At 72.3% G+C, this 43,017-nt stretch carries 38 protein-coding genes; 11 read left to right on the top strand and 27 right to left on the bottom strand.

All coding sequences use genetic code 11. The annotated features are described in order from the left end of the window. Window positions 1–66 precede the first annotated feature (66 nt). The 12 genes from VMF51_RS15235 to VMF51_RS15180 form a co-directional block, all read right to left on the bottom strand. Entirely contained in the window at window positions 67–780 is a 714-nt protein-coding gene (locus tag VMF51_RS15235; RefSeq protein ID WP_325475303.1) for an FHA domain-containing protein, read from the bottom strand. A gap of 8 nt (window positions 781–788) precedes the next feature. Further along, a complete protein-coding gene (locus VMF51_RS15230; RefSeq protein ID WP_325475302.1) occupies window positions 789–2,066 on the bottom strand; it encodes a VWA domain-containing protein in 1,278 nt (425 codons plus the stop codon). Continuing rightward, the gene (locus tag VMF51_RS15225; protein ID WP_325475301.1) at window positions 2,059–3,150 is read right to left on the bottom strand and encodes a protein phosphatase 2C domain-containing protein; all 1,092 of its coding nucleotides are present in this window, start codon (window positions 3,148–3,150) and stop codon (window positions 2,059–2,061) included. The genes VMF51_RS15230 and VMF51_RS15225 overlap by 8 nt, the downstream gene beginning before the upstream one ends. Then, entirely contained in the window at window positions 3,147–5,513 is a 2,367-nt protein-coding gene (locus VMF51_RS15220; RefSeq protein WP_325475300.1) for a serine/threonine-protein kinase, read from the bottom strand. The genes VMF51_RS15225 and VMF51_RS15220 overlap by 4 nt, the downstream gene beginning before the upstream one ends. Further along, window positions 5,510–6,622: a hypothetical protein gene (locus VMF51_RS15215; protein ID WP_325475299.1), complete on the bottom strand. Its 1,113-nt coding sequence runs from the start codon at window positions 6,620–6,622 to the stop codon at window positions 5,510–5,512. The genes VMF51_RS15220 and VMF51_RS15215 overlap by 4 nt, the downstream gene beginning before the upstream one ends. Before the next feature lie 4 nt (window positions 6,623–6,626). Further along, entirely contained in the window at window positions 6,627–7,607 is a 981-nt protein-coding gene (locus VMF51_RS15210) for a glutamate ABC transporter substrate-binding protein (RefSeq protein WP_325475298.1), read from the bottom strand. Beyond that, a complete protein-coding gene (locus VMF51_RS15205; protein WP_325475297.1) occupies window positions 7,604–8,899 on the bottom strand; it encodes a hypothetical protein in 1,296 nt (431 codons plus the stop codon). Before VMF51_RS15205 ends, VMF51_RS15210 begins: the two co-directional genes overlap by 4 nt. Continuing rightward, window positions 8,896–10,422 carry an AAA family ATPase gene (locus VMF51_RS15200; RefSeq protein ID WP_325475296.1) on the bottom strand — a complete coding sequence of 509 codons (1,527 nt, stop codon included), beginning with the start codon at window positions 10,420–10,422 and terminating at the stop codon, window positions 8,896–8,898. Before VMF51_RS15200 ends, VMF51_RS15205 begins: the two co-directional genes overlap by 4 nt. Then, entirely contained in the window at window positions 10,422–10,922 is a 501-nt protein-coding gene (locus tag VMF51_RS15195; protein WP_325475295.1) for a hypothetical protein, read from the bottom strand. The genes VMF51_RS15200 and VMF51_RS15195 overlap by 1 nt, the downstream gene beginning before the upstream one ends. An 8-nt stretch (window positions 10,923–10,930) precedes the next feature. Continuing rightward, window positions 10,931–12,181, bottom strand: coding sequence for a toxic anion resistance protein (locus VMF51_RS15190; RefSeq protein WP_325475294.1), 1,251 nt, complete (start codon window positions 12,179–12,181; stop codon window positions 10,931–10,933). A gap of 74 nt (window positions 12,182–12,255) precedes the next feature. Continuing rightward, window positions 12,256–13,353, bottom strand: a complete 1,098-nt coding sequence (locus VMF51_RS15185) for an NAD(P)H-binding protein (RefSeq protein WP_325475293.1) — start codon at window positions 13,351–13,353, stop codon at window positions 12,256–12,258. A gap of 20 nt (window positions 13,354–13,373) precedes the next feature. Continuing rightward, the gene (locus tag VMF51_RS15180; RefSeq protein WP_325475292.1) at window positions 13,374–14,027 is read right to left on the bottom strand and encodes a hypothetical protein; all 654 of its coding nucleotides are present in this window, start codon (window positions 14,025–14,027) and stop codon (window positions 13,374–13,376) included. A gap of 62 nt (window positions 14,028–14,089) precedes the next feature. Here VMF51_RS15180 and VMF51_RS15175 point away from each other — a divergent pair, with 62 nt between their 5' ends. Beyond that, the gene (locus VMF51_RS15175; RefSeq protein ID WP_325475291.1) at window positions 14,090–15,523 is read left to right on the top strand and encodes a PLP-dependent aminotransferase family protein; all 1,434 of its coding nucleotides are present in this window, start codon (window positions 14,090–14,092) and stop codon (window positions 15,521–15,523) included. A 26-nt stretch (window positions 15,524–15,549) separates the two neighbouring features. On the opposite strand, the gene VMF51_RS15170 is transcribed toward VMF51_RS15175, so the two are convergent. Both VMF51_RS15170 and serA read right to left on the bottom strand, forming a co-directional pair. Then, entirely contained in the window at window positions 15,550–17,184 is a 1,635-nt protein-coding gene (locus VMF51_RS15170) for a methyl-accepting chemotaxis protein (RefSeq protein WP_325475290.1), read from the bottom strand. A 211-nt stretch (window positions 17,185–17,395) separates the two neighbouring features. Continuing rightward, the gene (gene serA, locus VMF51_RS15165) at window positions 17,396–18,982 is read right to left on the bottom strand and encodes a phosphoglycerate dehydrogenase (RefSeq protein ID WP_325475289.1); all 1,587 of its coding nucleotides are present in this window, start codon (window positions 18,980–18,982) and stop codon (window positions 17,396–17,398) included. Between the two features lie 286 nt (window positions 18,983–19,268). Here serA and VMF51_RS15160 point away from each other — a divergent pair, with 286 nt between their 5' ends. Further along, a complete protein-coding gene (locus tag VMF51_RS15160) occupies window positions 19,269–20,855 on the top strand; it encodes an ABC-F family ATP-binding cassette domain-containing protein (protein WP_325475288.1) in 1,587 nt (528 codons plus the stop codon). Here the strand turns inward: VMF51_RS15160 and VMF51_RS15155 are convergent. Both VMF51_RS15155 and VMF51_RS15150 read right to left on the bottom strand, forming a co-directional pair. Next, entirely contained in the window at window positions 20,795–21,286 is a 492-nt protein-coding gene (locus VMF51_RS15155) for an MSMEG_6728 family protein (protein ID WP_325475287.1), read from the bottom strand. The genes VMF51_RS15160 and VMF51_RS15155 overlap by 61 nt on opposite strands. A gap of 17 nt (window positions 21,287–21,303) precedes the next feature. Further along, complete coding sequence (locus VMF51_RS15150; protein WP_325475286.1) at window positions 21,304–21,768, bottom strand: GNAT family N-acetyltransferase; 465 nt, start codon at window positions 21,766–21,768, stop codon at window positions 21,304–21,306. Between the two features lie 63 nt (window positions 21,769–21,831). Here VMF51_RS15150 and VMF51_RS15145 point away from each other — a divergent pair, with 63 nt between their 5' ends. After that, window positions 21,832–22,365 (top strand): GNAT family N-acetyltransferase, encoded by a 534-nt coding sequence (locus VMF51_RS15145; protein ID WP_325475285.1) that lies wholly within the window; start codon window positions 21,832–21,834, stop codon window positions 22,363–22,365. A gap of 319 nt (window positions 22,366–22,684) precedes the next feature. Here VMF51_RS15145 and VMF51_RS15140 read toward each other — a convergent pair whose 3' ends face one another. The 5 genes from VMF51_RS15140 to VMF51_RS15120 form a co-directional block, all read right to left on the bottom strand. After that, window positions 22,685–23,974, bottom strand: a complete 1,290-nt coding sequence (locus VMF51_RS15140) for an HNH endonuclease (RefSeq protein WP_325475284.1) — start codon at window positions 23,972–23,974, stop codon at window positions 22,685–22,687. Window positions 23,975–24,579: 605 nt separating this feature from the next. Then, entirely contained in the window at window positions 24,580–25,836 is a 1,257-nt protein-coding gene (efeB, locus tag VMF51_RS15135; protein WP_325475283.1) for an iron uptake transporter deferrochelatase/peroxidase subunit, read from the bottom strand. Window positions 25,837–25,864: 28 nt separating this feature from the next. Next, window positions 25,865–27,034: an iron uptake system protein EfeO gene (gene efeO, locus VMF51_RS15130; RefSeq protein WP_325475282.1), complete on the bottom strand. Its 1,170-nt coding sequence runs from the start codon at window positions 27,032–27,034 to the stop codon at window positions 25,865–25,867. Further along, window positions 27,027–27,887, bottom strand: a complete 861-nt coding sequence (gene efeU, locus VMF51_RS15125; protein WP_325475281.1) for an iron uptake transporter permease EfeU — start codon at window positions 27,885–27,887, stop codon at window positions 27,027–27,029. The genes efeO and efeU overlap by 8 nt, the downstream gene beginning before the upstream one ends. Window positions 27,888–27,950: 63 nt before the next feature. Beyond that, window positions 27,951–28,658 (bottom strand): DsbA family oxidoreductase, encoded by a 708-nt coding sequence (locus VMF51_RS15120; RefSeq protein WP_325475280.1) that lies wholly within the window; start codon window positions 28,656–28,658, stop codon window positions 27,951–27,953. Between the two features lie 93 nt (window positions 28,659–28,751). Between VMF51_RS15120 and VMF51_RS15115 the strand changes: the two genes are divergently transcribed. The 7 genes from VMF51_RS15115 to VMF51_RS15085 all read left to right on the top strand — a co-directional run bounded on the left by VMF51_RS15115 (window position 28,752) and on the right by VMF51_RS15085 (window position 36,074). Further along, a complete protein-coding gene (locus tag VMF51_RS15115) occupies window positions 28,752–30,299 on the top strand; it encodes a class I adenylate-forming enzyme family protein (protein WP_325475279.1) in 1,548 nt (515 codons plus the stop codon). 39 nt (window positions 30,300–30,338) lie between these two features. Then, window positions 30,339–31,643, top strand: coding sequence for a DUF4437 domain-containing protein (locus VMF51_RS15110; RefSeq protein ID WP_325475278.1), 1,305 nt, complete (start codon window positions 30,339–30,341; stop codon window positions 31,641–31,643). Beyond that, complete coding sequence (locus VMF51_RS15105) at window positions 31,640–32,380, top strand: hypothetical protein (protein WP_325475277.1); 741 nt, start codon at window positions 31,640–31,642, stop codon at window positions 32,378–32,380. The genes VMF51_RS15110 and VMF51_RS15105 overlap by 4 nt, the downstream gene beginning before the upstream one ends. A 119-nt stretch (window positions 32,381–32,499) precedes the next feature. Beyond that, window positions 32,500–32,943, top strand: coding sequence for a helix-turn-helix transcriptional regulator (locus VMF51_RS15100; RefSeq protein WP_325475276.1), 444 nt, complete (start codon window positions 32,500–32,502; stop codon window positions 32,941–32,943). Window positions 32,944–32,948: 5 nt separating this feature from the next. Beyond that, a complete protein-coding gene (locus tag VMF51_RS15095; protein WP_325475275.1) occupies window positions 32,949–33,359 on the top strand; it encodes a VOC family protein in 411 nt (136 codons plus the stop codon). Window positions 33,360–33,384: 25 nt separating this feature from the next. Continuing rightward, complete coding sequence (locus VMF51_RS15090) at window positions 33,385–33,735, top strand: DUF1801 domain-containing protein (RefSeq protein ID WP_325475274.1); 351 nt, start codon at window positions 33,385–33,387, stop codon at window positions 33,733–33,735. Beyond that, window positions 33,732–36,074, top strand: coding sequence for an excinuclease ABC subunit UvrA (locus tag VMF51_RS15085; protein ID WP_325475273.1), 2,343 nt, complete (start codon window positions 33,732–33,734; stop codon window positions 36,072–36,074). Before VMF51_RS15090 ends, VMF51_RS15085 begins: the two co-directional genes overlap by 4 nt. 99 nt (window positions 36,075–36,173) lie before the next feature. On the opposite strand, the gene VMF51_RS15080 is transcribed toward VMF51_RS15085, so the two are convergent. The 4 genes from VMF51_RS15080 to VMF51_RS15065 are packed head-to-tail and all read right to left on the bottom strand — an operon-like array spanning window position 36,174 to window position 39,736. After that, a complete protein-coding gene (locus VMF51_RS15080; RefSeq protein WP_325475272.1) occupies window positions 36,174–37,307 on the bottom strand; it encodes a GDSL-type esterase/lipase family protein in 1,134 nt (377 codons plus the stop codon). Further along, window positions 37,304–37,870 (bottom strand): TetR-like C-terminal domain-containing protein, encoded by a 567-nt coding sequence (locus VMF51_RS15075; RefSeq protein ID WP_325475271.1) that lies wholly within the window; start codon window positions 37,868–37,870, stop codon window positions 37,304–37,306. The genes VMF51_RS15080 and VMF51_RS15075 overlap by 4 nt, the downstream gene beginning before the upstream one ends. A 55-nt stretch (window positions 37,871–37,925) precedes the next feature. Continuing rightward, complete coding sequence (locus tag VMF51_RS15070; protein WP_325475270.1) at window positions 37,926–38,303, bottom strand: hypothetical protein; 378 nt, start codon at window positions 38,301–38,303, stop codon at window positions 37,926–37,928. Beyond that, complete coding sequence (locus VMF51_RS15065) at window positions 38,300–39,736, bottom strand: FAD-dependent oxidoreductase (RefSeq protein WP_325475269.1); 1,437 nt, start codon at window positions 39,734–39,736, stop codon at window positions 38,300–38,302. The genes VMF51_RS15070 and VMF51_RS15065 overlap by 4 nt, the downstream gene beginning before the upstream one ends. Before the next feature lie 47 nt (window positions 39,737–39,783). Between VMF51_RS15065 and VMF51_RS15060 the strand changes: the two genes are divergently transcribed. Then, window positions 39,784–40,797 carry an NADP-dependent oxidoreductase gene (locus tag VMF51_RS15060; protein ID WP_325475268.1) on the top strand — a complete coding sequence of 338 codons (1,014 nt, stop codon included), beginning with the start codon at window positions 39,784–39,786 and terminating at the stop codon, window positions 40,795–40,797. A gap of 23 nt (window positions 40,798–40,820) precedes the next feature. On the opposite strand, the gene VMF51_RS15055 is transcribed toward VMF51_RS15060, so the two are convergent. After that, window positions 40,821–41,627 carry an SDR family oxidoreductase gene (locus tag VMF51_RS15055; protein WP_325475267.1) on the bottom strand — a complete coding sequence of 269 codons (807 nt, stop codon included), beginning with the start codon at window positions 41,625–41,627 and terminating at the stop codon, window positions 40,821–40,823. A 93-nt stretch (window positions 41,628–41,720) separates the two neighbouring features. Continuing rightward, the coding region (locus VMF51_RS15050) for an Ig-like domain repeat protein (protein WP_325475266.1) at window positions 41,721–43,017 on the bottom strand (1,297 nt) is incomplete at its 5' end.

The following is a 43,017-nucleotide window of genomic DNA, read 5'->3' as shown; positions in this document are numbered from 1 at the left end:
CGACGCTGTGTCAGCAAGTTCTGCCGACTCGACGCGCAAGTTCTGCCGACTCGGCGGGTGGGTGGGTCAGAGCTCGCCGGGGGTGGCGCGGCGGACGACGATGCGGGTCCAGGCGCCGAGGTAGACCCGGTCGTCGGGCATGATCTCCTGCTTCTGGCCCGGGGGCACCGGGGCGGTCGGGAGGCCGCCGACGGCGTCGCCGACGTACGTGCCGTTCGAGGAACCGAGGTCCTCGACGAACCAGCGCGAGCCGTCGGTGGTCAGCTGGGCGTGCCGGCGGCTGATGCCGTTGTCGGAGGACAGGTCGATGTCGGGGCTGATGTTGCGGCTGCGCGAGACCCGGCCGATCAGGACCGAGGTGGTCCGCAGCGGGACGACGAGCGGCAGGCCCGGCGAGGGCAGCGGGTCGGTCGACTTCTGGTCGGCGTACCAGTCCGGGTCGATCCAGACCTCGGCCACCCACGCGTCCGCGAGCGGCGGGGCGGGGCTCGCCGCCTCGGAGGGTACGACGGGGGCGGCGATCGTCGCCGCGGCCTCCTCGGCCGGCGGCGGCGTGAGCGGGCGCGGCATCGAGCCGGTGGTGAAGTCGTAGCCGCAGGCCTCGCAGAACAGCGCGTTGGCGGGGTTGGCCGCACCGCAGCTGGGGCAGGCCCCGTCGGCGGGCGCGTCCGCGGCGGCGTCCGCGGCCGCCGGGGCGTCGGCCGGTGCGGCGCCCATGGCGAGCCCGCAGACGTCGCAGTAGTCGGTGGCGCCCGACTCGTGGCCGGCGGGACAGCGCATCGTCGAGCTCACTTCTTGATCCGCGTGGTCTTGGTGGAGGCGGTGTCGAGCGCCATCTCGTCGGCCTTGTCGACCGCGCGCTTGAGCCGAACGGTGCCCTCCTTCTCGTCGTCGATGTCGACGACCTTGCGCAGCTTGGAGGTGGCCTCCTCGTTGCCGGTCTCGGCGGCGAGCTGGACCGCCCGGCCCAGCTTGGTGGTGGCCGTCGCCTCGTCGCCGCCGGCCTTGGCCGCCAGGCCCTCCTGGATCATCGACGCCAGCTCGGTCTGGCCCGTGTAGTGGGCGACCTGCTGGTCGATGCGGGCGGTCAGGCCGGAGTCGCCGGACCAGGTCGCCTTGACCAGCCCCTGGGCCACGACCTCGTCACCGACCGCGAGCTGGACCCGGGCGGCGAGCTGCTCCTGCCCGATCGCCTTGGCGGCGACCCGGACCGCGACGTGGTAGTCACGCGACTCGTCGGACCAGGCGCCGGTGGGGTACGCGCCGGTGAGCGGGTTGATCTCGGTCCGGCGGGCGGTGAGGTCCTCGACCGAAGGGGAGACCTGACGCACGAAGAGGACCTGCGCACCCTGCGGCGCCCAGATCCGCAGCTGCGCGTCGGCGACGCCGCGCGACATGGCGGCGCGCATGATCGCCTCGAACTGCGCCTGCATCTGGTCGGGCTTCGGGATGATGTCGACGGTGCCGAGCAGCGCCTGGGCGATCCGGCGGATCTCGTCGACCTGCCAGTCGGTGCCCGCTCCGCGGCAGTCGCACTGGAAGTAGCCGGTGGCCCGCTTGATCGCCGCGTCCAGGGAGCCGGGCTGCTCGCGGTTCTCCCCGTCGGTCAGCAGCAGCGCGTGCCGCTGGGTGACCGCGGGGACCGAGGCGAAGAGGGTCCCCGCCAGGTCGAGCCAGGTGCTGATGGCGGTGCCGCCCGAGCCGCGGAAGTTGGCGATGGCCGCGCTGGCGGCCGCCCGGCTGCCGGCGTCCATCGGCACCATGCCCGGACCGGAGGAGACCTGCGGGAAGGCCAGCATCGCGCGGTCGGAGCCGGCGATGACGGCGAAGTAGGTGCCGTCGACGATCTCGGCGAGAGCGGCCTGCGCCGCCTGCTTCGCTGCGGCCATCGTCTGCGGCCCCATCGAGCCGGAGGTGTCCACGATGATGATCTCGCCCGCGGCCCCGGCCCCGGTCCGCCCCGCGGTGCCGGCGCCCGAGCAGGTGACCGTGACGATGGCGTTCACGTCGGTCCCGCCGTCCGGCAGGAACTCGTTCTGGTAGACGGCGGCGGTGAACTCAGCCATGGGACTCCTCCTGCTCGGTGGTGCGCGTGGGATCGAAGCGTGCCAGCGCGACGGTGATGTTGTCCTGCCCACCCTGCGCGTTGGCGAACGCCACCAGGGCCAGGGCCAGCTCCGCGGGTACGGCGGTGCCGGCGGCCGCGACCTGCGCGGCGAGCGAGTCGGGCTCGGAAGCGTAGTTCCACAGCCCGTCGGAGCAGACCAGCACCCAGCCGGGTGTGTCGAGCTCCAGGGTCCCGAGCCGCGGCGCGATCTCGGGCGCGTCCCGGCCGAGCCAGCGGGTGATCGCGTGGGCCTGCGGCCCGCTCTCGGCCTCGGCACGCGACATCCCGGCCTCGATGTGCATCTGGGCCGCGGAGTCGTCGACGCTGAGCTGGCTGCCCGGCCCACCGTCGGGCAGCCAGTAGACCCGCGAGTCGCCGATGTTGGCGTGGGCGAGCACGCCGCCCTCGAGCACCGCCACGGCGTACGTCGCCGACGCGGGGTTGGCCGACGCGGGGTCGGTCGTCTCGACCACCGCCTCGTTCGCGGCGACGGCCGCGTCGGTCAGCACCTTCGTGACGGCGGCGACCCGGCTCTCCGGCGTACCCATCCCCCGCGGCAGCGGCGTCCGCAGCACCTCGCGCGCGGCCCGGGCTCCGGCGAGCGACGCGACGTCGGAGTCGATGGAGTTCGAGACGCCGTCGAGCACCACCAGCACGGCGCGCTCCCCCGGCGTGGCCGAGGCCAGCAGCGCCATCGCGTCCTCGTTGCGGCGATGCCGGATCCCGCGGTCGCAGACGCCCGCCACCCACGGGGCGGGATCCTCGCGGAAGTGGTCGCGCTCGCTGGGCGCCTTGGTGCCGCAGACCTCGCAGTAGCCGTCCTCACCGACCGTGCCCCCGCAGGACAGGCAGGCTCGCACGGGGGTGGGCGGCGGCGCCGCCGGGGTGCGGTACGTCGGCGCGCTGATCGGCGCGAGCTCGTCGATCTCCGCCGTGGTCGGTGCCGCGGGCGCCGCACCGCCGAGGGCGGCCCCGCACTCCTCGCAGAACCGGGCCTCCTGCGGGACGGCGGCCCCGCAGGCGGGGCAGGTGGTGGTGCTCACGTCAGCGTCCAGCTCCTCACGGCGTTCGCCTGGTTGACCAGCGAGATCCGGTCCTGGAGCAGCGGCGCCTCGCGGGCCAGTGCCCGGTAGGCGGTCTCCAGGCCCGAGCGCAGCCCGGCCTCGCTCGCGTCGTGTCCCCCGACCTGCTGCCCGGCCGGAGCGGAGCCGACGCCCGAGGTCACGGCCGCGAGCGCCTCGGTCAGGATCCGCACGGTGTAGCGCTGCTTGGCGCTGGGGTCCATCGACACCGACTCGATGGACCGCATCGCCTGGTCGAGGACGGCGAGATCCGAGCCACCGCCCGCGAGCAGCACCTCGGCCCGAAGCTGGCGGCTCTCGGGGTAGCCGCGGCTGGTCTTCGGCACCATGTCGAGCGCGGCCACCGCCCCCGCGGTGTCGCCGCGCTCGGCCCGGACGCGGGCCATGCCGAAGGCGGCGGGGGCGACGTACGTCGCGTCCGTGGCGGCGCAGGTGGCGTACAGGCCCTCGGCCACCTCCGGGAGGCCGCCGCGCTCGCACGCGACGGCCAGCGCCAGCTTGGGCGCGAGCTCCCCCGGCACCTGCTGGTAGACCGCGCTGAACGCGGCCTGGGCGGCCTGCCAGTCCTCCTGCTGGAGGTAGGCCAGCCCGTCGAACCACAGCGCCCGCCAGTCCCACGGATCGACCGCGAGCAGCTCGGCGGCGTGCGCGTGCGCGCGGGCCGCGTCCTGCAGGTCGAGGGCCGCGTGAGCCCGCGCGAGCAGCACCTCGGCCGTGTCCTCCGGCGCCTGCGACAGGTTGGCCAGCCGCTCCTCGGGGTCGGTCGCACCGACGGTCGCGACGAAGGCGTGCTGGGCGTCGGTGGTGTCCGGGCGCAGGTCCGGCAGCGCGGACCAGCCGAGCACGGAGGTCGACGTCGCCGGCGACTCGAACAGCACGGACGCCGACGAGGTCAGCGCGGTGCCGCTGGTGCGCGCGGCGACGACCTCGCGCAGCACGCCGATCAGCTGGGCGCGCAGCTCGTCGGCCGACGCGAACCGGTCGGCCGGGTCGGGCGCGCAGCACTTCGCGATCAGCCAGTAGAGCGAGTCGTACCGCTGGAACAGCGGGGTCGTCTCCGGCGGCGGCAGGGTGTGCAGGTAGGTGCCCTGGTAGCCGCGGAACTCCATGCACAGCACGACCAGCGTCCGGCCGAGCGTGTAGACGTCCGAGGCGACGCTCGGACCCACCTCGGCCACCTCCGGCGCCTGGTAGCCGACGGTGCCGTAGATGGCGGAGTCCTCGTCGTCGATGCGTCGTACGCCGCCGAGGTCGATCAGCTTCACCGCGTCCCCGACCTGGATCAGGTTGTCGGGCTTGAAGTCGCAGTAGACGAGTCCGAGGTCGTGGAGGTACTGGAAGGCGGGCAGCACCTCCAGCAGGTACGCCAGCGCCTGGTCGACCGGGAGGGCGTCGTACACGCCGTTGTTGTCGGCCATCCGCGCCTTGAGGATCTGCTTGAGCGACTTGCCGCCGACGTACTCCATGACGATGTAGCCGGCACCCTCGTGGGTGACGAAGTTGTAGATCTCGACGATCAGCGGGTGCTCGACCTTCGCGAGGAACTGCTGCTCGGCGATGGCCGCGGCGAGCGCGTCGGGGTCGCCGGAGTTGAGCAGGCCCTTGAGGACCACCCAGCGGTCGGAGACGTTCTTGTCGCGGGCGAGGTAGATCCAGCCGAGGCCGCCGTGGGCGATGGCGCCGACGACCTCGTACTGCCCGGCGACCAGGTCGCCCGGGTGCAGCTTCGGGGTGAACGAGAACGGCTGACCGCACTGCGGGCAGAAGCCCTCGGTGCGCCCCGGACGGCCGTCGACGGTGCGGCCGATCGCGTTGCCGCACTTGGAACAGGTGCGCTTGTCCTCGGGCACCTGCGGGTTCGGCTGGATCGCCTTGCTGGCGTCGACCGCCGGAGCGGGAGGTACGACGGTGAGGCCCGCGCCCAGCCGCGCCGCTCGCATCCGCTGGGAGCCCGTGCGCGTACGGCGGGTGCTCGACGTGCCCGACGACTGCGCGAGCCGGGAGCCGATCGCGGCGGAGCGGACGCTCGCGGCGGCGGTGGCGACCGAGACCTCGCCGCTCATCGGCGCGACCTCACCGGCGACGGCGGGCGCGGCGCCGACCGAGGCCGCCGGCGAGCCGCAGACGTCGCAGTAGCCGTCGAGGATCTTGCCGGTGCACCCGGGCTGCGTGCAGGGCGAGCCGTCGGCGGTCGCGGCGACCGACGCGGCGGGGGCGGGGCCGGCGCTCGCGGCGGCCGCTCCCCCGGGCTCGGCGGCCATGCCGCAGACGTCGCAGTAGCCGTCGAGGATGCTCCCGGTGCAGCCGGGCTGAGCGCACTTCATGCCGTCTCCTTCAGGAGCTGGTCGAGCCAGGTGGAGTAGGTGCCGACGAGCGAGCGGGCGACCGGCACGGGCACCGGCTCGCGGGCGAGGACGTCGCGCGCCTGCCGCTCGCTGGCGGCCAGGTCGGGCTGGTCGGCGAGCCCGTGGGCGCTCGCCTTGGCGCGCAGGGCGTCGAGCAGGTCGACCAGCTGGGTGAGGTCGGCGAGCGCGCCGGCGTACTTCTCCTCGACGAGGGCGAACGCCTGCTCCACGCGGTGCAGCTTGGCGACGTGGGCCTCGATCGCCTCCACGGTGTTGGGCACGGCACCGAGGTTGGACACGTCGGGTACGGCGTAGCGCGGCGCCGGGTCGACCTTGCGCACGCAGCGCTCGGCGAGGGTGCGCAGGGCGGCCTCGCGGGCCTCGAGGTCGGTCTGCAGCTCGCGGGCGTCATCCAGCAGGCCGCGGGCCTCGCGGCGCCTGGCGTTGCCGACGATCAGGTCGCGCTCGAAGGTCGCGGCCTCCTGCTCCAGCGGACCGAGCAGGCCGCCGACGTCGGCGCCGCGCTGGGCGCGGGCGGTGACGTCGGAGAGCCGGGCCATCAGCGACGCCAGCCGGTCGACGGCCGCGTCGCGGCCGAGCGCCGGCTCCAGCGCGACCTGGTCGCGCAGCCGCTCCAGCTGGGCACGGAGCTCCTTGACCCGTGCCGCCGCGGCGTCGGCCCCGGGCGCGAGGGCGAGTGCGGCCCGGAGCTGGCTGACCAGGGCGTCGGAGAGCCGGCAGGCCTCGGGAAGCGAGGTGCCGCCCCCGGCGTCCCCCACGGTGGAGTCGAGCCGGCCCCAGACCAACGCGGTGATCCGCTCCCGTTCGGGCTGGCCGACCCGGCCGCCGTCCCAGGTCGCCCACATCAGCTGCCACCGGTCCGAGACGGCCTTCCACATCGCCAGCGCGAGCGCCATGTCGCCGGCGACCTCGGCCCCGCGCTGCGCGGCCAGCGCCGCCGCATCGAGCTCGTCGAGCTCGACCTTGCGCCCGCGCACCCAGGCGTCGAGGTCGTTCAGGTACGCCTGCAGCGCCGCCGGCTCCGGGGCGGAGCCGAGCGGGCCGGGCGGGGCGGGGGCGGGGGTCATGCGGTCACCGGCCGTAGACCGGCTCCGGCTGCACGCCCTTCGCCGGTGCGAGCGGCTTGGCGAGCCAGGTGTCGTACGACGCCTGCCAGCGACCGTCGCGCCGCATGTCCTCCAGCGTCCGGTTGATCAGCCGGACCAGGTCCACGTCGTCGCTGTTGGTGGCGATGCCGTAGGGCTCCTGGGTGAGGAAGGGAGTGTCGAGCACAATCGCATACGGGTCCTGCGCCGCCAGGCCGGCGAGCACGGTGTCGTCGGTGCTGACCCCGTCGGCCTCGCCGTTCTGGAAGAGGATCATGCAGGCCGAGTTGTCGGTGGACTCCACCGGCTTCGCGGCCGGCTGGATCTTCTGGATGTTCGCGATGCTGGTGGTGCCCGCCGGCGCGCAGATCCGCTTGTCGGCGAGGTCGGCGATCGTCTCGATCCCGGCGTCCTTGCCCACCAGCACCTTCTGCCCGGCGTCGTAGTAGACCTGGGAGAAGGCGACGTCCTGCCAGCGGTCGCAGTTGACCGTCATGTTCCGCGCCACGATGTCGATATCGCCGTCGACCAAGAACGGAATCCGGTCGGCCGCCGTGATCACGCGCAGCTCGACCCGGTCGCGGATGACCTGCTTCAGGCTCTCGTCGGGCCAGATCGCCTGGGCGATCGCGTTGACCATGTCGATGTCGAAGCCCTCGATCACGCCGGTGCCGGCGTTGCGGGCGCCGAGCAGGTTGGTGTCGGCGGCGATGCCGGCCACGAGCCGGCCGTTCTGGCGGATGCGCGCCACGGCGTCGCCGTCGACGGTGCCGTCGGCCGGGTCGAACGACCGGACCTGGCTGCCGTCGTTCTCGCAGGGCACGTTGTCGTCCGAGGGGTTCGGCGCGGCCGCGCCCGACGTCTCGTCGTCGGGCTCGGGCACGACCGTGGCGTCGTACCCCCCGCACCCGGCCAGCACCAGCCCGGCCAGCACCAGGCCCAGGGCCTGCGTCGTCCGCCGCCTCATGCGTACTCCCTCCGTCGGGTGCCGATGCCGCGACTGGCGGCGAAGGCCGCCACCAGGGCACCGAGCGCGGTCAGCACCACCAGGATGATCGAGAAGGCCCCACCGTCCCGGAATCCGTCGGCCGCCTCGGTGCCGTTGACCTCCGCCTCCGCGGCCGCGCTCGCGTCGACCGCGTCGAGCAGGTCGGTGGCCGAGCCGTCGTCGGTCGAGGTCGCCAGGGCGACCGCGCCGTCCCAGTCGCCGGCCTCGTCGGCGTCGCGGATCGCCTCGTGCTGGTCCGCGTAGGCCTGCCACTGGTCGAGCGTCAGGCCGTCGGCCGACTCCTCCACGATGTCCGCCTGCCGGACCCACTCCTTCTCGTAGGTCGCGCCCGCCCCCCGGTTGACCAGGCCCAGGCTCTCGACGGCCTTGGCGTTGTTGGCGGCCGTGCGGGCGGTGGCCGCGTCGACGGCCGCCTCGTAGTGACCGTCCTGCAGGCCCTCGTTGCCGTTGTGCTCGGCCTGGGCGTGCGCGGCCGTCGCCAGCGTGAGCCCGGCGACCACGAGCGCGGCGACGACCAGCCCGACGTTGAAGCGGCGGTGGAAGCGCCGTGCGATCTGCCGGTTGACCACGACGAGGACGACCAGCGCCGCGATCCCGCAGAGCAGCAGCCAGACCGGGCTCTGCCCGTCCATCTCGCCGGTGGCCCGCTCGGCGTTCGCGTCGGCGAGCGCCTGGGTGATCGGCAGGGCCTCGTCGCGCAGGGCCTTGCCCGCCTGGTTGAGGTAGGCGATGCCGATCACGAGCTGTTGGCGGTTGTAGTCCCGCGCCTGCGCCACCGAGGTGGTGTACGACGCGACCGCGGCGTTCAGGTCGGCCAGCACCTCGCGGTCGGCCGGCTGGGCCTCGGCGGCGTCGGTGATCAGGCGCAGCGCGGTGTCGATCGAGCTGTCGTACTCGGCCCGGGCGTCGGCGGGCTCCAGCCCGCCGACCAGGTAGGAGTTCGTGGCGATGGCGTCGGCCCGCAGCAGCAGGGACTGGATCTGCTGGACGCGCACGACCTGCTCGGTGTTGGCGGCGGCGCGGCCGTTGGCCTGCCAGGACAGCACCTGCAGCACGGCAGCGACGGCGCCGAAGAGCACGCACGCGACGACGGCGAGCACCTGGAGCCGGTTGAGCAGGCTCGGCACGTTCTCCGACAGGTCACGCCCGCCCGCCGTCGCCGCGACAGGCGGAGCGGGTGCTGCCACGGTCGCGGTGGGCCGCATCGCCGGGGTCTGGCTGGGTGCCGGTGCTCCGGCCGTCTGCGTCACGCCGTCTCCTCCTGCTCGGCCGGACCGGTGTCTTCCCCGTCGAGGAACGGGTCAACCACGCCGGGGTCGGTGGGCTGGACCGGTGCCTCGAGCGGCTCGGTCTCCAGGTCGTCGGGGTGCAGCGTGCGCAGCTGCTCCAGCGTCGGCTGCTCGACCTCGCGCAGCCGCCAGGCGTGCCGGCCGATCGCCGCCTCGAGCACGTTGCGGACGTAGCGCGCGTTGCCGAAGGTCGGGCCGCGCCCGACGCCCGCGAGGATCTCCCGCAGGCGGTCCAGGACGGCCTCGTCGAGGTCGTACTCGGCGGAGCGCGCCATCGCAGCGAAGATGTCGGCGAGCTCGCCGTCGGTGTAGTCGACGAAGTCGATGGTGGTGCGGAAGCGGCTCTCGAGGCCGGGGTTCTGGCCGACGAAGACCTGCATCGGGACGGGGTAGCCGGCGACGATGACGACGAGGTCGTCGCGCTTGTCCTCCATCTCCTTGACCAGCGTGTCGACGGCCTCCTGGCCGTACTGGTCGCCGGCCAGCGCGTAGGCCTCGTCGATGAACAGCACGCCGCCCTCGGCGGACTTCACGACCTCGGCGGTCTTCATCGCGGTCTGGCCGAGGTAGCCGGCCACCAGCTCGGAACGGTCGACCTCGATCAGCTGTCCCTTCGAGAGCAGCCCGAGCGCGCGGTAGATGCCCGCGACCAGGCGCGCCACGGTGGTCTTGCCCGTGCCGGGGTTGCCGTTGAAGATCATGTGCCGGGTGATGGTCGGTGCCTTCAGCCCGGCCTGCTGACGCAGCCCCTCGACGCGGAGCACGGCCGCCTGGCGGTGGATCTCGGCCTTCACGTCGGCCAGCCCGACCAGCGCGTCGAGCTCCGCGAGCAGCTCCTCGACGCTCTTCGGCTCCTCCTCCGGCTCCGGCTCGGGCTCCTCCGCGGCCGGCGCGGGCTCGGCGGGTGCGGCCTGGACCGGCGCCGGACCCGCGGGCTCGAGCGGCTGGGACGGCTCGGTCGGCGCCTGCAGGCCGGCGAGGTCGAGGCCCCCCGCGAGCTTGCGCTGGATGGTGCCGAGCTGGCTCAGCAGGCTGCGGGTGACCTCGTCGCCGACCCCGGGGACGGGCTGCCGCTCGGCACCCGGCAGCGGTCCGGGCGCGCCCTCCCCGAGCTGGGCGGCGGCCGCGGTGGCGGCGTTGCCCACGGTGCGGGGGTTCTGCTCGCCCAGCGAGGTCGCGGCGAAGGCCACGTCCGCCAGGGCCTGGGCGTACGCCGGCGCGTGCGGTGAGCGGGTCAGCTGGAGCTGGCCCATGCTCGGCGTCGGGGCGACGCGGTAGCGCCGGCCGCGGGAGGCGGCGTCCATGAAGTCGTCGGCCGACGCAGCGCGCCCGGTCTGGGCGGACCAGTCGACGAACGCCCCCTTGGCGGCCTCGGACACGGTGGCGGCCAGCGCCTCCCCCTCGGCGCGGGCGACGGCGGGCTCGACCCCGGCGCGGGCAGCGGCCTCGGCGAGAGCGGCGAGCGCCGCGGACAGATCGGTCATCAGGAGGATCCCAGCGTCATGTCGGTGCCGGTGGACGGCCCGAACTTGGCCTGCAGGAACATGCCGTGCGCGACCAGCGCCTGGGCGTCGGCACGGTTGGCGGCGTCGAGGATCTTGTCCATCGTCGAGGCCAGCAGCTCGAGCTGGTCGACGAGCACCATCAGCGACGTCTTGTAGCCGTCGATGGGCCGGGTGTCGGCCCACTCCCGCGGCAGCCGGAGATATCCCCCGACGGCCTCGGGCAGGTAGTTCGTCGCGGTCGCGACGACCGAGTAGCTGTCGGCCGAGCCCGCGCCGAGGTGGCGCAGCCGGGGCAGCGTGTCGTTGATCGTCCGCGCGATCCGGCGTACCCGCGAGATGACGAGGGGCGGCGCGCCGCCCTCGACGAGCATCGCGTTGACGCGGTTGAGCGAGGCGAGGATGTCCTGCTCCGTCGGCGGCGCAGGTACGACGACGGCCGGCTCCTCCCTCCGGCGCCCGAACCACGACCTGAGGCCCATGCGGTGCCTCAGCGGGTGGGCAGCGTGGACAGGTCGAGCGAGCCCGCGGCGTTGCGGGCGTCGTGGGCCTGGACCCGGTCGAGGTAGGCCTTCGACTTGTCGACCTCGGCCCCGAGGACGCCGATCGTCTGCGCCATCGAGTCGAGGGCCTTCAGCTTGAACTCGTCGATGGAGTCCATGGTCGCGTAGATGTTCTGGAACGCGGCCTGCAGCTGCTCCATGCCGATCGTCGAGGACGCGGCCTGCTCCTGGATGGCCGCGGAGTTCTCGCGGAGCATCTCGGAGGTGCGCTGGATCATCCCCGACGTGGTGGTGTTGAGCGCGGTGATCTGGTCCAGGACGAGCTTCTGGTTGCCGAGCGCCTGGGCGACGATGACCGCGGTGCGCAGCGCCGAGATCGTGGTCGTGGACGCCCGGTCGACGCCCTTGATGAGCTCGATGTTGTTCTTGATGATGATGTCGATCGCCAGGTAGCTCTGGATCGACACCGCCAGCTGGGTGAGCAGGTCCTGGTGCTTCTGGCGGACGTAGAACAGCACGTCCTGGCTGAGCGCCTTGGCCGCCTCGGGATCCGACAGCTCCAGCTCCGCGATCCGCGCCGCGAGCTTCGCATTGAGCCGCTCGGCGACGTAGACGTACTGGTTGAGCCGCCCCATGGTCGCCCACAGGTTCGTCTTCTCCAGGTTGAGCGCGACGTTGTCCTTGGTCAGCTCGTCCTGGCCGTTGCGCAGGCTGTGCAGGATGCCGTTGAGCTGGGACTGGGCCGACTGGTACTTGCGGAAGTAGTCGGTCACCTTGTCGCCGAACGGCAGGAACCCGAGCAGCTTCTTCGAACCGGTCGCCTCGCTGGGGTCGAGGTCCTCGACCGTGCGGCGCAGCTCCAGCAGGGTCTTGCCGACCTCGGAGCCCTGGGCGATGCCGCCCTCCTTCAGCGCCCGCACCGGCTGCTCGAGCATCCGGTTCGAGGTCTCGGCCGCCTTGCGGATGTCGGCGTCGCCCATCGTGCGCACGCTCTCGGCCTGGGCCGCGAACTCCGGGCTGCCCGCCTGTGCGGTGCCGAGGGCGGTCAGGAACGACTCGACCTTGGCGTCCAGCTCCGGCAGCACCTCCGCCGAGACCTGGGGCGCCATCTTCGGCGCGGCCGTCGCCGCGACCGGGGCCGGGGCCTCGGGCGCGGTCAGCGTGAGGACCGGCTCCGGCGGCGCGAGGGGCGCCACGGCGGCCGCGCTCGGGTCAGGTTCTCCGGTGGGTGTGGTCATGGCATCTCCCGGCGACGTCGATGGCTCCTGCGAGCCGCATGCGCGCAGTCTGACATGCCCTTCCGAGCGACTGCTCAGATATCTGTCGGCATGACGTTCGTGCCGTTCTTCATCCGCTCGCGGAAGCTGCCGGTCGGGAACTCCCGGTCCTTCAGCTTGCCCATGAACTCGCGCAGCGTGCGCTCGCCGTACACCGGGGCGACGTGGTCGACGACGGACCAGTACTTCGCGGCCTCGAGGTAGAACGCGACCGGCTTGAGCTGCTTGCTGACCTTGCCGAGCCGGGTGAGGCGGGCGATCTTCTTGTCCCACGTCTTCATGGTCACGACCTCCCACTGCGGGTCGCGGCCGGTGACGTCGAACATCATCTGGCCCGCGCCCTTGAGGGTGACGGTGTTGTCGGGCGTCCACGGGCCGCCGACGGGGAGCACCCGGCCGAACGAGTCCTGGTTGAGCACCTGGTTGACGATGAACTCGGCGAGGTCCTCGCGGGCGATCGGGTTGACCACGTTGTACTCGCCGTGGTCGAAGATCCGGTAGGCCAGGCCGTTCTTCACGTCGCCGAAGGTCGCCGACAGGTAGGGGAAGTACGCCGTGGGGCGCACGATCGTCCACGGCAGGGCGCCGTGGTGCTGGCCCATGAGCTCGCCCTCGACCTGGAGCTTGTAGACCTGCGGGATCAGCTCGGGGCGGTAGGCGCCGAAGTCGCTGATCTGGATGAACTGCTTGACGTCGTGGGCGACGGCGGCCTTGATGCCGTTGACGACGGCCTCGTGGTCGACCTCGCGGCACTCCTCGGCGTCGTTGGGCTTGCGGCCGCTCAACAGCGAGATCACGACGTCGGTCGGTGCGGCGGCGACCGCGTTCAGCACGTCGGCGGCCCGGGTCGCGTCGCCGACGACGATCTCGGCGTCGGCGTACTCGGGCTCGTTCTTGGTCTCCGCCTTGCGGGCCAGCACGACCGGCCGGTAGCCGCGGCGGGCGAGCTCGGGGACGAGCGCCCGGCCGATGTAGCCGGTGCCGCCCAGCACCAGGACGCGCTCGCCGTTGCCGGTGCCCGCCGGGCCGGTGACGTACGTCGTGGACTCGCTCGCGTGCAGGCGGGTGATCAGCTCGCGGCTGTGCTGCTGCGCGGCGGAGACGTCGAGGTTCGTGATCGTGCTGAAGGCCATGAATAGATCATATACACGAACTACTCGGAAAGGCGGACCGTCCAGGCAGGAAGCCACAGCTGGGTCAGCGGGCCGATGGCCAGCGCGTAGAGCACCGTGCCGAGGCCGAGGGTGCCGCCGAGGAGCAGACCGACGACCACGACCGCGATCTCCAGGCCCGTGCGCACCAGCCGCAGCGATCCGCCGGTGCGCCGGGCCAGGCCCGTCATCAGGCCGTCGCGCGGGCCGCGGCCGAGCTGGGCGCCGATGTACATGGCCGTCGCGAGGCCGCAGAGCACGATCCCGCCGAGCATCAGGGCGATCCGCAGGACCATCAGGTCGGGGCGGTCCACGGCCCACAGCGTCGCGTCGGCGGCGAACCCCACGACCAGCGCGTTGGAGATCGTGCCGAGGCCGGGTCGCTCGCGCAGCGGGATCCAGGCGAGCAGGACCACGAAGCTCATCACCACGACGGCCTGGCCGAGCGTCAGCGGCACGTGCTGGATCAGGCCGGAGTGCAGCACGTCCCAGGGCGCCAGGCCGAGGTCGCCGCGCACCATCAGCCCGAGGGAGACGCCGTACGCCACGAGGCCGACGTACAGCTGCGGGAGCCGGCGGCCGAGGCGGCCGGCGCGGAGCTGGGCGATCGGGCCGAGGTCGGCGAGCGTGGGCCGGGGCAGGGTCGTGCTGGACATGAGCCCAGTCTGCGGCCTGATTGGACTGGTCTTGAATAGCCAATTCTGGAAGAGTGGCCTGCATGGCCCCGTCCATCTCCGCCGGCCGGGTGGCCACCCTCGCCGGCGCCTTCGACCGCAGCCCGGCGTACGCCGGCCTCGCCGACGCCCTCGTCCTGCTGATCGGCGACGGCCGGATCCAGGCCGACGTACGGCTGCCGAGCGAGCGCGAGCTGACCGAGGCGCTCGGGGTCTCGCGCACCACGGTGACCCGGGCCTACGCGCTGCTGCGCGACGCGGGGTACGCCGAGGCGCGGCAGGGCGCCGGGACCTTCACCCGGGTCCCCGGCGGCCGGGCGCGCGCCCACGACCGCGCACTGCTCCCCCGCCCGGGCGACCTGGACGCCATCGACCTCAACTGCGCCGCCGCGTCCGCACCGCCGGGCCTGCTCACGGCGTACGCCGAGGCCGCCGCCGAGCTGCCGGCCCACCTCGGCGGGCACGGCTACTTCCCCGCCGGCCTGCCCGAGCTGCAGGCCGCGATCGCCCGGACGTACGACGACCGCGGGCTGCCGACCGACCCTGCTCAGATCATGGTCACGGCGGGCGCGCTCTCCGGTGCCGCGGTGGTCGCCCGGGCGCTCACCGGCGCGGGCGACCGGGCACTGGTGGAGTCGCCGGTCTACCCGAACGCGACCGAGGCGATCCGGCTGAGCGGCGCCCGCCTCGTCGAGGCGACGGTCGATCCCGGAGGCTGGGACCTCGGCGCGATCACGGCGACGCTGCGGCAGTCGGCGCCGCGACTGGCGTACCTGATCCCCGACTTCCAGAACCCCACCGGCCACGTGATGACCGACGCGCAGCGCGAGGAGTACGCCGCCGCGCTGCGCCGCACGCGCACCGTCGCCGTGGTCGACGAGGCGCACCAGGCGCTGGCCCTCGACGGGCAGACGATGCCGCGGCCGTTCGCGGCGTACTCCGCGGACACGGTGACCATCGGGTCGGCGAGCAAGAGCTTCTGGGGCGGTCTGCGGCTCGGCTGGATCCGGGCGCCGTACGACGTGATGGAGCGGCTGACCCGCGCCCGGGTCGCGCTCGACCTGGGCGCACCCGTGCTGGAGCAGCTGGTGCTGACCCGGCTGCTCACCGCCGGGCCGGTGCTGCCCGAGCACCTGGAGCGACTGCGCGAGCAGCGCGACGCGCTCGCCGCGGCGGTGCGCGAGCTGCTGCCCGAGTGGCGGTTCCAGCTGCCCGCCGGCGGGCTCGCGATCTGGTGCGAGCTGCCGGCCCCGCTCGCGACCGCCGTGACCGCGGAGGCCGAGCGCCGGGGCGTGATCGTCGCCCCGGGCCCGGTCTTCGCGGTCGGCGGCGGGCTGGACCGGTTCGTCCGGATCCCCTGGACCCGCCCCGCCCCCGAGCTCACGGAGGCCGTGCGCCGGCTCGCGGACGCGTGGGCGGTCGTGCGCGAGCGTCGTACCTCCCCCGGCCGGGGTGCCGGCCGGGTGATGGTGGCCTGAGCCCGCGCCTACCGCCTCTGGCCGGCTCAGACGGTGAACCGCCCGACCAGCTCGCCCAGGTCCTCCGAGAGCCGGGCCAGCTCGCTCGCGGCCTGCTCCGCACGGGCCACGCCCTCGGAGGTGGAGCCCGCCGCCTCGGCGACCCCCGAGATGTTCGCCGCGATCTCGCCCGACGCGGTGGCCGCGTCGCCGACGTTGCGGTTCATCTCGTTGGTGGTCGCCGTCTGCTCCTCGACCGCGGCGGCGATGGTGGCCTGGAAGTCGTTGATCTGACCGATCACCCCCGAGATCTGCTCGATCGCGTCGACCGCCTCGGAGGTGTCGACCTGGATCGCGGCGACCCGCTGGGAGATGTCCTCCGTGGCCCGGGCCGTCTCCTGGGCCAGCTCCTTGACCTCGTTGGCCACGACCGCGAACCCCTTGCCCGCCTCGCCCGCGCGAGCGGCCTCGATGGTGGCGTTGAGCGCGAGCAGGTTCGTCTGCTCGGCGATCGAGGTGATCACCTTGATCACGTTGCCGATCTCGGTGGAGGACTCGCCGAGCTTGGCGACCGTGCCGTTGGTCCGCTCGGTGATCACCACGGCGTCCGAGGCGATCCGGGCCGCGTCGGACGTGCTCTGGGCGATCTCCCGGATCGAGGCGCCCATCTGCTCCGACCCGGCCGCGACCGTCTGGACGTTGCGCGAGACCTGGTCGGCGGCCGCGGTGACCGCCTGGGCCTGGGCGCTGGTCTCCTCGGCCGCCGCCGCGATCTGGCTCGAGGACTCGGCCATCTCGGCGGCCGAGCCGTTGAGGCTGTGGGCCGTCGTGGTGATGCCGCTGACGACGCCGGACATGTTCTCGACGGCGAGGTTGAGCGCCTCCGCCATCTGTCCCGACTCGTCGCGCGAGTGCACCGGCACCCGCGTCGTCAGGTCACCCCGCGAGACGGCCAGCAGCCCGCGCCGTACGGCGTCGAGGCTGCGGGCCACCCGCTGGGAGACCAGCCAGGCGAGCGCGAGGCCGACCAGGAGGGTCAGCACGATGACGATGATGGTCGTGCGCTGGGTGGCGGACCGGGTGTCCTCGATCGCCGTCCGGCTCGCAATCACCTTGTCCTCGACCGCGGCGCGCAGCGCGTCGAGGTTGGTCGAGAGGCTGAAGAAGATGTCCCACTTCGGGCCGCCGGACACCGCGTCGCCCTGGTCGAGCCGCCCGGCGCGCCAGAGCTCGAAGATCTCGTCGTTGTAGCCGAGGTACTCCTGCCAGTCCGACTCGATGGCCGCCAGGCTCGCACGGCCGTCGGCGTTCAGGCTCGCGGTATCGAGGCCGAGGATCTCGCTCTCGAAGCCCTCGACGCCGTCGGTGTAGTTGGCGAGGTTGTCGCCGTCGGGCGCGGCGGCCGCGGCCCCGCCGTCGGTGCGGGCCTTCCAGGCGGTGATGTTCTGCCAGTTGGCCAGCCACAGCAGCTGGTAGCGACCGCGCTCCACCTGCTGCTGGGTCGCCACGGCCTGGCTCCAGTCCTGCTGGCGGGCGTCGATGGTGGAGCCGCCGCGCAGTGCGGTGACCCCGACGACGACCGTGCCGACGACCAGCACCGCGACGATCGCGAAGATCCGCACCCGCAGGCTCAGGTCGTCGAAGGTACGACGCCGGCGCTCGGCCGGTGTCGGAGCATGCATGTCGTTCCCCTGTCCACGAGAGATCGGGGACCCGGTCAGGCCCCTCGCTCCCCCATCGACCGGGCCCGGAGCGCCCTGACCCGGCCCGCCCGCCAAGACTCGACGAACGCGGAGGCCGGCGCTTGTCAGGTCCTGACCTGCGCGTGCCCGGGAACGCGACAGCCCCCGAGGCTCCGCTCGTCCGCGGAGCCCCGGGGGCTGTCGGTGTGGCTCAGACCAGGCTGACGGCGCGCACCGAGGTGGCGTCGATGGCCGACTGGATCTCGGTGAGCACGTCGGCGGGGATCGCGGAGTCGACCGACAGGGCGACCAGCGCCTGACCGCCCTTGGCGTCGCGGGCCACCTGCATGCCGGCGATGTTGACCTGGGCGTCGCCGAGGATCTGGCCGACGGTGCCGACCATGCCCGGGCGGTCGCTGTAGGTCAGGAACGCCAGGTGGTCGGTGGGCTCGATGTCGACGTCGAAGCCGTTGATCTCGACCAGGCGCTCGCGCTGGTTGATGCCGACCAGGGTGCCGCTGACGGAGACCTGCGAGCCGTCGGCGAGGGTGCCGCGCAGCGTGATCAGGTTGCGGTGGTCGGGGCTCTCACCCTCGGTGACCAGGCGGACGGCGGTGCCGCGCTCGGCGGCCAGCAGCGGCGCGTTCACGTAGGAGACCTGGTCCTCGACGATGTCGCTGAAGACGCCCTTGAGCGCGGCCAGCTCCAGCACCTTGACGTCGTACTCGGTGATCTCGCCGCGGACCTCGACGTCGAGCTGCTGCGCGACCTCGCCGGCCAGGCCGGTGAAGACCCGGCCGAGCTTCTCCGTGAGCGGGATGCCGGGGCGCACGTCCTCGGCGATCACGCCGCCCTGGACGTTGACGGCGTCGGGGACCAGCTCGCCGGAGAGGGCGAGGCGGACCGACTTGGCCACCGCGATGCCGGCCTTCTCCTGGGCCTCGTCGGTGGAGGCACCGAGGTGCGGCGTGGCGACGACGTTCTCGAGCTCGAAGAGCGGGCTGTCGGTGCAGGGCTCCTTGGCGAACACGTCGAGGCCGGCGGCGGCGATGCGGCCGGTCTTCAGCGCGTCGTACAGCGCGGCCTCGTCGACGATGCCACCGCGGGCGGCGTTGACGAGCACCAGCTGCGACTTGGCCTTGGCGAGCTGCTCGGCGCCGATCAGGCCCACCGTCTCGGGGGTTTTGGGCAGGTGGACCGACATGAAGTCGGACTCCGCGAGCAGGGTGTCGAGGTCGACGAGGCGCACGCCCATCTGGGCGGCCCGGCCGGCCTGCACGTAGGGGTCGTACGCGATGACCTTCATGCCGAAGGCGGAGAGCCGCTGCGCGACCAGGACGCCGATGCGGCCCAGGCCGACGATGCCGACGGTCTTCTCGTAGAGCTCGATGCCGGTGTACTTCGACCGCTTCCACTCGCCGTTCTTCAGCGCCGCGTGCGCGGGCGAGACGTGACGGGCGGCGGCGAGCATCAGCGCGACGGCGAGCTCGGCGGCGGAGACGATGTTGGAGGTCGGCGCGTTCACGACCATGACGCCGGACTGGGTGGCGGCCTTGACGTCGACGTTGTCGAGACCGACGCCCGCGCGGGCGACGACCTTCAGCTTCTTGGCGGCGGCCAGCGCCTCGGCGTCCACCTTGGTGGCGGAGCGGACCAGGATCGCGTCGACGTCGGCGATGGCCGGGATCAGCTCGGCGCGGTCGGCGCCGTTGCAGTTGCGGATCTCGAAGTCCGGGCCGAGCGCCTCCACGGTGGCGGGGCTGAGCTCTTCGGCGATGAGTACGACGGGCTTGCTCACAGCGGATGTCCTTCAACAGGTCGATCGGGAAGTGACGGGAGCGCCTCACCGGCCCCTGATGACGCGGGGTCTGCTGCGGGCCGGGGCGATCGTGCACGACGCTGTGCCGATGGCCACAGTACCCGAGATAATCCTTGGCGCCCGCATCGCCAGCGGGCTACGGTGAAGGCGTCCCATTGCCTCCCATCGGCAGGTCCCGTTGCTCCTCTGAGGAAGTCCATCCGCCCGGTTCCGAGCGCACTCGCGCGCTCCCGGCGTACCTCCCTCAGACCTTCCAGGAGCACCCGTGCAGTCCGCTGCCATCACCCTGTCCTCCGTCGGCCTCACCTGGCCCGACGGCACCACCGTCATCGACGACCTCGACCTGCTCGTCGCCCCCGGGCGCACCGGCCTCGTGGGGGTCAACGGCTCCGGCAAGTCGACGCTGCTCAAGCTCGTCGCCGGCGTCCTGACCCCCACGTCCGGGCACGTGCGCGTCGCCGGCGAGGTCGGCTACCTGCCCCAGGACCTCACCCTCGACGTCGACCAGCCGATCGAGGAGTTCCTCGGCATCGGGGCCGCCCGGCGGGCGCTGCGGGCCATCGAGTCCGGTGACACCGATCCCGAGCTGTACGACGTCGTCGGCGACGACTGGGACGTCGAGGAGCGGGCGGTCGCCGAGCTCGAGCGGCTCGGGCTGCCCGGCGACCTGCTGGACCGCCGGATCGGCGAGGTGTCCGGCGGCGAGGCCACCCAGCTGGGCCTGGCCCGGTTGCTCCTCCGCCGGCCCAACGTCCTGCTGCTCGACGAGCCGACCAACAACCTCGACCGCGCCGCGCGCGAGCGGCTGTACGACCTGGTCGGGACCTGGCCGCGCACCCTGCTGGTGGTCAGCCACGACCGCGAGCTGCTGGAGCGCGTGGACCGGATCGGCGACCTGCGCAGTGGCTCGGTGCGGTGGTACGGCGGCGGCTACTCGTCGTACGCCGCCCAGGTCGCGGCCGAGCAGGACGCCGCCGAGCAGGCGGTGAGCACCGCCCGCGCCGACCTGCGCAAGCAGCGCTCCGACCGGCAGGAGGCCGAGCGCGTGCTCGCCCAGCGCCGGCGCAAGGGGCGGCAGACGCAGCTCGCGGGCGGCATCCCCAAGATCGTCGCGGGCATGAAGAAGAACGCGGCCGAGCAGTCGGCGGCGAAGTACCGCAAGGTGCACGAGGAGCGGCTCGACGCGGCGCGGGAGCGGCTCGACGCGGCGGAGTCCCGGCTGCGGGAGGACCGCGGGATCCGCATCGACCTGCCCGGCACCGAGGTGCCGCGCGGACGGGTGGTGCTGACCGGGGGCGAGCTGGAGATCAGCGGGCCGGACCGGGTCGGGATCGTCGGGCCGAACGGCTCGGGCAAGACGACGCTGCTCGAGTCGCTGCTCCCGCAGGCTCGAGTGCCGGTGGGACATCTCTCGCAGCGCCTCGACCTGCTGGACGACGACCTCAGCGTCGCCGAGAACGTCGCCGCGCGAGCTCCCCGCGCCGACCGCACCGAGGTCCGCTCACGGTTGGCGCGCTTCCTCTTCCGCGGCCGCGACGCCGACAAGCCGGTGAGCGCGCTGTCGGGAGGCGAGCGGTTCCGCGCGACGCTGGCGGCGCTGCTGCTGGCCGACCCAGCGCCGCAGCTGCTGCTGCTCGACGAGCCGACCAACAACCTCGACTTCGCGTCGTACGACGCGCTGGTCTCGGCGCTCGACTCCTTCCGCGGGGCGCTCGTCGTGGTCAGCCACGACGCGGGCTTCCTGGAGGAGATCGGGGTGGAGCGGCTGATCGACCTCGGCCCCGAGGAGGATCAGGACTCCGACCCCGACGCCGACGCGGAGTCCGATGCCGCGGTCGTGGGCCAGACGTAGGGCAGGTCGTCGGGGACGTCGGTGAACCGCGAGCCGTAGAACTCCGGGTCCTTGCGCAGGAGCGAGGAGCGGTGGCTGCGGTGGAAGTCCTCGTCGCCGAGCCACGCGGGCAGCTCGCCCGCCGCCGCCAGGTCGGCCTGCGTGCGGATCTCGGTCACGCCGGCGTCCGCGAGATCGGTGACGAGGGTGGTGGCGCAGGTGTCCGCGCGGCCGGCCTCGGTCCACACGTCGCAACAGGTGAGCGAGTAGCGGCCGAGGGCCTCCAGGTGGCCGCGCCACATCTTCACCGCCGGATGGTGGCGCCAGCCGTAGCCGGGGACGGTCAGGCCGCGGACGACCTGGAGGCACTCGACGCGCTGCTTGCCGAGCCGCTTCGGGTCGAGCGACCGCGCGGAAGCCTCGAAGTCGGCGTACGGGAGGAAGGTCTGCACGCGCTCCCGGTGCCCCGTCACACCCCGTAGTACGGCGCCTCCAGCGGCCAGTCCGCGGCGATCCACCGCGGGACCAGCTCGTCGAGCGCGGCCTCGACGGGCGAGCCGACGTACTCGTCGCGCACCCACCAGGAGATCACCGCGTCGGCGCCGGGGTGCGACGGGTGGGGCGGGTCGACGTACACGCAGCCGATCAGCTCGGTCTCCCCCGCGTCGAGGAGGGCGTAGTTGAAGGACAGGTGGGCCTCGGCCTCGTCCCAGTGGTGCTGCAGGTCCTCGCGGTCATGCTCGGCCGTCATCGTGGCGGGCGGCCAGCCCCAGGCCTCGCCGTAGATCGACCAGAGGCGCTCGCGCGAGCCCATCACGGCGGGCATGTCGAGCTCGGTGTCGTCGGGGTGGATCGGCCGGAGGTGGTGGCCGGTCGACAGCTCGACGCGGGTGGGGTGCTGCCAGTCCGGGGGCAGCCAGGGGGTCTCCGTCATGCGTCGATCCTGGCACCGCGGAACTCGGATGCGCCGGTTGATTTCGCGTGCGAGGCTCGCGGGGTGCACCTCGAGACCGAGCGCCTGCTGATCCGCCCCTGGACCCATGACGACGCCGAGCGGCTGCTCGACATCCAGAGCCGGCTCGAGGTCGTGAAGTGGCTCGGCGACGGCGAGCCGGTGCTGATGAAGGACCTCGACGAGGCGCACCAGCGCGTCGACCGGTACGCCGACCGCTCGGCCACCCCGCCGCTCGGCTTCTGGGCGATCGAGGTGCGCGCCACGGGCGTCGTCGTGGGCTCGGTCCTGCTGCTCACCCTGCCCAACGCCGAGGACGGCGAGGTGGAGATCGGCTGGCACCTGCACCCGGACTCCTGGGGCCACGGCTACGCCAGCGAGGCGGCGCGCGCGGTCCTGGGCCACGGCTTCGACGCCGGCCTGCCCGAGATCATCGCGGTCTCGCACACCGACAACTACCCCTCGCAGTCCGTGATGCGCCGGATCGGGATGACCGATCGCGGCATCATCGAGAAGTGGTACGACAGCCCGTCGGCGTACTTCACGATCACCGCCGAGGAGTGGCGAGCCGGTCGCTGAGGTGCGACGGACGGGGCGCCGTACTCGCCGCCGACTCTCGGCTCACCAGGTTTCGAGGCTCGCTCCGCTCGCACCTCAACCAGCGTCGACCTGACGCTGGTCGAGGTGCGAAGGACAAAGCCCGGGCCGCCCGCTGGTTGAGGTGCGAAGGACGAAGTCCGGGCGCCCCCGCTGGTTGAGGTGCGAAGGACGAAGCCCGGGCCGCCCGCTGGTTGAGGTGCGAAGGACGAAGTCCTGAGCCTCGAAACCCGGCGAGCCGAGAAGCAGCCTGAGGAGCGGCGTTCCCGGGCGTGCCTGTAACCCTGACAGGCGGCGCCGGTCAGGGCTGCAGGGTCTCGAGCGGGCTGGTGCCGTGGTGGTCTCGTCCGAAGACGAGCCCGTTGGGACTTCGCCACACGAACGAGGTGTCGTCGACCTTGTCGTAACGCCACCGCGTGTGCGTCTTCGCGCGGTGATGTCGCCGGCAGAGCGGGGCGATGTTGCAGTCACAGGTGGTTCCGCCACTCGCGGCGGGGTCGATGTGGTCGCAGTCCGCCCGCCTGGCTCGTCTTTGGCACCACGGGAACACGCACGTGTGCTGCAGCAGCACCTGGCGCTCGCGGAGCCGGTCCGGGACTTCGTAGGCGTCGACGTGGACGTGATCGGCGAGGTCGATGACCGGCTTCACGACCACCTGCGTATCGGGATTGGCACACCAGTTCTTCACCTGCTCGGCCGAGACGAAGGAGCGGGTCTCCTCCACTCGGGCGAGGTCCAGATCGGTCGCCGACCCGGCGAGGGCGGCCTCGGAGAGGTGCACGTGCAACAGCACCTGGCGGGGTTTGGGCCGATCCTCGGGCTCGGCGGCCGCGAGGTCCAGCGAGAGCTGACGGCGAGCCAGGTCACCCACGGCGATGGAGCGGCGGACGTCCAATGGTGCGTCCAGGCCGAGGTCGCCGAGGTCACGCGCACGCCGGGCGACGGCGTCCTCCAGATCGAGGGCGTCGGCCAGGTCGAGGGTGCCGTGGACGTCGACGCAGCCGTCGAAGGAGACCTGGCGGGTCTCGATGTCGAAGTGCCGTCCCTCCTGGGCCGCGATCCGGCGAGCCTCGGCCTCGTCGGGGTCGAAGCGGACCCGCGCCTCCTCGACCGTGCGGTCGAGCTGGGCGATCGAGACCTTATGCGCCACGGACGCCAAGTGAGCGTCGACGTACGCCGCACCCGCGGGCGGCAGGTCGAGGGTGGACTTCGCGACCCGCCGCGCCTTCCACACCGGCAGGTCCAACGACTGGACCCGGGCGTAGAGGCGTGGGAGGCGGTGGGCCAGCTCGACCGCCTCACCCAGGTACATCCGCCCCGCGTCGGAGGAGAGCCCGAGGGCTGCGGCGAACTCCAGCACGCTGAACTCCGCCACCAGCGGGGCGCCTTCGCCGGCGATCGTCAGCGCGTCCTCCGCGCCCGGGACTAGGACTGCCGCATCGTCGTACGAATCCGTCGAGTGCATCCCCGCCCACGCCACCGCCGCGGCCAGCTGCTGGGCGGCACCGTGGGCCTCCGCCTGCCGCGCGGCGCCCACGTAGGCGAGCAACGCGGATGCGTTGTCGCAGTCGTGGAGTTCCCGAGTGGCCATACGAAGATGGTAGATACGGGCACCGACAATCCGGGGTCGTCATCCACAGCGGCCGGGCGTGCTCGCTCGGCGCCGTCTCTCGGCTCACTGGGTTTCGAGGCTCGGCGCTGGGGCGCCTCACACCTCAACCAGCGTCACGTTCGGCGCCCGCCGTACTCGGCGCTGCTTCTCGGCTCACGGGGTTTCGAGGCTCAGGACTTCGTCCTTCGCACCTCAACCAGCGTCCCTCGGCTTCCGTCGTACTGAGGTTCGCAGCGGTGGCCACAGCGGTCGACCCGAAGGAGCCGCCAACCGGCCGGTGACCGCGACCAGGTACGACGAGTGCTGGCTGCGGTGGCCCCGTTATCTCAGTGATCACTGAAACTGCCGTGACCCGACCGGAGACCGCGGCCGCCGTACCCACCGCTGCTTCTCGGCTCACGGGGTTTCGAGGCTCGCTCCGCTCGCACCTCAACCAGCGTCATGTTCGGCGGCCGTCGTACCCGGCGCTGCTTCTCGGCTCACCGGGTTTCGAGGCTCAGGACTTCGTCCTTCACACCTCAACCAGCGTCACTGCACCCGAGGCTGCTTCTTGGCTCGCCAGCGTCGCGAGGCGAGCGACGGCGTCAGGTGAAGAGGGACTGGCCGATGTACTCGCCGGGCGCCGTGCCGGGTGGGGCGGCGAAGAGGGCGGAGCCGGTGAACTTCAGGTACTCCATCAGGGCGTCGTTGGTGGACATGGCGTTCTGGATCGGGATGAAGTGGGTGCGGGGGTCGCGGACGTAGGCGATGAAGAACAGGCCGGCGTCCAGGCCGCCGAGGGCGTCGCTGCCGTCCACGAAGTTGTAGCCGCGGCGCAGCATCCGGGCCCCGTCGTGGGCGTCGGGGTGGACGACGCGGACGTGGGCGTCGGCGGGGATGGCCGGGCCACCCGAGCCGGGGAGGTCGAAGTCGGGCTCGGTGAACTCCTCGCCGCCCGACAGCGGGGCGCCGGTGGCCTTGGTGCGGCCGACGAAGTTCTCCTGGTCGCCGAGGGGCTGGCGGTCCCAGACCTCGATGGTCATGTTGATCCGGCGCGCGACCAGGTAGGAGCCGCCGGCCAGCCAGTCCCCGGGGGACTCCCCGGACCCGACCCACACGTGCTCGTCGAGCGCGGCGGTCTCGGACGACTTCACGTTGGCGGTGCCGTCCTTGAAGCCGAACAGGTTGCGCGGGGTCTCCTCCCCCACCGACGTGGTGGAGGTCCGGCCGAAGCCCAGCTGCGACCAGCGCACGGCGACGGTGCCGAAGCCGATCCGGGCGAGGTTCCGGATCGCGTGTACGGCGACCTGCGGGTCGTCGGCGCACGCCTGCACGCACAGGTCGCCGTCGGACCGGGCCGGGTCCAGGTTGTCGGCCGGGAAGTGCGGGAGCCGCCGCAGCGCCTCGGGCTGCCGGTCGGCGAGGCCGAACCGGTCCTTCCCGGACGCGTCGCGGAAGAGCGACGGACCGAAACCGAAGGTGATCGTCAGCCCGCTCGCCGGCAGCCCGATCGCCTCGCCGGTGTCGTCCGGCGGCAGGTTGGTCGCGCCCTCGACGGGACCGATCTCTCCGGCCGGCCCGCCCTGCGTCATCCGCTCCGCGGCCTCGGTCCAGGCCCGCAGCAGCGCGACCAGCTCCTCGCGGGAGTCGGTGCGTACGTCGAAGGCCGCGAAGTGCAGCCGGTCCTGGACCGGCGTGTCGATGCCGGCCTGGTGCTCGCCGCGGAAGGGGTACACCTTCGCCGCCGGTGCGGCAGCAGGCGCCGGAGCCGCCTCGGAGGCCCGGCCGGCCACGAACGCGCCGGCCACCCCGGCGGCGGCAGCGCCACCGCCGAGGAGGCCACGACGGGAGACCCGGGTCACGACAGCATCATCCGCCTGCGCTCCGGGGTCAGGACAGCACCGCGGCGGTCAGCGTCGAGAGCGGCTCGGACAGCGCGTTGACCGCGTCCGAGAGCTCCTTGACCTGCTCCGGGGTCAGGTCGTCGTAGAGGACGAAGCCGTCACCGGAGCGCTGGGCGTCGAGCAGCTCCTGGAGCTCGGCGAACCGCGCGTCGAGCTGCTCGGCGAGCTCGGGGTCCTTCTGCTCGACGAGCGGCCGGACGCCGTCGTACCCGACCTTGGCGCCGTCCACGTTGGCCTGGAAGTCCCACAGGTCGGTGCGCGACCAGAACTCCTCCTCGCCAGTGACCTTGCCGGTCGCGACCTCCTCCAACAGCCCGCGCGAGCCGTTGGCGATCTGGTCGACGGTGAACTGCAGCTCCTGGATCCGCGCGTCGAGGGTCTCGGTGTTGGCGAGCAGGTCCTCGGCGTACGTCGTGCGCTCCTCGGGCGTCAGCGCCTGGTACTTCTCGGCACGTGCCGGCCACAGGTCCTTCTCGATGAGGTGCCAGCCGGTCCACTTCTGCCCCGGCTCCAGGTCGGCCTCGCGGGCGTCCATCATCGGGTCGAGGTCGCCGAAGGACTCGGCCACGGTCTCGATGCGTTCCCAGTGGGTGCGCGCCACCGGGTAGAGGGCGCGGGCGGCGTCGTCGTCGCCGGCCTCGTAGAGCTCGACGAACTCGCGGGTCTTCACCAGCAGCTGGTCGGACTGGTCCTGCACGTACGCGGCGTAGTTGGCCTGCGCGGTCGTGACCAGCTCCTGCTCGTCACCGGAGACCGCCACGTCCTCGTCGGACTCGGTCACGGTGAACGGCGCCCGGATGCCGTCGCCGGTCATGCCGGGCTTGCAGGCGGTGACGTACTCGCCGGCGGGGGCGTTCACGGTGAGGCTGCGGTCGAGGTTCGGTCCGATGTTCTCCACCTCGGCGACGATGCGCAGGCCGTCCTCGCCGAGCAGGTAGAACTCCGTGACCTGGTCGCCGGTGTTGGTCACGGCGAAGGTGAGCGTGCCGGCGGGCGCCTCGGTCGCCGACACCTCGCATGCGTCCGCCGAGGAGTTGACGGTCAGCGACCGCCCGTCACCGCCTCCGTCGGCGCTCGCGCCGTCGGTGTTCTCGGTGCAGGCCGCGAGGGACGGGACGGCGACCAGCAGTGCGGTCGCGAGGAGCGCTTTACGCATCGGCGGTTTCCTTCGGGATCGGAGTGGCGCGGCGACGGACGCCGAGGAGGAACAGGGTCATGACGGGTACGGCGTACAGCAGCCAGGCCGCCGCCTCCAGCCAGGTGGTGGCCGGGGAGAAGTTGAAGACGCCCTTCAGCAGCGCGCCGTACCAGCTGGTCACGTCGACGGTGTCGGAGACGTCGAAGGCGAGATGATGCAGGCCGGGCAGGACGCCGGCCTCCTGCAGGTCGTGGACGCCGTACGCCAGCACGCCGGCCGCCACGATGATCAGGAACGCGCCGGTCCAGGTGAAGAAGCGCGACAGGTTGATCGAGACCGCGCCGCGGTAGATGAGCCAGGCCAGCAGCACCGCGGTCGCGATGCCGAGCGCCGCGCCGAGCAGCGGCTCCCAGGTCGGCGGTGCGACCCCGCCCGCCTCCCGGGTGCCGGCCCGGGTCGCGGACCACAGGAAGAGAGCGGTCTCCAGGCCCTCACGACCGACCGCGAGCACCGCGACCACGACCAGCGCCCACCGGCCGCCCTCAGCGGCGTCGTCGATGCGCCCGCGCAGCTCCCCGGACAGGCTGCGTGCCGCCTGCGCCATCCAGAAGATCATGTAGGTCACGAAGCCGACCGCGACGATCGACAGGGTGCCGCCGATCAGCTCCTGCGCCTCGAAGGTCAGCGTCTGCGGGCCGTACGTCAGGACCGCCCCGAACGCGAGACTGACCGCGACGGCGACCGCGACGCCGGCCCAGATCCGCGGCAGCAGGTGTCGCCGGTCGGTCTTGACCAGGTACGCGACCAGGATGCTGACCACCAGGCCGGCCTCGAGGCCCTCGCGCAGTCCGATCAGGTAGTTGGCGAGCACGAACGTAGATCGTACGCCCGCCTGCTTAGGGCTGCCTAACCTTCCTTGGGTATCCGATCGGCGTCAGATCGCGCAGCCGTCGGGTCCGCACGCGTCGGCGTCGCCGCCGACGGTCTGCAGGACCGGGTGCGCGTCGCTCCAGGCCCGGTCGAGGACCTGGGCGAAGACCTCGCTGGGCTGGGCGCCCGAGACGCCGAACTTGCGGTCGACGACGAAGAAGGGCACGCCGGTGGCGCCGTACGCGCGCGCCTGGGCGATGTCGGCGGAGACCGCGTCGGCGTACTCCTCGGAGGCGAGCACCGCGGCGACCCGATCGGGATCCAGGCCCACGCCGACCGCGACCGCGGTCAGGACGGCGTGGTCGCCGACGTCCTCCGCGCGCGAGAAGTACGACGCCAGCAGCGCCTCCTTCAGTGCGCTCTGCAGCTCGGGACCGCCCACCTCGAGCGCGAGGTGGAGGAGGCGGTGCGCGTCGATCGTGTTCGTGTGGACGTTCTCGAAGAGCCGCATCTCCAGGCCCTCCGCGGCCGCGGTGTCGACGAGCTGCTGCTGCATGTCGCGCATCTCGTCCTCGCTGCGGCCGTACTTGCGCGCGAGCACGCCGGTGGTCAGCTCGTGGCCGTGCCGGGGCGCGGTCGGGTCCAGCTCGAAGGAGCGGTAGACCACCTCGACCTCGTCACGGTGCTCGAAGTCGGCCAGGGCGCGCTCCAGGCGCCGCTTCCCGACGAAGCACCAGGGACAGACGACGTCGCTCCAGATCTCGATCCGCATGACGAGGTCAACGGCGAACGGGGGTGTCCCATTCCCGACGTCCTAAATATCGTATATTCTCTAGGAACCATTCCGTCGAAGGGAGCTTGAGGCATGCCGATCCGTACTGGTGGGGCCGGGCTCTCGATCGCCGGCGGCATCCGCGAGTTCGCCATCGCCTCGCCCGGCGCGACGGCCGTCATCGACGGGGACCGGAGCCTGACCTTCGCCGCGCTCGACGAGCGCGCGAGTCGCCTCGGCCAGCACCTGCTCGGCCAGGGCCTGCGTCCCGGCGACCGGGTCGCCGTCCTGCTGGGCAACCGGCTGGAGTACCCCGAGATCGCCGCCGGGATCGCCAAGGCCGGACTCGTGATGGTCCCGCTGAACCCGCGCCTGACCCCCGGCGAGAGCCGCTACATCCTCGAGCACGCCGGCGCCCGCGCCCTGGTGCTCGACGACGCGCTCGCGGCCGTCGCCGGCGACGTCGACGACCTCGGCCTGGTCGTGCTCGGGATCGGCGGCAGCCAACTCGGACCCGACTACGACACCCAGTTGGCGCGCGCCGACGCCCGGGACCCCGACGTACGCGTCGACGAGCTCGACCCGTTCTGCATCGCCTACACCTCGGGCACCACCGGCCGCCCCAAGGGCGTCGTCATCTCCCACCGCAGCCGGGCGCTGACGTTCTACCTCAGCGCGCTCGAGTGGGGGCTCGGCCCGGGGCGTACGTCGGCCGCCGTCGCGCCGATGTACCACGGCGCCGGGTTCGCCTTCGGCTACGCGCCGGTCTTCACCGGCGGCACCGTCACCATGCTCCCCCGCTGGGACCCCGAGGAGTTCCTCGCCCTGATGGAGCGGGACCGGGTGCAGTCGACGTTCCTGGTGCCGACCCACGCGCAGATGCTGCGCGGGCTCGGCGAGGGGGCGGTCGCCAAGCACGACCTCGGCGCGCTCGACACCCTCTACTTCAACGCGGCCGCCCTGCCGTGGCCGCTCAAGCAGTGGGTGATGAGCGAGTTCCCCGGCCGCGGCATCCACGAGCTGTACGGCTCGACCGAGGCCGGCATCATCACCAACCTCCGCCCCGCCGACCAGGACCGCAAGCCCGGCTCGGTCGGCCACGCCTGGTTCATGACCGAGCTGCGCGTCGTCGACGACGAGGGCAACCCGGTCGGGCCGGGTGAGCCCGGCGAGCTGTTCAGCCGCTCCCCGTTCCTGATGAACGGCTACCACGACAACCCCGAGGCGACCGCGGAGTGCACCACCGAGGACGGCTTCCTCACCTGCGGTGACGTCGTGGTCCGCGACGACGAGGGCTACGTGCACATCGTCGACCGCAAGAAGGACCTCATCATCTCCGGCGGGCTCAACGTCTACCCCCGCGAGATCGAGGACGCGCTCGCCGAGCACCCGGCGGTGGCCGAGTCCGCGGTCGTCGGGGTCGCGAGCAGCACCTGGGGCGAGGAGGTGTCGGCGTACGTCGTCCTCCGCGACGGCCGGACGCTCGACGACGCCCTCTCCACGGAGCTGACGGACCACTGCCGCGACCGGCTCGCCGGCTACAAGATCCCGCGCCACTGGGCTGCTCTCGGCGCCCTCCCCCGCAACGCCAGCGGGAAGGTCCTCAAGCGCGATCTGCGCGACGGACCCAGCACCAACTGACCTGCCCCATCCCGTTTCACACCACCATCGGAGGAACACGTGCGACCCCACGTCGAGCTCATCCAGGAAGACGACTACGTCTGGCACGGCGCCGAGCTGCCGGGCGGCGAGGGCCGGGCCAGCGAGCGTCGGCTCTCGGTCGACGAAGAGGACGGCTCGTCCTCGCTGCGGGTCGACTTCCACACCGAGTGGGGCCGCAGCGCGGGCATCCACCACGCCAACACCGAGTACTACGTGCTCGAGGGCGAGATCGACTACGGCGGCCGGAAGATCGGCAAGGGCGGCTACCTCTACGCCCCGAAGGGCGTCCCGGTCGACTACCTGAAGGTCGCCGAGGGCACCAAGCTGCTGCACTACCGCGAGTACGGCGACGCCGGGTTCGACGCGGTCGACAACGTCGCCGGCGCCCAGCGGTGGGCCGACGCGCGCGAGGACCTCATCGTCATCGACTCCGAGGCCATGAACTGGGACGCCGTCCCGAACCCCGGCCCGATGCCGGGTCTGTTCATCAAGTACCTGCACGTCGACCCGGTCACCGGGTTCTACACCCGTCTGGTCCACGCCCAGGAGGGCTGGAGCGACCACCGCCTCGCGCACCACCCCTGCTACGAGGAGGCGTACACCACCCAGGGCCACATGGAGTACAACTTCGGCACCCTGGACCTGGGCACCTACTTCTTCCGCCCCGCGCGCGTGAAGCACGGCCACTTCACCACCATGGAGGGCGGCGCGACCTGGCTGCTGCGCTCGGACGGCGAGCTGAAGAACTGGTACACCCAGAACGAGTGGGTCCGCTGGGGCGGCGACGGCGTGAACTACAGCCCCGACGGCGTCATCGAGGAGCCGCACACCCCCGTGCGTCACTCGCACTCGACCCACGACATGGCCGAGCCGTGGCGTACCGAGGAGGACATGCGCCAGCTGACCGCATCGTGGCAGTTCCAGATCGACCAGGGCCAGGACAACACCCCGGTCAAGCACCAGGGCAGCGGCCAGGACCCGTCGGTCCGCGCGATCATCGCGGCGATGAAGAAGGCCGACGCGGAGTCCCTGCAGGGCGGCCACGGTCACGACCACGACCACTCGCACGACCACGACCACGACCACGACCACGGTCACGACCACTCGCACGACGACGAGACCCCGGTCCGCGAGTCGATCAACCTCGACTGGGGCTGGGCCGGCCGCGCCACGGAGGACCCCGAGGAGCGCACCGCCGCCGACGCCCACAACTGGGGCCGCCGGGTCAACTGGAAGGACGGCGACCCCGTCCCCGCTCCCATCCTCTCCTCGCTGCCCGTCCGCAGCCGCTCCCGCGGCCGCTGGGACGGCGACGGGATGTGAGCACCCTGCCCGACGTCCTCGCCGTCGAGGCGGCCCACGGCCTCAACGGCCACACGGTCGCGATCATCCTGCACATCCTGCTCTTCGTGTACTGGCTCGGCGGCGACCTCGGCGTGTACTACTCCAGCCGGTTCATCATCAAGCCCGAGCTGCAGCCCGAGACCCGGGCCGTCGCGGCGAAGATCATGGTCGGCTGCGACATGGCACCGCGGTTCTCGCTGATCCTGTTCGGGGCCAGCGGCCTGACGCTCATGTACTACGGGCCGCTGGGTGAGGAGTTCTTCCTGACCGGATGGATGCTCGCCCTGGCCTGGGTCGGCACCCTGGCCTGGGCGGCGGTCTCGCTGGCCGAGGCGCGGGGCGGCAGCCGGCGCACCCACCTGTGGCACACCGCTGACCTGTGGGTGCGCTACCTGCTCTCCGCGGTGCTGGTCGGCTTCGCGATCTACACGATCGTGGTGAGCGAGCCGTTCGGCGTGGACACCAACCCGAAGTGGCTGGGCGCCAAGCTGCTGGCCTACGGGCTGTGCATCTTCTCCGGCGTGATGATCCGGCGGGCGCTCAAGCCCTTCGGACCGGCGTTCGGGAAGCTGATGACCACCGGCTCCACCCCGGAGGTCGAGCAGGGCATCGTCGGCTCGATCCGCCGCAGCGAGCCGTGGGTGTACTGCATCTGGTTCATGGTCCTGGCCGCCGCCGTACTCGGCGTGATCAAGCCTGGCTCGACCGCGTTCTGAGCGAGCCCGGGCCGACGTCCAGCTTCCCCGGTTCACCGGGGAAGCTGGACGTTCTCCGTTGGAACTTCGGCACAGAACGTCCGGCGATGACCGAGGAGTCCCGCCGGTACGATCCGGGCATGACCCCGGAGCAGCTCGCGGATCTCACCCGGCTGCGCCGCGCCCGCGACCGGATCGACCGCGACTACGCGCAGCCGCTCGACGTCCCGGCGCTGGCCCGGGTCGCGCTGATGTCCCCGGGCCACTTCGCCCGGCAGTTCAAGAGCGCGTACGGCGAGTCGCCGTACTCCTACCTGATGACCCGGCGCATCGAGCGGGCGATGGCCCTGCTGCGCCGCGGCGACCTGAGCGTCACCGAGGTCTGCTTCGCGGTCGGCTGCCAGTCGCTCGGCACGTTCAGCACCCGGTTCACCGAGCTGGTCGGGGTCAGCCCCAGCGCCTACCGCAAGCAGCACGCGGCGCCGGTCGCGGAGGAGTCCGAGCTGTCGCCGTGCGTGGCCCGGAGGGTCACCCGGCCGATCAGGAATCGAGAAGCCGTCGGTCGGTCCTCGGGCCTAGCGTGATCCCCATGAACCTCACCATCCACCAGACCTTCCTCCCCCACTCCGACGCCGAGGCCTCGCTCGCGTTCTACCGCGACCTCCTCGGCTTCGAGCTCCGCAACGACGTCGAGTACGGCGGCCAGCACTGGCTGACCATGGGCCCGGCCGACCAGCCCAACGTCTCGATCGTGCTGCACCCGCCGTTCGCGGACCCCGGCATCACCGAGGACGAGCGGGACACCATCTCCGCGATGATGGCCAAGGGCACCTACGCCGGCATCAACCTGGCCACCCCCGACCTGACGGCGACCTTCGACAAGCTGCAGGCGGGCGACATCGAGGTGGTCCAGGAGCCGACCGAGCAGCCCTGGGGCGTGCGCGACGCCGCCGTCCGCGACCCTGCCGGGTCGATGATCCGCATCTTCGAGGTCAAGTAGCCCACCCCCACCAGGAGACACATCGATGGCGAAGAAGGACGGCACCGCCGAGGTGCTGGAGGCGATCGCGGCGATGTCGGACAAGGACCGTCCGATCGCCGAGCGACTGCACGAGATCATCACCACGGCGGCGCCCGACCTGGCGCCGCGGCTCTGGTACAAGCAGCCGGCGTACGCCGAGCCCGGGACGAAGGGCAAGGTCGTGTGCTTCTTCCGCGGGGGCGACGTCGACGGGGAGCGGTACCTCTCCTTCGGGTTCTCCGAGACCGCCCGGCTCGACGACGGCGGCATGTGGCCCACGTCGTACGCCGTCACCGCCATCGGCGACGCCGAGGCCGACCGCATCGCGGCGCTGGTGAAGCAGGCGGTCGCGTGACCCACTCCGCCGACAGCCACGACCTGATCCGGGTGCACGGCGCCCGGGTCAACAACCTCCGCGACGTCAGCGTCGAGCTGCCGAAGCGCCGGCTCACGGTGTTCACCGGCGTGTCCGGCTCGGGCAAGAGCTCGCTGGTCTTCGGCACCATCGCCGCGGAGTCGCGACGACTGATCGACGAGACCTACTCCACGTTCATCCAGGGCTTCATGCCCCACCTGCCCCGTCCCGAGGTCGACGTCATGGAGGGGCTGACCACCGCGATCCTGGTCGACCAGGAGCGGATGGGGGCCAACCCGCGCTCCACGCTCGGCACGGTCACCGACGCCAACGCGATGCTGCGCCAGCTCTTCAGCCGGCTCGGCGAGCCCCACATCGGCGGCCCGACGGCGTTCTCGTTCAACATCCCGACCACCAAGGTCGGCGGCGTCTCGGTCACGGAGAGCGGCAAGAAGAACGTCGTCAAGCAGCAGACCTACCTCGGCGGCATGTGCCCGGAGTGCGAGGGGCGGGGCACGACCTCCGACCTCGACCTGTCGGTGATCGTCGACGAGTCGAAGTCACTGGAGGAGGGGGCCATCCTGGTCCCGGGCTACACGGCCGACGGCTGGATGGTCGCGCCGTACAAGGAGGTCGTGCCGCGCGACGTGCCGATCGCCGAGTTCACGAAGGCCCAGCGTGACGACCTGCTGTACGCCGAGCCGCGCAAGGTGAAGGTCGACAAGATCAACATCTCCTTCGAGGGGCTGATCCCCAAGATCCGCAAGTCGATGTTCAGCAAGGACCCCGAGTCGCTGCAGCCGCACATCAAGGCGTTCGTCGAGAGGGCGGCGGTGTTCGGGGCGTGCCCCTCGTGCGACGGCACCCGTCTCAACGACTCGGCCCGGTCCTCGAGGGTCGACGGCCGCGACATCGGCCAGGTCAGCGCCATGCAGGTCACCGACCTCGCCGCGTGGCTGCGCGCCCTCGACGCACCCGGCGTCGCCCCGCTGGTCGGCGCCCTCCTGCACCTCCTCGACTCGTTCGTCGAGATCGGCCTGGGCTACCTCTCCCTCGACCGGCCGTCATCGACGCTGTCCGGCGGGGAGGCGCAGCGCACCAAGATGGTGCGCCACCTCGGCTCCGCGCTCACCGACGTCACCTACGTCTTCGACGAGCCCACGATCGGGCTGCACCCCCACGACATCCAGCGCATGAACAACCTCTTGTTGGAGCTGCGCGACAAGGGCAACACCGTCCTCGTGGTCGAGCACAAACCCGAGAGCATCGCCATCGCCGACCACGTCGTCGACCTCGGCCCCGGGGCCGGCAGCGCCGGAGGCGAGATCGTCTACGAGGGCGACATCGAGGGGCTGCGACGCAGCGGCACGCTCACCGGCCGCCACCTCGACGACCGGGCGTGCCTCAAGGTCTCGGTGCGCGAGCGCACCGGCGTCCTCGAGGTCCGCGGCGCCGACCGGCACAACCTGCAGGACGTCGACGTGGACGTCCCGCTCGGCGTCCTGACCGTCGTCACCGGGGTGGCGGGCTCCGGCAAGAGCTCGCTGATCCACGGCTACGTCGCGGACCGCGACGACGTGGTGAGCGTCGACCAGTCGGCGATCAAGGGCTCGCGGCGCAGCAACCCGGCGACGTACACGGGTCTCCTCGAGCCCGTCCGCAAGGCCTTCGCCAAGGCCAACGGCGTCAAGCCCGCGCTCTTCAGCGCCAACTCCGAGGGCGCCTGCCCGGCGTGCAAGGGCGCCGGCGTGATCGTCACCGAGCTCGGCTTCATGGACACCGTCTCGACCCCGTGCGAGGAATGCGACGGCAAGCGCTTCCAGGCCGCCGTACTCGACCTGCGTCTCGGCGGCCTCAACATCGCCGAGGTGCTCGACCTGCCGGTCACCGAGGCCCACGCCTTCTTCGCCGACGGGGAGGCGAAGACCCCGGCGGCCGCGTCGATCCTGGCCCGCCTCGAGGACGTCGGCCTCGGCTACCTCCGGCTCGGCCAGCCCCTCAACACCCTCTCCGGCGGCGAGCGCCAACGGGTCCGGCTGGCGATGCACCTGGGCGAGAAAGGCGGCGTCTACGTCCTCGACGAGCCCACGACCGGCCTGCACCTCGCCGACGTCGAGAACCTCCTCGGGATGCTCGACCGCCTGGTCGACGCCGGGAAGTCGGTGATCGTCATCGAGCACCACCAGGCCGTGATGGCCCACGCCGACTGGATCATCGACCTCGGCCCCGGCGCCGGTCACGACGGCGGCCGCGTGGTCTTCGAGGGCACCCCGGCCGACCTGGTCGCCGCACGCTCGACGCTGACCGGCGAGCACCTGGCGTCGTACGTCGGGGCCTGAGGCGGCGGCGTACCTCTCAGGGAGAGCTGGACGTTCTGGGGTGAAGTTCTGCCCCAGAACGTCCAGATTCCCCGGTTCACCGGTGAATCTGCGCGCCCCTCAGAACCCCAGCTCGGCGAACCGCTCCCCCATCCGCCGATGCGCGGCGGCGTCCGGGTGCAGGTCGTCGGGCAGCGGCAGCTCGTCGTAGTCCGCAGCGCCGTACAGCTCCTGGCCGTCGAGGTAGCGCAGGTGCGGGTCGGTGTCCGAGCGTTGGGCGACGATCCGGGCGAGCTCGTCGCGGACGACGCGCAGGGTCAGCTTGCCGGCGGCGACCTCGGCGGGGTCGCCGAGCGCGCGGAAGCCGAGCCGGCCCTCGGCCATGGCCGTCGTGTCGATGGCGGCCGGGCCGGGGGTGTCCTCGTGCAGGGGGCAGTACGTCGGCGAGACGACCAGCAGCGGCGTCGTCGGGTGACCCTCGCGGATCGTGTCGAGGAACCCGTGCACCGCGGCGGTGAAGGCGCGCAGCCGCATCAGGTCCGCGTTGACCAGGTTGATGCCGATCTTGACGCTGACCAGGTCGGCCGGGGTGTCGCGCATCGTGCGCGCGGTGAACGGGTCCAGCAGGGCGCTGCCGCCGAGCCCCAGGTTGACCAGCTCGACACCCGCCAGGCGGGCGGCCACCGCGGGCCAGGTGCCGGTCGGGGTGGCGGCGTTGGAGCCCTGGCTGATCGAGCTGCCGTGGTGCAGCCAGACCCGGCGCTCGCCGCGGGGCAGCGGCGCCACCGGTGCGTCGGCGCGCAGCGCGACCAGCTCGGTGGTCTCGTCGTGCGGCAGCCAGATCTCGACGTCCTTCACCCGGGCGGGCAGGCCGTCGAACCGGAGCGTGCCGGGCTCCCCCGTCCGGAGCTCGAACGACCCGGTGCCCAGGTCGATCATCAGCGTGCGGCCACCGGCGACCGTGCCGCGACCGGCGAGCTCGCCGTCGACGACCAGGTCGTAGACGCCGTCGGGGCGGGTCGGCGCGCCGGCGTACACGCGCTTCGTCGGGATGGTGTCGACCTCGATCGCCGTGGCGGCGGTCCGCAGGGCGAGCCGTACGCCGGCCGGCTGCGACTCGACCATCGCCAGCTGTCCGTCGGCCAGCTGCGCGCGGGCCCAGGCGGGCAGGCGGTGGGGCAGTATTCCGGTCGCGGTCTCCTCCAGCTCGATGGCGCCGCGGACGAGGTCGGGGTGGATCGGGACGGTGATCACGAGGACCAGCTCCTCAAGGTCGTGTCGAGGGCGTACAGGATGCGGGTCCAGCTCTCCTGCGCGTCGGGCGCGGAGTGGTCGAAGCCGCCGGCGGCCTCGAGGCTGGTGAAGCCGTGGAAGACGCTGCCCAGCAGGCGGACGGCGTGGGTCTGGTCGGGCTCGCCGAGGTCGTAGCCGCGCAGGACCGCGCGGGACAGGTGGGCGTGCCGCGGGCCGGCGCTGGCGGCGGCGACCTCCGGGGTGAGCCGGTGCCGGGCGGCGTCGTACCGGCCCGGGTGCTCGCGCGCGTAGTCGCGGTACACGTCGCCGAGCGCCACCAGCGCGTCCCGCCCCGCCCGGCCGGCGAGCGCGGCGTCGCCGCGGTCCGCGAGCTCCTCCAGGGCGAGCAGCGCGATCCGGGTGCGCAGGTCCTCGGTGCCCCGCACGTGGGAGTAGAGGCTGGCCACCTGGACGCCGAAGCGTCGGGCGACCGCCGACGCGGTCACGTGGGCGAAGCCGACCTCGTCGGCCAGCTCGGCCCCGGCCCGGACCACCCGGTCCGGAGTCAGTCCTGCGCGCGCCATCACTACCTCCTGCCTAAATGCTTTAGGCAGGTTACATGAATCTTTAGGAAGGCGGTCAGGACCGGAAGGCGCCCGCCTCCACGTCCGCGGCGAGCGCGGCGATGCGGATGCCCGGATCCTCGCCACTGCCCAGGAGCTCCCGATGGAGGACGCGGGGTCGGTCGGTGTTCCACGACCGAGGCGAGGGCAGCCGCACGACGCCCACCTTCCAGCGCAGTCGCTCCCGGAAGCGCCCGAAGACCGCCTCCAGCACCACCAGGAGCGCGAGCCCGATCAGACTTCCGTTCGGGTCCAGCCCTCGGCCCGAGAGGCTCTCAGCGCGTCGGACCGCGCGGACGTAGTAGATCCAGCCATCGCGCTCGACCCGCACGTCGTGCTCCTCGGGATCGAAAGGCGCGCCGTCCAGCTCGGCCTGGGTCCGGTCCGGCGTCATCGCAGCGCCGGTACGCCCAGCCGCTCCCCCAGCAGCCGGCCGAAGACCAGCGCGGGCGTCAGCAGCATCCCGGAGCAGAAGCTGTTACCGCAGGTGGCACCGGCGCCGATCACCTCGCCGACGGCGAACAGTCCACCGATCACCTCGCCCGCCTCGTCGCGCACGGCGAACGACGCGTCGATGTCGAGCCCGTCGAAGGTCACCACGGCGATGCCCTGGTTGTGCAGCGCGTAGTACGGCGGCGCGACGATCGGGGCCGGCAGGTGGCGACGACCGAACTCGGGGTCCTCCCCTGCCTCGACGGCCCGGTTGTACGCCGCCACCGACGCGACCAGGCCCGCCGGGTCGATCCCCGCGTGGGCCGCGAGCTCCTCGAGGGTGTCGGCGGAGTGCACGCCGGGGCGCGTGTTCGCGTGCCGACGCATGTCCTCCGGACCCCAGCCCAGCACGATCGGCGGCTCGTCGACGCCTGCACGCACGACGGCGTCCTGGTCGAAGACCATCCAGAACACCTGGTCGGGCAGGGCGGTGAGCTCGCGCTCCTTGACGTCGATCGACGGCTCGTCCTCGGCGATCCAGCGGCGCCCGGTGCCGTCGACGTAGATCTCGCGCGGCGGCCGCTCGCTGGTCAGCAGCGCCCGCTCCTCCCAGTTCGAGCGCTGGGGACTCTGCGGGTCGCGCATGCCGCCGAAGGTCGGCAGGTAGGTGCCCGCGCCCTGGATCGCGGCGCCCACGCTCGTGCCGAGGTGGATGCCGTCACCGGTGGAGGTCTTCGAGGCGACCGTCACCAGCTCGACGCCGTGCCGCTCGGCGAACAGCTCGCCGTCGGCGCCGTACCCTCCCGTCGCCATGACCACGGCCGGGGCCCGCACCTCGACCTCGGCGCCGTCGCGGTAGACCTCGATGCCGACCACGCGTCCGTCGTCGTCGGTGAGCAGGCCGGTCACCGGCGCGCCCATCCACAGGGTCAGGTCGTGGCCGGCGCGGACCGCCTCCAGCTCGGCCTCGAGCACCTGCAGGATCGAGTAGCCGCCCTCGACGCCGTACACGGTGCGCGGGATCTCGTACGGCTCGTGGCCGTAGACGATCCGCGGCGACTCCGGGTCGAACGGCATCCCGGCCTCGACCAGCCACTCGATCATCGCGGGGGCGTGCTCGACGACCTGGGCGATCAGGTCCTTGCGCCCGGTGTCGTTGCTGATCCGGTAGATGTCGGCGAGATGCAGCGCGGGGCTGTCTTCGATGCCGCGAGCGCGCTGAAGGCTGGTGCCGCCGGCGGACAGGTGCCCACCACTGAGGTGCAGGGTGCCGCCGATGCGGCGCTCCTTGTCGACCAGCAGCACCCGCGCGCCGCCGCGGGCCGCCCGCGTGGCACACATCAGGCCGGCCGGACCGGCACCCACCACCACGACGTCGAACGTAAGGTCCGTCACTCCTAGATCATATATGTTTGACGTCCCTACGAGCCCCAGGAGTGCCCATGGATCCGCAGCAGCAGCCGAGCGAGCCGATGGCGGTGGTACTGGCCCGCGTGCCCGACGGCGTCCCCACCCCGGAGGACTTCCGCGTCGAGCACGTGGCCCGCGGCCCGCTGGCCGACGGCCAGGTGCGGGTGGCGGTCCGCTCGCTCTCCCTCGACCCCTACCAGCGCTCCACCCTCGGCGGCCGTCACCTCGGGGACGCACCGGTCGGGCCGGGCGACGTACCCCCGGGACGCTCGGTCGGCGAGGTCCTCGAGTCGCAGTTCCCCGGCATCGCGGTCGGTCAGCACGTGCTCGCGGAGACCGGCTGGCGCAGCGAGGCGGTCGTCGGCGGCGCCGGGGTCACCCCCGTGTCGGTCCCCGACGGCGTGCCGCTCTCCGCGGCCCTGGGCGCGCTCGGCATGCCGGGCCTGACGGCGTACGCCGCCCACGTCCGGCAGCTGCGGCCGAGCGCCGGGGAGACCGTCGTCATCGGCTCCGCCACCGGCGGCGTCGGCGCCGTCGCGGGCCAGCTCGCCCGGCTCGCCGGCGCCCGCACCGTCGGGATCGTCGGGTCCGAGGAGAAGGCGAAGCTGGCCGACGGCCCGCTCGGCTACGACGTCGTCGTACGACGCGGTCCGGGCCTGGCCGACGAGCTCGCCGAGGCCTGCCCGGACGGGATCGACGCCTACCTCCACCTCGGCGACCAGGAGACCCTGGACGTGGTGATGGAGCGCCTCGCGATCGGTGCCCGGGTCTCGCTGTGCGGCCTGATGGACCAGTACAACGGCAGCGCGCCGACCCGGCTGCGCGCCGGTGCCGTGATGGCCGCGCGGGCCGAGGTGGTCGGCATGGTCGTCTTCGACCACGCCGACCTCTCGGCCGAGCACGTCGCGCGGGTCGGCGAGCTGCTCGCCTCGGGCGAGCTGGTCAGCCTGGAGGACCGCTACGCGGGCCTCGACCAGACCCCCGCCGCGTTCGCCCGCCTGATGGGCGGGCAGAACGTCGGCAAGGTCGTCGTCGACCTCGACTGACCCGGGCAGCTCGCCCGCCGCGGCTACAGGCCGTAGCGGGCGAGCTTGTCCTGCTTGCGCCCCATGAACTTCCGCATCATCCGGCCGGTGGTCAGCCAGGCGATCTCGTCGCCGTTCTTCGTGCTGGTCACCATCTTCTCGACCAGGTACGGCGCCACGTCGTCGACGTGGTCGACCAGGATGTTGATCATCTTGCGCTGACTCGCCACCGACTCCGGGTTGCTGGCCGCCTCGCGGAGCCAGCCGTCGGTGACCAGGATCCCGGGCCGGACCTGGCCGACGCGTACGGACGTGCCCTCGACCTCCTTGACCAGCGCCCGGGTGAACATGTCGAGGCCACGCTTGGTGGCGGCGTACACGCCCATGCCGGGACGGATGCTGCCGTCGCTGCCACCCCCGAGGACGTTGAAGATCCGGCCGCCGCCGGCCGCCGTCATGCCGCGGAGGGCTACCTGGGAGCCGTTGATCGTGCCGAGCATGTTCGTGCCGACCATGGTGGCCACCTCGCCCGAGGTGGTCTCGGCGATGGTCCGCATGGTGTAGGCGACACCGGCGTTGTTGATCCACAGGTCGACGCCGCCGAACGCCGCGACGCCGGCGTCCCACAGCGCCTGGACCTGCGCGGGATCGGTGACGTCGGTGGCGAGGCCGGTGACCTGCGCGCCGCCGGCGGCCTCGGGCTGGAGCTTGCCCGCCGCCTCGTCGACGTCATCCTGGCTACGGCCGGACACGACGACGTGATGCCCTCCGCGGAGCAGCTCGCGGGCCAGCGCGAAGCCGATGCCCTTGGTGCTGCCGGTGACGACGACGCTCTTCGTCGTGGTGGTCATTCATTTCCTCCTGGTGGGACTCGGACGAGACGGTGCCCCGGCCCTTCACAGGAGGGCCGGGGCACCGTCGCTTGGTTCAGCTGGTTCAGCCGGTCAGCAGCTGGCCTTGACCGCCTTGGTCGCGGCAGCGTGCTTCGACTTCGCCGACTTGGCCGCCTTGGCGGCGCTGGAGGCGGCCTTCTTGGCCTTCTTCAGCTTCGCCTTGGCCTTCTTGGCCTTCTTGCCCTTGGCCTTCTTGGCCGCCTTGGTCGCCTTCTTCACGGCGTTCTTGGTGCTCTTGACCTTGGCGTCGGCCTTCTTGACCGCGGCAGCCGTGGTCTTGACGGCACCCTGGGCCTTGACGCACGCGGCCGACGGGCCGGGCTTCGGCACGGCGGCGACCGTCACGTTGACGACGGTCGAGGTCGACCCGACGAACGCAGCCGGGTCGGTGGGCACGAAGGTCGCCGTGTAGCTGTGCTGGCCGGCGCTGACACCGGTCAGCGCCACCGCGGCGGCACCCGAGGCGACGGCCTTCTGGCCGACCTTGGTGGCGCCCTCGAAGAACTCGACGGTGCCGGCAGCGGCCGGGGTGACCGTCGCCGAGAGCGCGACCTGCGCGGCCGCCGGGGAGGACCCGTTCAGCGCGGTCGTGGTCGCCGTCGCGGGCGCGGCCACGACGCACGGGATGGTGTTGTCGTTGCCCATCGCGGTCATCGTGATGGTCGCACCGGTGATGGCCAGCTCCTCGGGAGCCGTCGTACCGGTCCGCTCACCGGCGACGTCCGGGAGGTCGAACGAGCTGTTGCCCGGTCGCGCCGGGGAGTAGTCCTCGGTGCCGGTCAGGGTCACCGCCTCGCCGTCGATCGTGGTGGCCAGGTCGATCTTGAGCTTCGAGACCGTCACGAAGGCGGGCATGCCCGGCGTGAACGCCTCGGCGAGCACACCGGTGACGGCGGTGCCGTCGACCGATGCGGTCAGGTCGGCCGCGTAGTTGATCGTGTAGGCCTGGAACGTGCACGACAGGGACTGCGTCGCCGTCAGCTCGGTGGGCTCCGGCTCGGGCTCCTCCGCCACGACACACGGGATGGTGTTGTCCGAACCCATCGCGGTCATCGTGATGGTCGCGCCGGTGATGGCCAGCTCCTCGGGAGCCGTCGTACCGGTCCGCTCACCCTCCAGGGCCGCGAACGTGAACGAGCTGTTGCCCGGACGCGCCGGGGAGTAGTCCTCGGACCCGGTCAGGGTCACCGCCTCGCCGTCGATCGTGGTGGCCAGGTCGATCTTGAGCTTCGAGACCGTCACGAACGCGGGCATGCCCGGCGTGAACGCCTCGGCGAGCACACCGGTGACGGCGGTGCCGTCGACCGACGCGGTCAGGTCCGCGGCGTAGTTGATCGTGAAGCTCTGG

Source organism: Nocardioides sp. (assembly GCF_035503875.1).
Taxonomy (GTDB): Bacteria; Actinomycetota; Actinomycetes; order Propionibacteriales; family Nocardioidaceae; genus Nocardioides.
This window is presented reverse-complemented; position numbering and strand designations above follow the sequence as displayed.

Excerpts from the sequence above, each read along its gene's own strand:
- VMF51_RS15235 (WP_325475303.1), bottom strand. The coding sequence starts at position 780 with ATGCGCTGTCCCGCCGGCCACGAGTCGGGCGCCACCGACTACTGCGAC.
- VMF51_RS15230 (WP_325475302.1), bottom strand. The coding sequence starts at position 2,066 with ATGGCTGAGTTCACCGCCGCCGTCTACCAGAACGAGTTCCTGCCGGAC.
- VMF51_RS15220 (WP_325475300.1), bottom strand. The coding sequence starts at position 5,513 with ATGAAGTGCGCTCAGCCCGGCTGCACCGGGAGCATCCTCGACGGCTAC.
- VMF51_RS15215 (WP_325475299.1), bottom strand. The coding sequence starts at position 6,622 with ATGACCCCCGCCCCCGCCCCGCCCGGCCCGCTCGGCTCCGCCCCGGAG.
- VMF51_RS15210 (WP_325475298.1), bottom strand. The coding sequence starts at position 7,607 with ATGAGGCGGCGGACGACGCAGGCCCTGGGCCTGGTGCTGGCCGGGCTG.
- VMF51_RS15200 (WP_325475296.1), bottom strand. The coding sequence starts at position 10,422 with ATGACCGATCTGTCCGCGGCGCTCGCCGCTCTCGCCGAGGCCGCTGCC.
- VMF51_RS15195 (WP_325475295.1), bottom strand. The coding sequence starts at position 10,922 with ATGGGCCTCAGGTCGTGGTTCGGGCGCCGGAGGGAGGAGCCGGCCGTC.
- VMF51_RS15190 (WP_325475294.1), bottom strand. The coding sequence starts at position 12,181 with ATGACCACACCCACCGGAGAACCTGACCCGAGCGCGGCCGCCGTGGCG.
- VMF51_RS15185 (WP_325475293.1), bottom strand. The coding sequence starts at position 13,353 with ATGGCCTTCAGCACGATCACGAACCTCGACGTCTCCGCCGCGCAGCAG.
- VMF51_RS15180 (WP_325475292.1), bottom strand. The coding sequence starts at position 14,027 with ATGTCCAGCACGACCCTGCCCCGGCCCACGCTCGCCGACCTCGGCCCG.
- VMF51_RS15175 (WP_325475291.1), top strand. The coding sequence starts at position 14,090 with ATGGCCCCGTCCATCTCCGCCGGCCGGGTGGCCACCCTCGCCGGCGCC.
- VMF51_RS15170 (WP_325475290.1), bottom strand. The coding sequence starts at position 17,184 with ATGCATGCTCCGACACCGGCCGAGCGCCGGCGTCGTACCTTCGACGAC.
- VMF51_RS15150 (WP_325475286.1), bottom strand. The coding sequence starts at position 21,768 with ATGACGGAGACCCCCTGGCTGCCCCCGGACTGGCAGCACCCCACCCGC.
- VMF51_RS15140 (WP_325475284.1), bottom strand. The coding sequence starts at position 23,974 with ATGGCCACTCGGGAACTCCACGACTGCGACAACGCATCCGCGTTGCTC.
- efeO (WP_325475282.1), bottom strand. The coding sequence starts at position 27,034 with ATGCGTAAAGCGCTCCTCGCGACCGCACTGCTGGTCGCCGTCCCGTCC.
- VMF51_RS15120 (WP_325475280.1), bottom strand. The coding sequence starts at position 28,658 with ATGCGGATCGAGATCTGGAGCGACGTCGTCTGTCCCTGGTGCTTCGTC.
- VMF51_RS15115 (WP_325475279.1), top strand. The coding sequence starts at position 28,752 with ATGCCGATCCGTACTGGTGGGGCCGGGCTCTCGATCGCCGGCGGCATC.
- VMF51_RS15100 (WP_325475276.1), top strand. The coding sequence starts at position 32,500 with ATGACCCCGGAGCAGCTCGCGGATCTCACCCGGCTGCGCCGCGCCCGC.
- VMF51_RS15095 (WP_325475275.1), top strand. The coding sequence starts at position 32,949 with ATGAACCTCACCATCCACCAGACCTTCCTCCCCCACTCCGACGCCGAG.
- VMF51_RS15090 (WP_325475274.1), top strand. The coding sequence starts at position 33,385 with ATGGCGAAGAAGGACGGCACCGCCGAGGTGCTGGAGGCGATCGCGGCG.
- VMF51_RS15075 (WP_325475271.1), bottom strand. The coding sequence starts at position 37,870 with ATGGCGCGCGCAGGACTGACTCCGGACCGGGTGGTCCGGGCCGGGGCC.
- VMF51_RS15070 (WP_325475270.1), bottom strand. The coding sequence starts at position 38,303 with ATGACGCCGGACCGGACCCAGGCCGAGCTGGACGGCGCGCCTTTCGAT.
- VMF51_RS15060 (WP_325475268.1), top strand. The coding sequence starts at position 39,784 with ATGGATCCGCAGCAGCAGCCGAGCGAGCCGATGGCGGTGGTACTGGCC.
- VMF51_RS15055 (WP_325475267.1), bottom strand. The coding sequence starts at position 41,627 with ATGACCACCACGACGAAGAGCGTCGTCGTCACCGGCAGCACCAAGGGC.